Source organism: Burkholderia theae (assembly GCF_048565265.1).
Taxonomy (GTDB): domain Bacteria; phylum Pseudomonadota; class Gammaproteobacteria; order Burkholderiales; family Burkholderiaceae; genus Burkholderia; species Burkholderia theae.
Map to the genome: position 1 here is coordinate 288,357 of NZ_CP183463.1, position 57,671 is coordinate 346,027.

53 protein-coding genes (1 of these 53 only partly in view) are annotated in these 57,671 nt (G+C 64.9%); 25 read left to right on the forward strand and 28 right to left on the reverse strand.

Features of this window, described 5'->3' with window-relative positions; all coding sequences use genetic code 11:
* The 6 genes from ACN22W_RS34085 to ACN22W_RS34110 all read right to left on the reverse strand — a co-directional run.
* Positions 1-15 carry the 5' end (the start) of an ATP-binding protein gene (locus tag ACN22W_RS34085; protein WP_419690459.1) on the reverse strand. It extends 1,386 nt beyond the left edge of the window, so 15 of the gene's 1,401 nt are visible here — the first part of the coding sequence; it begins with the start codon at positions 13-15; its stop codon lies beyond the left edge, outside the window.
* 32 nt (positions 16-47) lie between these two features.
* Positions 48-587, reverse strand: coding sequence for an A24 family peptidase (locus tag ACN22W_RS34090; RefSeq protein ID WP_419690460.1), 540 nt, complete (start codon positions 585-587; stop codon positions 48-50).
* Positions 588-616: 29 nt separating this feature from the next.
* On the reverse strand, positions 617-823 hold the full coding sequence (locus ACN22W_RS34095) for a Flp family type IVb pilin (protein WP_419690461.1): 207 nt from the start codon (positions 821-823) through the stop codon (positions 617-619).
* Between the two features lie 80 nt (positions 824-903).
* Complete coding sequence (locus ACN22W_RS34100; protein ID WP_011349893.1) at positions 904-1,095, reverse strand: Flp family type IVb pilin; 192 nt, start codon at positions 1,093-1,095, stop codon at positions 904-906.
* A 140-nt stretch (positions 1,096-1,235) separates the two neighbouring features.
* A complete protein-coding gene (locus ACN22W_RS34105) occupies positions 1,236-1,427 on the reverse strand; it encodes a Flp family type IVb pilin (protein ID WP_048251875.1) in 192 nt (63 codons plus the stop codon).
* A 99-nt stretch (positions 1,428-1,526) separates the two neighbouring features.
* On the reverse strand, positions 1,527-1,763 hold the full coding sequence (locus ACN22W_RS34110) for a hypothetical protein (protein WP_419690462.1): 237 nt from the start codon (positions 1,761-1,763) through the stop codon (positions 1,527-1,529).
* Between the two features lie 714 nt (positions 1,764-2,477).
* Between ACN22W_RS34110 and ACN22W_RS34115 the strand changes: the two genes are divergently transcribed.
* The 6 genes from ACN22W_RS34115 (at position 2,478) to ACN22W_RS34140 (ending at position 8,338) form a co-directional block, all read left to right on the forward strand.
* Entirely contained in the window at positions 2,478-3,713 is a 1,236-nt protein-coding gene (locus ACN22W_RS34115) for a glycosyltransferase family 87 protein (protein ID WP_419690463.1), read from the forward strand.
* Positions 3,713-5,092 carry a glycosyltransferase family 87 protein gene (locus ACN22W_RS34120; RefSeq protein ID WP_419690464.1) on the forward strand — a complete coding sequence of 460 codons (1,380 nt, stop codon included), beginning with the start codon at positions 3,713-3,715 and terminating at the stop codon, positions 5,090-5,092. Before ACN22W_RS34115 ends, ACN22W_RS34120 begins: the two co-directional genes overlap by 1 nt.
* A 25-nt stretch (positions 5,093-5,117) precedes the next feature.
* Positions 5,118-6,161 carry a glycosyltransferase family 2 protein gene (locus ACN22W_RS34125; RefSeq protein ID WP_419690465.1) on the forward strand — a complete coding sequence of 348 codons (1,044 nt, stop codon included), beginning with the start codon at positions 5,118-5,120 and terminating at the stop codon, positions 6,159-6,161.
* A gap of 16 nt (positions 6,162-6,177) precedes the next feature.
* Positions 6,178-6,561 (forward strand): GtrA family protein, encoded by a 384-nt coding sequence (locus ACN22W_RS34130; protein WP_419690466.1) that lies wholly within the window; start codon positions 6,178-6,180, stop codon positions 6,559-6,561.
* 317 nt (positions 6,562-6,878) lie between these two features.
* Positions 6,879-7,382 (forward strand): inclusion body family protein, encoded by a 504-nt coding sequence (locus tag ACN22W_RS34135; protein WP_048251869.1) that lies wholly within the window; start codon positions 6,879-6,881, stop codon positions 7,380-7,382.
* 65 nt (positions 7,383-7,447) lie between these two features.
* Positions 7,448-8,338, forward strand: coding sequence for an AidA/PixA family protein (locus ACN22W_RS34140; RefSeq protein ID WP_419690467.1), 891 nt, complete (start codon positions 7,448-7,450; stop codon positions 8,336-8,338).
* A 22-nt stretch (positions 8,339-8,360) separates the two neighbouring features.
* Here the strand turns inward: ACN22W_RS34140 and ACN22W_RS34145 are convergent, their stop codons facing one another.
* Positions 8,361-9,299: an ABC transporter substrate-binding protein gene (locus ACN22W_RS34145; RefSeq protein ID WP_419690468.1), complete on the reverse strand. Its 939-nt coding sequence runs from the start codon at positions 9,297-9,299 to the stop codon at positions 8,361-8,363.
* A gap of 104 nt (positions 9,300-9,403) precedes the next feature.
* Positions 9,404-10,525, reverse strand: a complete 1,122-nt coding sequence (locus ACN22W_RS34150) for a TauD/TfdA family dioxygenase (RefSeq protein WP_419690469.1) — start codon at positions 10,523-10,525, stop codon at positions 9,404-9,406.
* 455 nt (positions 10,526-10,980) lie between these two features.
* Here ACN22W_RS34150 and ACN22W_RS34155 point away from each other — a divergent pair, with 455 nt between their 5' ends.
* A complete protein-coding gene (locus ACN22W_RS34155; protein WP_419690470.1) occupies positions 10,981-12,414 on the forward strand; it encodes an MFS transporter in 1,434 nt (477 codons plus the stop codon).
* 51 nt (positions 12,415-12,465) lie between these two features.
* Positions 12,466-13,734, forward strand: coding sequence for an ATP-grasp domain-containing protein (locus ACN22W_RS34160; RefSeq protein WP_419690471.1), 1,269 nt, complete (start codon positions 12,466-12,468; stop codon positions 13,732-13,734).
* 27 nt (positions 13,735-13,761) lie between these two features.
* Here the strand turns inward: ACN22W_RS34160 and ACN22W_RS34165 are convergent, their stop codons facing one another.
* Positions 13,762-14,637 carry a LysR family transcriptional regulator gene (locus ACN22W_RS34165; RefSeq protein WP_419690472.1) on the reverse strand — a complete coding sequence of 292 codons (876 nt, stop codon included), beginning with the start codon at positions 14,635-14,637 and terminating at the stop codon, positions 13,762-13,764.
* A gap of 167 nt (positions 14,638-14,804) precedes the next feature.
* On the opposite strand from ACN22W_RS34165, the gene ACN22W_RS34170 reads away from it, so the two are divergent.
* The 7 genes from ACN22W_RS34170 (at position 14,805) to ACN22W_RS34200 (ending at position 24,472) form a co-directional block, all read left to right on the forward strand.
* On the forward strand, positions 14,805-15,749 hold the full coding sequence (locus ACN22W_RS34170; protein ID WP_419690473.1) for a hypothetical protein: 945 nt from the start codon (positions 14,805-14,807) through the stop codon (positions 15,747-15,749).
* Positions 15,750-15,798: 49 nt separating this feature from the next.
* Positions 15,799-17,016 (forward strand): ATP-grasp domain-containing protein, encoded by a 1,218-nt coding sequence (locus tag ACN22W_RS34175; RefSeq protein ID WP_419690474.1) that lies wholly within the window; start codon positions 15,799-15,801, stop codon positions 17,014-17,016.
* Between the two features lie 78 nt (positions 17,017-17,094).
* Positions 17,095-18,798, forward strand: coding sequence for a hypothetical protein (locus ACN22W_RS34180; RefSeq protein ID WP_419690475.1), 1,704 nt, complete (start codon positions 17,095-17,097; stop codon positions 18,796-18,798).
* 34 nt (positions 18,799-18,832) lie between these two features.
* Positions 18,833-20,041, forward strand: a complete 1,209-nt coding sequence (locus ACN22W_RS34185) for an aminotransferase class I/II-fold pyridoxal phosphate-dependent enzyme (RefSeq protein ID WP_419690476.1) — start codon at positions 18,833-18,835, stop codon at positions 20,039-20,041.
* A 12-nt stretch (positions 20,042-20,053) separates the two neighbouring features.
* Positions 20,054-21,412, forward strand: a complete 1,359-nt coding sequence (locus ACN22W_RS34190; protein WP_419690477.1) for an NtaA/DmoA family FMN-dependent monooxygenase — start codon at positions 20,054-20,056, stop codon at positions 21,410-21,412.
* 149 nt (positions 21,413-21,561) lie between these two features.
* Entirely contained in the window at positions 21,562-22,764 is a 1,203-nt protein-coding gene (locus tag ACN22W_RS34195) for an AAA family ATPase (RefSeq protein ID WP_419690478.1), read from the forward strand.
* A 4-nt stretch (positions 22,765-22,768) separates the two neighbouring features.
* Positions 22,769-24,472 (forward strand): cobaltochelatase CobT-related protein, encoded by a 1,704-nt coding sequence (locus tag ACN22W_RS34200; protein ID WP_419690479.1) that lies wholly within the window; start codon positions 22,769-22,771, stop codon positions 24,470-24,472.
* 161 nt (positions 24,473-24,633) lie between these two features.
* On the opposite strand, the gene ACN22W_RS34205 is transcribed toward ACN22W_RS34200, so the two are convergent.
* From ACN22W_RS34205 to ACN22W_RS34250, 10 genes are all read right to left on the reverse strand, one after another.
* The gene (locus ACN22W_RS34205; protein WP_419690480.1) at positions 24,634-25,095 is read right to left on the reverse strand and encodes a chromate resistance protein ChrB domain-containing protein; all 462 of its coding nucleotides are present in this window, start codon (positions 25,093-25,095) and stop codon (positions 24,634-24,636) included.
* A 14-nt stretch (positions 25,096-25,109) separates the two neighbouring features.
* Entirely contained in the window at positions 25,110-26,282 is a 1,173-nt protein-coding gene (locus tag ACN22W_RS34210; RefSeq protein WP_419690481.1) for a chromate transporter, read from the reverse strand.
* A gap of 20 nt (positions 26,283-26,302) precedes the next feature.
* Positions 26,303-27,265, reverse strand: a complete 963-nt coding sequence (locus ACN22W_RS34215; RefSeq protein ID WP_419690766.1) for a chromate resistance protein ChrB domain-containing protein — start codon at positions 27,263-27,265, stop codon at positions 26,303-26,305.
* A 355-nt stretch (positions 27,266-27,620) separates the two neighbouring features.
* Complete coding sequence (locus ACN22W_RS34220) at positions 27,621-29,390, reverse strand: histidine kinase (protein WP_419690482.1); 1,770 nt, start codon at positions 29,388-29,390, stop codon at positions 27,621-27,623.
* A gap of 82 nt (positions 29,391-29,472) precedes the next feature.
* A complete protein-coding gene (locus tag ACN22W_RS34225; protein ID WP_419690483.1) occupies positions 29,473-30,894 on the reverse strand; it encodes an HD domain-containing phosphohydrolase in 1,422 nt (473 codons plus the stop codon).
* A 94-nt stretch (positions 30,895-30,988) separates the two neighbouring features.
* Positions 30,989-31,426, reverse strand: a complete 438-nt coding sequence (locus tag ACN22W_RS34230; RefSeq protein ID WP_419690484.1) for a tetratricopeptide repeat protein — start codon at positions 31,424-31,426, stop codon at positions 30,989-30,991.
* Positions 31,427-31,801: 375 nt separating this feature from the next.
* Positions 31,802-32,437: a hypothetical protein gene (locus ACN22W_RS34235; RefSeq protein WP_419690485.1), complete on the reverse strand. Its 636-nt coding sequence runs from the start codon at positions 32,435-32,437 to the stop codon at positions 31,802-31,804.
* Positions 32,438-32,537: 100 nt separating this feature from the next.
* Complete coding sequence (locus ACN22W_RS34240; RefSeq protein ID WP_419690486.1) at positions 32,538-33,113, reverse strand: chloramphenicol phosphotransferase CPT family protein; 576 nt, start codon at positions 33,111-33,113, stop codon at positions 32,538-32,540.
* A gap of 99 nt (positions 33,114-33,212) precedes the next feature.
* Positions 33,213-34,658, reverse strand: coding sequence for a DEAD/DEAH box helicase (locus ACN22W_RS34245; protein ID WP_419690487.1), 1,446 nt, complete (start codon positions 34,656-34,658; stop codon positions 33,213-33,215).
* A gap of 186 nt (positions 34,659-34,844) precedes the next feature.
* Entirely contained in the window at positions 34,845-35,816 is a 972-nt protein-coding gene (locus tag ACN22W_RS34250; RefSeq protein WP_419690488.1) for a LysR family transcriptional regulator, read from the reverse strand.
* A gap of 197 nt (positions 35,817-36,013) precedes the next feature.
* Between ACN22W_RS34250 and ACN22W_RS34255 the strand changes: the two genes are divergently transcribed.
* Positions 36,014-36,865 carry an aldo/keto reductase gene (locus ACN22W_RS34255; RefSeq protein ID WP_419690767.1) on the forward strand — a complete coding sequence of 284 codons (852 nt, stop codon included), beginning with the start codon at positions 36,014-36,016 and terminating at the stop codon, positions 36,863-36,865.
* 88 nt (positions 36,866-36,953) lie between these two features.
* On the opposite strand, the gene ACN22W_RS34260 is transcribed toward ACN22W_RS34255, so the two are convergent.
* Positions 36,954-37,562, reverse strand: a complete 609-nt coding sequence (locus tag ACN22W_RS34260; RefSeq protein WP_419690489.1) for a cupin domain-containing protein — start codon at positions 37,560-37,562, stop codon at positions 36,954-36,956.
* A gap of 436 nt (positions 37,563-37,998) precedes the next feature.
* Positions 37,999-38,313, reverse strand: a complete 315-nt coding sequence (locus tag ACN22W_RS34265; RefSeq protein ID WP_419690490.1) for a hypothetical protein — start codon at positions 38,311-38,313, stop codon at positions 37,999-38,001.
* Positions 38,314-38,514: 201 nt separating this feature from the next.
* Here ACN22W_RS34265 and ACN22W_RS34270 point away from each other — a divergent pair, with 201 nt between their 5' ends.
* The 7 genes from ACN22W_RS34270 (at position 38,515) to ACN22W_RS34300 (ending at position 44,106) form a co-directional block, all read left to right on the forward strand.
* Positions 38,515-38,730 carry a hypothetical protein gene (locus tag ACN22W_RS34270; protein WP_419690491.1) on the forward strand — a complete coding sequence of 72 codons (216 nt, stop codon included), beginning with the start codon at positions 38,515-38,517 and terminating at the stop codon, positions 38,728-38,730.
* A gap of 368 nt (positions 38,731-39,098) precedes the next feature.
* Positions 39,099-40,124, forward strand: a complete 1,026-nt coding sequence (gene pstS / locus ACN22W_RS34275) for a phosphate ABC transporter substrate-binding protein PstS (RefSeq protein ID WP_419690492.1) — start codon at positions 39,099-39,101, stop codon at positions 40,122-40,124.
* A gap of 307 nt (positions 40,125-40,431) precedes the next feature.
* Entirely contained in the window at positions 40,432-41,277 is an 846-nt protein-coding gene (locus ACN22W_RS34280) for a GNAT family N-acetyltransferase (protein WP_419690493.1), read from the forward strand.
* A gap of 139 nt (positions 41,278-41,416) precedes the next feature.
* The gene (locus tag ACN22W_RS34285) at positions 41,417-41,773 is read left to right on the forward strand and encodes an STAS/SEC14 domain-containing protein (protein ID WP_129518265.1); all 357 of its coding nucleotides are present in this window, start codon (positions 41,417-41,419) and stop codon (positions 41,771-41,773) included.
* A gap of 311 nt (positions 41,774-42,084) precedes the next feature.
* Entirely contained in the window at positions 42,085-42,678 is a 594-nt protein-coding gene (locus ACN22W_RS34290; RefSeq protein WP_419690494.1) for a sigma-70 family RNA polymerase sigma factor, read from the forward strand.
* A complete protein-coding gene (locus ACN22W_RS34295) occupies positions 42,675-43,397 on the forward strand; it encodes an anti-sigma factor (RefSeq protein ID WP_419690495.1) in 723 nt (240 codons plus the stop codon). The genes ACN22W_RS34290 and ACN22W_RS34295 overlap by 4 nt, the downstream gene beginning before the upstream one ends.
* Before the next feature lie 124 nt (positions 43,398-43,521).
* Complete coding sequence (locus tag ACN22W_RS34300; protein ID WP_419690496.1) at positions 43,522-44,106, forward strand: fasciclin domain-containing protein; 585 nt, start codon at positions 43,522-43,524, stop codon at positions 44,104-44,106.
* 197 nt (positions 44,107-44,303) lie between these two features.
* Here the strand turns inward: ACN22W_RS34300 and ACN22W_RS34305 are convergent, their stop codons facing one another.
* The 4 genes from ACN22W_RS34305 to ACN22W_RS34320 form a co-directional block, all read right to left on the reverse strand.
* Positions 44,304-44,540, reverse strand: coding sequence for a hypothetical protein (locus tag ACN22W_RS34305; protein ID WP_419690497.1), 237 nt, complete (start codon positions 44,538-44,540; stop codon positions 44,304-44,306).
* Positions 44,474-44,821 (reverse strand): hypothetical protein, encoded by a 348-nt coding sequence (locus ACN22W_RS34310; protein ID WP_419690777.1) that lies wholly within the window; start codon positions 44,819-44,821, stop codon positions 44,474-44,476. The genes ACN22W_RS34305 and ACN22W_RS34310 overlap by 67 nt, the downstream gene beginning before the upstream one ends.
* A 471-nt stretch (positions 44,822-45,292) precedes the next feature.
* The gene (locus tag ACN22W_RS34315; protein WP_419690498.1) at positions 45,293-46,735 is read right to left on the reverse strand and encodes a hypothetical protein; all 1,443 of its coding nucleotides are present in this window, start codon (positions 46,733-46,735) and stop codon (positions 45,293-45,295) included.
* Between the two features lie 769 nt (positions 46,736-47,504).
* Positions 47,505-48,308, reverse strand: a complete 804-nt coding sequence (locus ACN22W_RS34320; RefSeq protein WP_419690499.1) for a hypothetical protein — start codon at positions 48,306-48,308, stop codon at positions 47,505-47,507.
* 293 nt (positions 48,309-48,601) lie between these two features.
* Here ACN22W_RS34320 and ACN22W_RS34325 point away from each other — a divergent pair, with 293 nt between their 5' ends.
* Positions 48,602-48,874 carry a hypothetical protein gene (locus ACN22W_RS34325; RefSeq protein WP_419690500.1) on the forward strand — a complete coding sequence of 91 codons (273 nt, stop codon included), beginning with the start codon at positions 48,602-48,604 and terminating at the stop codon, positions 48,872-48,874.
* A 207-nt stretch (positions 48,875-49,081) separates the two neighbouring features.
* Here the strand turns inward: ACN22W_RS34325 and ACN22W_RS34330 are convergent, their stop codons facing one another.
* Positions 49,082-49,408 (reverse strand): EthD family reductase, encoded by a 327-nt coding sequence (locus ACN22W_RS34330; RefSeq protein WP_419690501.1) that lies wholly within the window; start codon positions 49,406-49,408, stop codon positions 49,082-49,084.
* A gap of 384 nt (positions 49,409-49,792) precedes the next feature.
* Between ACN22W_RS34330 and ACN22W_RS34335 the strand changes: the two genes are divergently transcribed.
* A complete protein-coding gene (locus ACN22W_RS34335; protein WP_419690502.1) occupies positions 49,793-50,527 on the forward strand; it encodes an ABC transporter substrate-binding protein in 735 nt (244 codons plus the stop codon).
* A 78-nt stretch (positions 50,528-50,605) separates the two neighbouring features.
* Here the strand turns inward: ACN22W_RS34335 and uvrA are convergent, their stop codons facing one another.
* Positions 50,606-56,509, reverse strand: coding sequence for an excinuclease ABC subunit UvrA (gene uvrA / locus ACN22W_RS34340; protein WP_419690503.1), 5,904 nt, complete (start codon positions 56,507-56,509; stop codon positions 50,606-50,608).
* Between the two features lie 469 nt (positions 56,510-56,978).
* Complete coding sequence (locus ACN22W_RS34345; protein WP_193102592.1) at positions 56,979-57,137, reverse strand: hypothetical protein; 159 nt, start codon at positions 57,135-57,137, stop codon at positions 56,979-56,981.
* Positions 57,138-57,671 lie beyond the last annotated feature (534 nt).

A 57,671-nucleotide genomic window follows, 5' to 3' on the forward strand; every position in this document is an offset into this window, starting at 1 on the left:
GTGGTTCGTGTTCATGGTCGTTCCGTCCTCTATGCGGGTTCGTCGCGCTATGCGTACGACGCGAACAGCATGCCCAGCGTGCCGGCCGCGATCGCCACGCCATACGGCAGCGTGCCGACCGAGGCGATTTCGACGGGGCCGTCGGCGGCATCCGTGCGCGCCCCCTGCGAGCGCCGCGCGATCAGCGCGCGGACGTTCGCCCACATCTGGCGCATCCGGCCGCGCAACAGCGCGAACGCGATGCCGCCGATCCCGCCGGCGATGAAGGTCGCCAGCACGATGTAAAACGTCATTTCCGCGCCGACCCACGCACCGATCGCGAGCATCAGCTTCACGTCGCCGGCCGCCATGCCGCGCAACAGGTAGAACGGCAGCAGCAGGCCGAAGCCGGTCGCGGCACCGGCGAGCCATCCGAGTGCGCCAGCCAGGACGCCGTGCAACATGCACTGGGCGATCAGCGCGCCGCCGAGTCCGAGCGCGACGAGGCGATTCGGGATGCGTCGGGTCGCGATGTCCGTGCTGGCCGCGGCGACCGCGAGCAGCGTCACGCACAACGGAACCGGGTAAGGCGGCGCAACAGGTAACATGGCGAACCTCGCGGATCGAATTCGGTGAATCAGGAAACCAGCGCCAGCGCGGTGGTCACGGCAAGCGTCACGGCCGTCGCGATCGCCTGGTACGCATCGCCGAGCGAGCCTTTTAGCGTGACGACACTGCCCAGCACGGCGACGGAGAACATCGCCGCGAGCAACGCATACTCGATCGACGTCACGCCTTGCTCGTCGCCGATCCAGCGGCTGACGACACGCACTTGGGTCCGCATGATGATCTCCGGTTCCGGTTGATCGGAAGACCGGGACGGCTCGAGCACTGCACCAGCCGAGCCGTCCGCGGTACGGTCCATCAGATGCCTGCCACCGCCGAATCCAGGTCGGCCGCGATCGTGCTGAACACGGTCTTGAGGTCCTTCCCGATGGTCGACAGCGCGAGGATGATGCCGACTGCGATCAGCGCGGCGATCAGGCCGTATTCGATGGCGGTCACGCCGTCTTCATCGCGAACGAAACGGCTGGCTTGTTGAATGAACTTGGACATGATGATCTCCTTGTGTGGTGAGGCTCAAAGTGCTCGCGTGCCGGCTGGTCGGTTGACCGTGCATCGATACGTCGAGACATGTTGTTGATGCCGTATGGTGGCGATGAACGATTCGGCTGAGTCGCTCGTCGTGCCGCCCATCAGATGCCTGCTACTACAGAGTCCAGATCAGCCGCAACCGTGCTGAACACGGTCTTGAGATCCGTACCGATCGTCGTCAACGCAACGACGATTCCGATCGCGATCAGCGCGGCGATCAGGCCGTATTCGATGGCCGTCACACCTTCCTGATCCTGGATGAACCATGCGATCTTTTCGATGACTCTTGACATGAGTAATCTCCTTTCGGACTGCTATTAAATTCCCTTCGTCGGGCACGACGTCGGGGACGGGGGCACCACCGGCACTACAAGAAAATCGGAACGCGACGCTCAGCTGCGAAGACAGGGATGCACACACGTGTCCGTGCGAACGGATTTGAGCGAGAGGAAACGCAGGAGATGCGCAACCGGTTCGATCAGCCGGATGAAGCCGGTGAGCCGATCGACCGGAACGGCGTCATTGCCGTTCGATGCGCGGAATTCAATTGAACGGGAGACACACTCCCGGCGACGCTGCAGATCGTTTTTGTCGCGGTCTGCGAGCCGCGATGTGCTGTGGTCTTTCATTTTTATACCCCGTGTGCTGCCATGCCGATTTTTATTGCCCTGACGATACCGGGTCTCATTGGCCGGCCGACGATGGTGCTCGCGGTTCATCGACCTGGAGCTGCGTGTTGCCCCGATGCGCTCCGGCCTTCCTTTCCGCGGGTGATTGTCGAGTCGGTTCCGTCTGTCTTTTTCAGAACCGCCCGGTCATCACGTCGTCGACTGCCGTGCCAACGCTTACGCAAAGAGCGGACCATCTCGAGCGGAATCTCGGCCTATCAAGGGCTCCAGCGATCGCGGCACTCCCCGGCCGGTGACGCGACACGCAAAATGTTTCAGATTTGATATATGCGTTCCGGCGAACGCGGCACGCCGGGATACGCGTCGCCGCGCTGCGCAAAGGGTCCAAATTTTTTTCTCGGGACTTTCCCGAACGCGGGAAGCCGGTCGTGTTTCGCGGGATCGGCGGCGTGCCACACCGACGAAAATCGCCAAATGTTTCAAGCCGGATACATAAATTCCGGCCGTGTCGATTTCTCATACCTGAAAACACGGTTTTCACGCGACTCACCGGCATATCGACATGCCGGGTTTCCGTGCGTGGTTTGCGTCGTGCGATTTTTTCTCCAACAATGCATTCACCGGACAACGCCATTCAGAGCGATTCGATCCGGCGGCACGACAACATGAAACAGCCGCGACAGACCAAGCGGCTTCAACCACATACGGGGCATCATGCACACAGCCAATCGTGGGACGCGCGATCGCGCCATACACCGGGCTCAATGGCTGACGGCTGACCGGATCATTCCGTACAGCTGCATCATGCTGATGCTCTTCGCGTCGTTGCTGATCGTCTGGGGCATCGTGACCGACGGCTTCACCTCGAACGCCACCGCTCGCCCCGGCATCGACTTCTCGGTCTTCTGGACCGCATCGCATCTCGTGTTGCAAGGCCACGCGGCATCGGCCTACGACCCTTCGTCATTCTTGCAGGCCGAGTTCACGCACTTCGGTGCGTATCTGCAGCACCGGCCGCTTCCCTGGCTCTATCCGCCGACGATGTTGCTGTTCATCGCTCCGGTTGCCCTCGTGCCTTTCCTGCCCGCATATTTCCTCTTTTTCGCGGGCAGTCTTTTATGCTACGCGTTCGCCGTCTCGCGGTTGTCGGGATTGCGCGCGCATCTTCCCGTGCCGCGCGCGGCGGCGCTCGTCGTGCTCGGGTATTCGGCGGTGTGCATGTCCGCGCTGTTCGGCCAGAACAGCATCCTGACCGCCGGCCTCGCGGCACTCGCGCTGCATCTGCTCGGCAAGCGCCCGATCCTGGCCGGCGTATTGATCGGACTGCTCGCGATCAAGCCGCAGCTGGCCGTGGTGTTCCCGTTCGTGCTGATCGCGGCGCGTGCGTGGCGCACCTTCGCCGCGGCGGCGATCAGCGCGACGCTGTTCGCGGCGGCCGGCGTCGCACTGGCCGGCCCCGCCGCGCTGCACGGGTTGAGCCATGCGATGTCGACGGTCCGCGACCAGCATTTCATGCTCGCGTCGTACTGGCTCGCATCGCCGACGCCGTTCGCCGCGTTGCGGCTCGCGGGCGCGCCGGTCGCGGTCGCGCTGGCCGCGCAAGCGGCGATCGCCGTGCTCGCACTGACGGCCGCCGTCGACGTGTGGCGCCGCACGCGCGACATGCGCCTGCGCGGCGCGGTGCTGGCGGTCGCCACGCTGCTGACGACGCCGTATCTGTGGAACTACGAACTGACGTGGCTCGGCATCGCGATCTTCTGCCTGCTCGCCCACGGTCTCGACGAAGGCTGGTTGCCCGGCGACCAGGGCATTCTCCTGCTCGCGTGGCTGCTGCCGATCTTCGAGATGCTGAACCGGCTGATGAAGCTGCCGCAGATCGGGCCGCTCGTGCTGCTCGCGGTGCTGTTCGTCGTCGTGCGCCGCACGGCGCTCGCGTCGCGGAGCGCATGATGAAGGCGCCCTCGTTCGCCCGCCACGCGCATCCGGCCGTCGACGTGCATCCGGAACTCCCGATCGCGGGCCCGCGCCGCTACCCGCACTGGCTCAATCGCGATCGCGTGCGTCTCTATGCGGCGGGCGTGCTGCTGGCCGAACTGCTGTTCATCGGCATCTACGTGATCCGCGTGGCCCTGTCGCGCCACGGCGCACTGGAGCCGCTGTCGCAGGATTTCTCGCCGATCTGGAGCGCCGCGTGGCTCGCCGCGCACGGGCACGGCGCCGACGCATGGCACTTCCCCGCGCTGTTCGCGGTCCAGAAGCTCGCGCTCCCGACGATGACGCTCGCGGACGGCACGCTGCCGTGGCTCTATCCGCCCACGATGCTGCTGCTCGTGCTACCGCTCGGCTGGCTGCCGTACACGCTGGCGCTCGTCCTGTGGCTCGGCGTCACGTATGCGCTGTTCGCCGCGACGATCCGCGCGACCGTGCAGCGCGATGCCGCGTGGCTGTGCACGCTCGCCTTCCCCGGCGCGTTCCTCACCGTGATCGTCGGGCAGACCAGCCTCTTCACCGCGCTGCTCGCCGGCATCGGCTTGCTCGTGCTGAACCGCCGCCCCGTGTGCGCCGGGATCTGCTTCGGCTTGCTGACGATGAAGCCGCAACTCGCGGTGCTGTTCCCGCTCGCGCTGCTGTGCGCGGGCCAATGGCGCGCGCTGGCCGCGTGGGCCGCGACGATCGCCGGCAGCGCCGCGCTTGCGACGCTCGCGTTCGGCGTCGGCCCGTGGGTCTCGTTCGCGCATGTGATCGGCAACGTGTATGCGATCGTCGGCACCGGTCACGCGAAGCTCGCGCGCATGCCGACCGTGTTCGCGCTCGCGACGATGGCCGGCTGGCCCGCGCTCGTCGCGCGCAGCCTGCAGCTGCTGTCGGCCGCGGCCGCCGTCTTTGCCGTGGTCTACGCGTGGCGCGGTGCGTGTTCCTATGCGCTGCGCGCCGCGACCCTCGTGTGCGCATGCCTGCTCGTCAGCCCTTACCTGTACGACTACGACCTGACGTGGTACGGCATCGTGATCGCGTGGTACGCGCGTTATGCGTGGACGCACGGCTGGCGGCGCTTCGATCGCGAATGGCTGATGCTGATGTGGCCGATGCCGCTCGCGGGCCTCGCGGTCGTGCCGCATCTGTCGTTCCAGTTCATGCCGCTCGTCACGCTGGCGTCGCTCGCGCTGCTCGTCAGCCGGATCGCCCGGGAACGACACGACGTGCCGACGATACCGGACGCACGTGACTACTCGACCGAGACCGGGTTCGCGCATCCGGTCCGACCGCACCACCGCCCGGCGTACGGAATGCGCCGCGCCGGCCGCCCGACTTTCGGCGCGGACCGGTGAAGCGACATCACAAAGGGGAATCATCATGCGGGAACCACACTACACGCCGCTCATTTCGCTGGTCGTGCCGTTCTATAACGAAGGCGAGGCCGTCGAGCGCTTCTTCGACGTCGTGATTCCGTTGCTGACGGCCATCGAGTCGATCCGCTTCGAGATCGTCTGCGTGAACGACGGCAGCCGCGACGACACGCTCGAACGCCTGATCCGGATCAGCACCGCCGAACGGCGCGTGCGCGTCATCGATCTCACCCGCAACTTCGGCAAGGAAGCGGCGCTGACGGCCGGCCTCGACGAAGCCGCCGGCGACGCGGTGATCCCGCTCGACGCCGACCTGCAGGACCCGCCGAGCCTGATTCCGGTGATGATCGAACACTGGCGCGACGGCGCGGAGGTCGTCGCGGCGAAGCGCAGCAACCGCGCCTGCGATTCGTTCGCGAAGCGCACCGCCGCCGCGATCTACTACCGCGTGCACAACCTGCTGTCGGATGTGAAGCTGCCGGAGAACGTCGGCGATTTCCGGCTGATGGACCGCAAGGTCGTGAATGCACTGCGCAGCCTGCCCGAGCGGCACCGCTTCATGAAGGGGCTGTTCGCGTGGGTCGGCTACCGGACCGTGATCGTCGAATACCAGCGCGATCCGCGCAGCGCCGGACACTCGAAGTTCTCCGGCTGGAAGCTGTGGAATTTCGCGCTGGAGGGGATCACCAGCTTCAGCACCGTGCCGCTGCGCAGCTGGACCTATATCGGCGTCGGCATCGCCGCGCTCGCGTTCCTGTACGGCGCGTTCATCGTCTTGCGCACGCTGCTGTTCGGTAATCCGGTGCTCGGTTACGCGTCGCTGATCTCGATCACGCTGTTCATCGGCGGCATCGAGCTGATCGGCATCGGCGTGGTCGGCGAATACATCGGGCGAATCTACGACGAGTCGAAGCAACGGCCCGTGTACCTGATCCGCCGCCGCTACCAGGCGCATGCCAAGGTGATCGAGCTCCCGGTCGCGCGCGACGCGCGCCGCCAGATCGCACGCCGGCGCGTGCAGCCGATCCGTGCGCGGATCGACGGACGCTGAACGCGTGCAGACGGCCATGATCGACCTGCTCTATGCCGAACGCACGAGGCTCGTGCGCTTCGGCTTGTCGGGGCTGTTCTCGACCGCGATCCATACGCTGGTCGCATCGGCGATGTTCGAGATGTGCGATGCGACGCTGGTGGCCGCGAATGCGGTCGCGTTCCTGTGCGCCACGGCGTTCTCGTATCTCGCGAATACGCTGTGGAGCTTCTCGTCGACGGTGCGCACGCGCAACGCGCTGCGCTTTCTCGCGGTCACGCTGGCCGGCTTCCTCGAAACGCTGCTGCTCGCGCGGGCCGCCGAAGCGTTCGACGTGTCGCGCGGGATGAGCATCGTCGTGATCGCGCTGCTCGTTCCGCCGACGACGTTCGTGCTGCATCGGCTCTGGACCTACCGTTAAGCGGCCTGTCGCCGGCCGTCCCGCCTCTTTTCCCATTTCGGAAAAATAATCGATCAATCAATTAACAGATTCAATGCCGCGATATTTATGTCACGCATCGATTCGATTGATTCCGATATTAAAATTACCGTCTGAAATTATTTTAACGACCCTGTTTACTTTCACAGCTTCCAGAATGAATCGAACGGGATAACCTGCATTCGCCGTCGCGTCCGTACGTGCCCCAATCAGCGTGTAGCCTTGCAGGACAAGGCGATGGCCGCTGCACGAAGAAATTCGCGCAACAATTAGTCCCATTCATTCAAACGGGAGCTTCTATGTCACGCGTCACTGATGTGCTCGTTTCTTTCGATACCGAAACCATTCTCAAGAAATATCCGAATCCCAGCAAGAATCCGGCCGCGCCGACGCTGATCGACTGGCGTTATGTCTATATGGTGACCAACCAGGACAACGTCATCTCCGGGCAGGCGGGCGGCGAACTCGACCTGAAGGCGCAGGTCGGCGACCTGATCCGCTGGCGTGAAACGAGCCTGTCGCTGGGCTTCGAGAACCAGGTGGTGTTCTACAAGTTCATCGGCAACGTCGGCAACGAACTGATCTCGACACCGACGCCGCGGGTCGCGGAAGCGTCGATTCCGGTGCCGAACACCAGCAAGCCGGAAGTGCCGACGTGCCAGAAGGTCGCGAACTACTACTGGTCGTCGGAATGCCTGAAGGTCGGCCGCGTGACCTACCACTTCCAGTTCCAGATCATCGATCGCAACTGCCAGAGCCAGGGCTGCTTCTCGTGGGATCCGTTCATCTCGATCCATAACTGATCGCGGCAGGCGGGCGGCCGCGCGGCGGTCGCCCGTGTCGTTTCCTTGTTGCGGAGGAAGTGTTCATGTCTGGTCTTCGTTGCGATGTGCTCGCGATCGTCGATGCCGTCACGCTGCTGTCGACCTACCCCGATGCGAGCCGGGATGCCGCTGCACCGACCGTGATCGACGGCCGGCACATCTACGTGTTGAGCCCGGGCGATGCCGGGCAGCTCGGCCACAACGACAACCGGCTCTTTGCCGGCCTCGCGCCGGGTGACGCGCTGCACCTGCGCGAAACCGCGCTGGCGCTGCGTGCCGAGTTGAGCGTGCTGTTCGTCCGGTTCGCGTTGAAGGATGCGGGCATCGTCGCGCCGATCGAAGCGGAAGTGCGCAACGCCACCGCGCCGGTACCGGATGGCGACGACCTGCTCAATCCATCGTGCCGGCCGATGAAAGACCATTTCTGGCGCAGCGAGGTGCTGGCCGCCGGCACCACCACGTGTACGGCCGATTTCGCCGTGCTCGATCGCGACGGCGCCGTGTCGGGTTATTTCCGCTGGGAAACGTCGATCGAGATCGCCGGCAGCCAGCCGGATACGAAGCAACCGGATTTCAAGCCGTCGTCCGACCGGAACGGCAACTTCAACCTGCCGCCGAATACCGCGTTCAAGGCGCTCTTCTACGCGAATGCCGCCGACCGGCAGGATCTGAAACTGTTCATCGACGATGCGCCGGAACCGGCCGCCTCGTTCGTCGGCAACAGCGACGACGGCGTCAGGCTGTTCACGCTGAATTCGCAAGGCGGCAAGATCCGGATCGATGCATCGGCCAACGGCAGGAAGTCCGCGACCGATGCGCGCCTCGCGCCGCTGTCCGCGGGCGACACGGTGTGGCTCGGCTGGCTCGGGTCCGAGGACGGCGCCGACAGCGACTTCAACGACGGGATCGTCATCCTGCAGTGGCCGATCACCTGATCGCACGTTCGCCGCATCACGCTCAGGTGCGCGGCAGCCCCGGCGGATTGGTCTGCGACTTGTCGATCGCCTCGGCGTCGAGACTCCAGCGGCCGAGCACCTTCCGGTAGCTGCCGTTCGCGATCAGCGCATTGATCGCGATCGTCAGCGGATCGGCAAGGCCGCTGCCCTTGCGCGTCGTGATCGCGATATCCGCGGTGCGCGGCCAGCCGCCGCTCACGGTGCCGATCAGCTTCGCATCGCCGCGCAGCGACGCCTGGTACGCGAGCATCGAATTCACGCTGAAGATCGTGTCGACGCGGCCCGACTGCAGCGCGACCCAGCGCTCCGCCGCATCGGCGTAATACTGGATCTCGACCGGCGCGAGGCCGCGTGCGACGTTCTGCCGGTTCCATTCGAGCAGGATCTTTTCCTGGTTCGTCCCCGAGTCGGTTACTACGCGCAGCCCCGCGACGTCCTTCGGCTCGCGGATCGCGGCGATCCGGCTGTTGTTCTTCACGTAGAAACCGAGCTGATCCCGCCGGTAGGTCGAGAAGTCGAACTTCTCCTTGCGCTGCTCGGTGACCGTCACGTTCGAGATCACCGCGTCGACCTTGCCGGACTGCAGCGCGAGCGGCCAGTCGGCCCACGCGAGCGGCACGATCTTCAGCTTGCGGCCGACGCTGTCTGCAATGAGCTGCGCGAGATCGGGATCGAAGCCGACCACCGTGCGCGCATCGGTCGCGTACGTGCTGAGCGGCGGCAGGTTCGGCGCGATGCCGATCGTCAGCGTATTCGTTTCGGCAAACTTGAAGCCGCCCGGCAACGCCTGTTCGACTACCGGGTTCACGGTGCCGCGCTGCCGGCCCGGCTGCTCGGGGCTCAGGTCGAACGTCGCGGCCTGTGCGGCGACGCTGCCGCCGAGCAGGACGGCGGCCAGCACGCGAACAACGCGCGCCACGGGAAATGCTGTTCTTCTCATGTTGTCGGGGGTTCCTTCCGGTTCGTTGATGCGTGGGTCGAACACGAGCGGGGGCTGGGCGACGGTCAGCGCAGGTCGCCGCCCCCTCCGCGTTCGCGGCCCGCTCATGCGGGCGTGGCTTCGAGTTCGGCCGCGGCCGCGCGCTGCGGCACCGGTTGTGCGACGGGTATCGGGCGTTGCTGCGCCGACGACTCGCCCGCATACAGCGCTTTCGGATCGAATACGCGCGCCTGCAGCGGCGTGAATGCGCGGAAATTCCACAGGCTGCGCGCGACGAACACGCGCTGCACCCAGCGAAACGCGCGATCGTTCTCGTCGTATTGCGGATCGAAACGGTCGCGCGAATGCAGCGTGAAATGGTTGTTGATCAGCACCAGCTTGCCCGGCGACACCTGGACGCCGAACGACACCTCGCGCACCGCGCGATACAGGTTGGCCAGCGCCTCCTGCGCACGCGTGTTGACCGCCAGCACCATGTCCGGATAAAACGCGACCGTCACGCGCGGCGCGTCGAGCGGCCCCGACAGCACGGCGCTCAGGTCGGTGTTGTCGCGCGGCGTCGGCGCCGCGCCGCGCCACCGGTACGGCACGCGGATGATGTAGTGCTCGCCGTAGAGCAGCGCGATATCGTCCGGCGACAGCAGTTGCAGCGCGCGGCGCGCATCGGCGAGCCGCGTGTACGGGCCACCGCCGGCTTCGCTGCGCACGCCGAGCAGCAGCAACGCGAACGGCGACGTGTCGCCTTCGGGCATGTGGGCCTGCGCGGCGTTCTCGATATGGAAATCGAGCTCGACCTCCGAGCCGAGGCCCGTATAGTCGCGCGCGGTCGCCTTGTGCGGCGTGAGGTTGTTCACGAGCTCGCGGCCTTCGTGCGCGATCGAATACGGCTCGCCGGCCAGCGTGCTCAGCGCGACCAGCACGTTCTCGCTCAGCACGCCGGCCTTGAACGAGCGGCCGGTTTCCTCGAACCTCGGGCTGCCCTGCACGTCATCGTCGATCGGCAGGTTGTCGATCTCGATCGAGCCGTGCGCGTCCGCGGTCGGGGCCTTCGCGCGGTCGAATGCGTCGACGACCCGGTCCGGAAAGGCGTTGTAGGCGAGCTTGCGTACTGCGCTGATGTAGCCGGCGCCGCCGGCCGGGTCGTAGGCCAGCGCGCCGAGCGTCTTCCGGATGTGACCGGATTCCGCTGCCGTCAAAACGATGCGTTCATCTGCGAGATAGGTCATAGGTCTCTCGTATAAAGAATCTTGGGTCGAAGAGCGGTTAGGCACCACCGCCGCGCCGTGCCGTCCTCGGTGCGCAGCGCTCGACAAGACTAGGAGACCTCTGTTGCGTTGCGAAATGATATTAAATCGATTGCTAACAAAAATAATCGATATAAGTTCAGCAACACGGCCGGCGTCAGGCCGCATCGATCGCGCCGGCCTTTAACACAAATACTTGTTAAAAAATCGCTGCTTATTATTTGTATTCGCCTATGAGTCGATGCTAGTTTTCTGTCGGATTCGACGATGCGGACCGCCCTCGACGGGCAGCCTGCTCCCTTCATCCGCCATATGGAAACCCGCCAGATGAACCGATACCGCCTGCCGCGCTGCGCCTTCGGATACGACGTGCCGTTGCCGGCATGTGGCTTCTCGTGCCACGCGCTCCACTCGCCCCAAGCAGCCGGGGAGTCGCGATGAGCGAGCAGGTTCAGGCGCTCGACAGTGCGCTCGCCACGGCCGCGCCGCCGCACCGCACGTCGCTGCGCGCGATCTTTCCGACCGTTGCAGCCGCGAGCCTCGGTTTCGCGATCGTCCAGCTCGACGTGACCGTCGTCAACGTCGCGATTCCGAGCCTCGGTCATTCATTCGGATCGAGCGTTCACGGGCTGCAGTGGATCGTCGACGCGTACACGCTGTCGTTCGCCGCGCTGCTGCTGACGTCCGGCACGCTGGCCGACCGCTTCGGCAGCCGCCGGCTGTTTGCGTACGGCCTCGCGCTGTTCCTGCTCGCATCGCTCGGCTGCGCGCTCGCGCCGTCGCTGGCGGCGCTGATCGCCGCGCGCGTCGCGCAGGGTGTCGGCGCCGCGATGATCCTGCCCACGTCGCTCGCGCTCATCACGCATGCTTGCGCGAACGATGCCGCCGCGCGCGTGAAAGCCGTCGCATGGTGGAGCGCGACGGGCGGCGCGATCAGCGCGGCCGGGCCGACGCTCGGCGGCCTGCTGATCGATTCGCTCGGCTGGCGCGCGATCTTCTTCATCAACCTGCCGATCTGCGCGCTCGGGCTGTGGCTCACGCTGCGCCACGTGCAGGATTCGGCCGCCGCGCGCACGCGGCTGTTCGACCCGGCCGGCCAGATCGTCGCGGTGCTCGTACTCGGGCTGCTGACGGGCGGGATCATCCGCGCCGGCGCACACGGACTGGGCGACCCATATGCGGCCGGCGCGCTGGCCGCGTCGGTCGTGCTCGGCGCGCTGTTCGTCGCGATCGAGCGGCGCGTGGCCGCGCCGATGCTGCAGCTTGCGTTCTTCCGGATCGCACGCGTGCCGGGCACGCTTGCGATCGGCGCGGTCACGAATGCCGCGTTCTACGGGCTGATCTTCTCGCTGAGCCTCTATTTCCAGAACGCGCGCGGCTTCACCGCGACCGAATCGGGGCTCGCGCTCGCGCCGCTCACGATCATCATGCTCGCCAATATCGCGAGTGCGCGCCTCGCCGTCCGGTACGGATTCCGCGCGACCGTGATCATCGGCCTCGCCGTGTCGCTCGCCGGTTACGTGTGGCTGTGGCAAACGCTCGCCGCGCACACGCCGTATGCGCTGCTGGCGCCGGGGCTCGCGGCGATGGCGATCGGCGGTGGCATCGCTATTCCCGCGCTGACATCGACGATGCTCGGCAGCGTCGAGGCCGGCCGCTCGGGCACCGCGTCCGCGATCCTCAATACCGCACGCCAGGTCGGCGCCGCCGTCGGCGTTGCGGCGCTCGGCGCGCTGGTCGCGGGCCAGGGCACGGCGATCGTGGCCGGCGCGGCGCACGCGTTCGCCGTCGCGGCCGTCCTTGTCGCCGTCTGCATCGTGCTGGCCGCGCGCTGGCCGGGCGATGCGCCGAACGCCGGCACGCGGGCCTGAGCACCCGACAGCCGCCCCCTTCAACCGATCCCACAGCCGAGCGAGGAATCCATGCAGCATCGTTTCATCGATACCGTCCTGATCGTCGACGGCGCGTCGACCGCCGCCTACCTGGCGCCCGCGTTTCGCGCATACGGCATCCGTTGCGCGCACGTGATCAGCGACCCCGATTTGCCGGAGATCTACTGGAACCAGTTCGTCCCGTCCGACTACATCCGCCAGATCCAGCATCGCGGCGACATCGACGCGACGCTCGCGCAACTGAGCGACCTGCGGATCGGCGCGGTGCTGCACGGCCTGGACGCGGCGCTGGAGCTGGCCGACACGCTGGCCGAGCGGCTCGACGTGCCGTATCGCAACAACCTCGCGACGTCGGCCGCGCGGCGCGACAAGTTCGTGATGAACGAGCGCATCCGCCAGGCCGGCCTGCGCGCGCCGGCACACTTCCACAGCACGTCGGTCGACGAAGCGCTCGAATGGGCCCGCGCGCACGGCACGCTGCCGCTCGTCGTGAAACCGGCGCGCAGCGCGGGCGTGGCCGGCGTGAAGATCTGCCGGACGCTCACACAGGTCGAAGAGGCCGCACGCGATGTGCTGGCCACCCGTTCGCTGTACAACCAGCCGAACGACGACATCGTGATCCAGAGTTATTCCGAGGGGCAGGAATACATCGTCGATTCGGTGTCGTTCGAAGGCCGCCATCGGGTGGTCAGCCTGTGGGAAGTGCACCGCGACCGCACGCACGCGCCGCGCCTCGACAAGATGCTGGTGCTGAACCATGCCGACCCGCGCCACGCGCCGCTGCTCGATTACGCGGCCGACGTGCTCGACGCGCTCGACGTGCGCTACGGGCCGACCCATCTCGAGCTGTTCGATACCGCCGACGGCCCGACGATCGTCGAGCTGAACGCGCGGCTGCACGGCAGCCTCGATCCGCGGCTGACGAGCGCGGTCAGCGGCGAGAATCACGTGTCGGCCGCCGTCGAAGCCGTGCTGCATCCGGAGCGGCTGTTCGGCGAAACCGCCGCGCCGACGGATTTCCGCGGTTACTGCGGGCACGTGCTGCTGCTGTCGTCGCGCAACGGCGTGCTCGCGCAGGACTTCACGTGGCAGGCGATCCAGGCGCTCCCGTCGTTCGTCGGGCTCAAGCAATGGATCAAGGTGGGCGACACGCTGCGCGTGACCACCGACCTGAAGACGGCGCTCGGCACGGTCGGCCTCTACAGCCCGACGTTCGAGCGGCTGCTCGAGGATTGCCGGCGCATCCGCGAAATCGAGGCCGATTTCTTCGCGGACGAACGCGCGGTCGCGCCGGCGTAGCGTAGCGGGCGTTGCCGGCGCTGCCGACTAGCGCGCGAGCAACGCCCCCGCCTGCCGGCCCAGCACCGCGCGCAATGCGTCGAGTTCGGGCAGCGCGGGCGCTTCTTCGGGTGTGACGAGATAGGTCGTCACGCTGTCGAGATCGTCGAACGCATGCGCGCGCAGTTCCTTGCGCGCCACGTGTTCGGTCGTGATCCGCTTCGGCAGGATCGCGACGCCCATGCCGGCCGCCACGCATCCGAGGATCGCGCCGAAGGTGCCGAACGACGCCACCGATTCGATCGCGAAACCGCGCGCCTTCAGCCAGTGCTCCGCGACCGCGCGATACGGGCAGCCGTCGTGAAACGCCAGCAGCCGCACCGTGTTGTCGGCCAGCAGTTGCCGGCGCGTGACCGTGGCCGCGCTCACCAGCACCATATCCTCGGCAAACGCGGGTTCGTAGCGCAACCCCGGCCGGACGACCGCGCGCGCGGTGAGCGCCGCGTCGATCCGGCCGCGCAGCAGCGCGTCGGCCAGTTCCGGCTCGCTGCCGATCTGCACCACGAGGCCGAGCGCCGGATCGCGCTCCTTCAAGGCGGCGGCCAGCGCCGGCAACCGCGTGGCCGCCGTGCTTTCCATCGACCCGAGCCGGAAGCTGCGTGCGACCGGCGTCTCGCGCACCACCTGCGTCGCTTCGTCGACGAGGCGCAGGATGCGGTCGCAATACGGGATCAGCCGGCGCCCGGCATCGTTCAGCACCAGCCGCTTGCCGTGCCGGTCGAACAGCGGCGCGTCCAGCGACTCTTCGAGCTGACGCAGCCGCGCGGTCACGTTCGACTGCGTGCAGCCCAGCCGTTCGGCCGCGCGCAACGCGCTGCCTTCCTGCACGACGGCCCGGAAGGTTTCGAGCAGAGGTATGTTCATATCACTTTCTCTTGTTACTGATTCAGTTTATATCATTTTACTTCGCACATCATCCGGATTAGCCTAGGCAACATTCGATGCTGGCCGGCCCTATTCCGAGGAATCCGCATGCCATCCGCTGTCTGCTCCGGTTTCATGTCCGCTTGCCGCCGGCCCGAGGCTCGCCCGTGCGCGCGCTGATCGCCGCGACGGTGCGGCGCGGCCCGACCGTGCTCGCATGCGGCGTCGTCCTCGGGCTGCTGGTTCCGCCGCTCGCGGCTCTCGCTCGGCCGCTGATGCCCGTCACCGTGTTCCTGTTCGTGCTCGGTACGCTGCTGCGCGTCGAGCCCAGCGCCGTGCGCGCGGTCGCGCGGCGGCCGGCCGTGTCGCTGTTGCTGCCCGCCGTGACGATGATCGCGTGCCCGGTCGCGCTCGGCATCGCCGCGCGACTCGCCGGCCTGCCGTACGACTGGGTCGTCGCGCTGGTGATCGCGTATTGCGCGCCGCCGTCGAGCGGCACGTCGACGATCGCGCGGATGCTGTCGCTCGACGCGAGCGTCGCGCTCGTCGCGACCCTCGCGTCGATGGTGTTCGTCCCGCTCACCGCACCGCTGCTGACGGCCTGGTTCAGCCACGATGCGGCCGTGGCGATCTCGCCTGTGAGCCTCGCATTGCGGCTCGCGCTGCTGATCGGCAGCGCCGAGGGCGTCGCGCTACTTGTACGGCGGTTTGCGGGTGCCCGGCTCGATCGTTATGCAACGCCCATCGATGCGATCGTCGTCGTCGCGTTGCTGGTGTTCGCGCTCGGCACGATGGCCGGCATGCAGCAATCGATCATCGATGCGCCGCACCGCGCGTTGACCGCGATCGCACTGGCGTTCGCCGTCAACGCGGGTTTCCAGATCATCGCGTACGGGCTCACGCCCGGCGACGTCCGCACCCGGCTCAATGTCGCGCTGATCGTCGCCAATCGCAACGTCGGCCTGATGTGGGCCGCGCTCGGGCTCGCCGCGACACCGACCATGGCGCTCGTGTTCACGTGCGCGCAGTTGCCGATCTATACGCTGCCGCGCGTCGTGCAGCACCTGCTGCCGCGCCTCGAAGCGCAACGCCTGCGCCGACGTGCGCGTTAGCCGGCGCGTGAAGCGGCGCCATTCTCCCGTCCTCGATCAAGGATCCAGCATGAAGCGACTCATCGTGATCGGCGCCCGCGCCACCGGCAGCAGCGTGGCCCTCGTGCGCGCCGCGCTCGCGCGGCAGGTGGCCGTGACCGTCATCACCGCGCCCGGCCACCGTCTCGACGGCGTGTTTCCCGACGGCGTCGAGACCGTCAACCTCGCGCCCGACGCCGGCCAGCTCGCCGGCTGGCTGCGCACGCGCTTTGCCGGCGAGCTCGACACGCTGCGCGTGACGACCGCGCACGACACCTATGCGCGCACGGCCGCATGGGTCGCCGACGCGCTCGGCCTGCCCGGCCCCGATGCGCGACACGTCGCGCACGCCGTATCGAAGTCGAACCAGAAAGCGTTGCTCGCCGCGCACGGCATCCCGGCCGCGCAATTCGTCTCGGGCACGCTGGCCGCGCCGGCCGCGCTCGCGGCCGCGGCCGACCCGTTGCGCTTTCCGGTCGTCGTCAAGCCGTCGGAAGGCTCGGCGAGCGATGGCGTGCGGCGCTGCGAGGATATCGCCGAAGTCCGCGCGCAGCTCGACGCGCTTGCCGCCGCGCAGGCCGATACGTCGTCGCTCGCGACCGAGCGTGTCGTCATCGAGGAATTCCTGAGCGGCAGCGAATACTGCGTCGAGTATTTCGACGGTCGTTATGTCGGCGCGCTGCGCAAGCTGAAGCGCCATGGCGCCGGTTTTCTCGAACGCGGTTATACGTCCGAACTCGACCTCGACGCCGACACGCTGCGCGCGCTGATCGACGTCGGCACGCGTGCGACCGCGGCCGCCGGGCTCACGTGGGGGCCCGTGCACCTGGACTGCATCGTGCACGACGGCGTGCCGCACGTGATCGAACTGAATCCGCGCATCGCGGGCAGCTTCATCTGCGACATCGTCCGCGATGGTTACGGCTTCAACGTGGTCGACGCGTTGCTCGACAAGCTCGCCGGCCGCGCGGTGGCGATCCCCGAGCTGTTCGAGCCGCACGCGTATGCCCGTGCCGAATTCCTGCTCGACAGCGATCCCGGCGCATGGCGTTTCGCGCAGGCCGGCGAGATCAACGACGGCGCGGTCACGATCAGCTACGGGCCGCAAGTGCTGCCCGATCGCGAGCGGCGCGCGTTTCTGTATGTGCGTGTCGCGCTGCCGGCCGCGCATCGTGTGCACGGGACGCCCGGGCATCCCGGTGCGTCGACCCATGGCGACCCTGTCGCGCGGCCGACCGTTTCCGGCTGACGTCACAACCCACCTTCGACACGACCGGCGCCGGCGCGCGCCGATCGATTTCCCGACCCGTCCCCGCCTTCCTTCACCATGACGACGCTTGTTTCTGCCGTGTATCCGCGCACGCTGCGCACGTTGACCGACCGCTTCACGGCCGGCACCGCGACCCGCATCGAGGCCTGGCTGTTCGAAGACGAAGCGGCGCGCCGCGATGCCGAACGCACGCTCGCCGCGCGCGGCATCGACGCGGTGTTGCGCAGCGCGTACAAGCCGCTGCTGCATTTCTTTATCGAGGAATTCGCGCCGCCGCGCTCCGGCCGGATCGTGGTCCGCACGCCCGCCGGCGCACACCAGCGGTTCCGGCTCGAAGCGTATCCGCTCGCGGGCTGGCTCGCGCCGCTCGAATTCGCGTTCGAACCCGGCGACGATCCCGCGCACTATGTCGTGGATACCGACGGGGCTACGCATCGCATCTTCGCGCCCAATGACGCGACCGCGTCGCCGAGCGGCTGGCTGCGCGCGTGGCACGGCGACACGCTGATCGAGGACGCGCCGCTCGTCACCGAATTCGAGGCCGCCGCGGCCGCGACGCTGGACGCGCTGCGCGCGCATCCATGGCCGGACAACGCGCCGTTCTTCGACATCCTGCGGATCGCGATCGCCACGGCGGGTATCGAACGTACGCTGCCGTATGGCGAGGAACTCGTCAGCACGCTCGAAGCCTGGACCGAGGACGCCTATTACGGCGCGGCCGAATTCTTCCACGCGCATGCGGGCCGCGACGCGTCCGACCGCACGCTGCAGTCCGGCCAGATCGTGCCCGAGATCGTTCGCACGCAAGGCGATACGACGCTGCGCATCACGCTTGAGACGCATGTCCGCGCGGAGACGGCGGAAACCGAAACCGCCTCGGGCGACACGTTCGCGTCGCCAGCCGCACTCGCGGTGGTCGACCGACCGCTGTCGCCACCCGACGTCGCCCGCGCGCTCGACGCGCTGCCCGGCGAGCGGTTCGCCGTCACTTCACACCAGGGCCGCGGCGTAAACGGCATATACGTGCGCGGCGCGTTGCCCGGGCTCGTCGTCACCGCCGGCCAGCATGCGAATGAACCGTCGGGCGTCGTCGGCGCGCTGCGGGCCGCCCACGCGCTCAACACACGCGCGGACGCGCACTATGCGCTCGTGCCGCTCGAGAATCCGGACGGCGCCGCGCTGCATCATCACCTGCGCGCCACGCATCCGACGCACCTGTCCCATGCGGCGCGTTTCACCGCGCTCGGCGATGACCTCGAAGCCCGCACGCAACCGCCGTTCGGCGAGAAAGCCGCCCGCCTCGACGCGATCGAACGCACCGGCGCGCGGCTGCACCTGAGCCTGCACGGCTACCCCGCGCACGAATGGACGCGGCCGCGCAGCGGCTACGTTCCGCGCGGCAGTGAACTCTGGTCGATTCCGAAGGGCTTCTTCCTGATCCTGCGGCACCACGCGGGCCACGACGGGCGACCGTTCCTCGACGCGCTGACCCACGCGCTGTCGCAATCGGACGAACTCGTGGCATTCAACGAACGGCAACTCCATGCATGGCACGCACACGCGGGCGACCTGCCGTTCCCCCGCATCAACGGCATTCCGTGTCATGTGCTCGAGGATCACCGCTCGACCGTTCCGTTCACACTCATCACCGAGTTTCCCGACGAAACCATCGAGGGCGACGCGTTCCGGCTGGCCCATACGACGCAAATGCGCGCGGTCGAGCTGGCCGCCGGCCTGTACTGGGCCGGCCTGCTCGGCTGAGCGGCGCGCCCCTTCATCACACCGGAGACCCGGCATGGAACAGCGGAATCGCCACACCAATCTGCAGAAGGTCGTCGCGCGCTCGCACGGCGAATGGGACGATGCGCAGCGCATCGGCCTCGCCGGCATCAACGCGACCGTGTCCGGCCGCAACCGGTTGCACGACGCGCACGGCCGGCAGTTCGCGCATTTCTGCACGACGTCGTATCTGGGTCTCGACTACGACGAGCGCATCCTCGAAGGCGCGATGAACGCGTTGCGCGCGACGCGCACGCTGCGGATCGCCAATTCGCGCAACCGCTGCAAGCTCGCGATCCTCGACCGCTACGAGCAGGCACTCGGCGCGCACTTCGGCGCGGCGGCCAGCGTCGCGCTGTCGTGCAGCGCCGCGAGCACCGGCATGCTGCCGCTGATGGCGGCCGGCCTGCTGAGCGACGGCGTGCGGCCGGTGATGGCCTTCGACCGCTTCGCGCATTACTCGATGAACCACGCGAAACCCGCGTGCGCCGACGAAACCGACGTGCTGACCATCGCGCACAACGACCTCGATCATCTGGAGTCGCTGTGCCGTCAGCACCGGCAGGTCGCCTATATCGCCGATTCGTTCTACAGCATGGGCGGCGTGTCGCCGGTCGCCGACGTGATCGCGTTACAGCAGAAGTACGGGATGCTGGTGTACTACGACGATTCCCATGCACTGAGCGCGATCGGCCCACTCGGCCGCGGGCTGGTGCATGCGGTGCTGGGGGAATTGCCCGAACGCGTGTTCGTCGTCGCGTCGCTGGCCAAGGCATTCGGTGCGAGCGGCGGCGTGCTCCTGTATCGCGACGCCGGCACGCGCAACCTGATCGATCGTTACGGCGGCCCCGCCAACTGGTCGCAGAGCCTGAATGCGGCTGCGATCGGCGCCGGCCTCGCGTCGCTCGACATCCATCAGTCACCGGAGCTGCCCGCGTTGCAGGCGCGGCTGCAACACAACCTGCGCCGCTTCGACGCCGCGCTCGCGACCGCGCAGCACGGCAGCGCGTCGCCGATCCGGCTGCTCCGCTGCGGCGATGCCGAATTCGCGAACCGGATGGCCGCCACGCTGCTCGAGCGCGGTTTTCTCACGTCGCCGGTGTTCTTTCCCGTGGTGCCGCAGGACAGCCCGGCCGTCCGCGTCACGCTCCGCGCGGACATGACCGACGACGAGCTCGACGCCTTCTGCGCGAGCGTCGACGCACTCGCGCCGATCTGCGCGTAATGGACGGCACGGATGCGCAAGCCGATCCGCTTCAACGCGTTCCTGCTGAACAGCCCGACCCACCTCGCGCCCGGGATGTGGACGCATCGCGACGACCGTTCGCGCGACTATCTCGACATGGCGCACTGGCTCGCGCTCGGCCGCCTGCTGGAAGCCGCCCGCTTCGACGCGATTTTCTTCGCCGACGTGCTCGGCCCCCACGCGGCGCACGGCGACGGCCTCGCGCGATCGATCGAATCGGCCGCGCAACTGCCCGTCAACGATCCGCTCCCGGTGATCGCCGGCCTCTCCACCGTTACCGAGAACCTGTGCTTCGGCTTCACGTCGTCGGTATTCGCCGAGCATCCGTACGTGTTCGCGCGCCGCATCTCGACGCTGGACCATCTGACGCGCGGCCGCGTGGCCTGGAACATCGTCACGTCCTACCTGCCCGGCGCGCTCGACAGCCTCGGCCGCCCCGAGCTGGCCGATCACGACCTGCGCTACGACTACGCCGACGAATACCTGTCGGTCTGCTACCAGTTATGGGAAGGCAGCTGGCGCGACGACGCGGTGCTGCGCGACGCGGCTGCCGGTCGTTATGCCGATGCCGCCCGCGTGCGCGCCGTCGCGCATGCGGGCCGGCATTTCAACGTGTCCGGCATTCACCTGAGCGAACCGTCGCCGCAACGCACGCCGCTGCTGTTCCAGGCCGGTGCGTCGCCGCGCGGCATCCGCTTTTGCGCGCAGCACGCCGAATGCGCGTTCGTGGTGGCCCATTCACCGGAACGGCTCGCGCAGCTCGTCGACGCGATCCGCGACCGCACCGAACAGGCGGGCCGGCCGCGCGATGCGGTCCGCATCTATGCGCAGGCGGCGATCGTCGTCGCCGAAACCGACGCGCTCGCCGCCGCGACGCTCGCCGATTACCGCCGGCACGTCGATCGCGACGCCGTGCGGGCGCTGCTGTCCGGCTGGCTCGGCATCGACTTCGCGGCACTCGATGGCGCGGCGCCGTTGACGACGTTCGACAACCGCGCGATCCAGTCGCTCGCGACCCAGTTCGCGCAGGCCGACGGGTCCGGCTGGACCGTCGATCGCGTGATCGACTGGGCCGGTCTCGGCGGTCTCGGCCCGGTGCTGTCCGGCAGCCCGCGCACGGTCGCCGATGCGCTCGAACACTGGTTCGATGCGACCGGCATCGACGGGCTCAACGTCCCGTACCTGACGCTGCCGGATTCCTACCGGCAGATCGCCAGCCTGCTCGTTCCCGAACTGACGCGCCGCCAGCGCTACCCGGCCGCCTATGCGCCGGGGTCGTTCCGGGAAAAGTTGTTCGGTACCGCCGCGCGGGTGCCGGACAATCATGCTGCAGCGCGTTACCGGTGGTGATCGCCTGATCCGGTGGGCTGGCCGCCCGTTCTGCGCTGAAGCGTGGCGAGCCGATACCGGCGCGAATGTCCTCTTGCGCGGCAAAAATATACAATCGACGCGATGCCTCGACGGCATGCCGCGTCGGCCGCCCACTCTCGCTTGCCACCATGAACGCACCCGCTGACAACCACCCTTCCGCCCCATCGGTACTCGGCGTCTATCGGCAACTCGCGGATCCGTCCGCCGGGCAATGGATCGTCAGCCGCTCCGAACGCGCGCACATGTACCGCATCCAGCATCACCGGCCCGACGGCAGCACGTCGGTCGATACGGTCGTCGATGCGGACAACCTCGACGCGAAACTGCACAAGTGGCTTCAGGAAGGTTTCGTCCGGCGCGAAGCCGGCGAGCGCGCGGCCCCCGCCCATCGCGGCGGGTTCATGCAGGACCTGCGCCGCGCGCAGGTGGCGCGGCCGTCGGCCGCCGGCGATACGACGCACACCGCGCACGTGGGCGGTGTGCCGATGCCGCGCGGCCCGAGCGGGCCGCTCGTGCCTCCGCCGAACCCGGCCTACCTGTTCACCGCGCGTGCGACCAACGTGCTGGAAGACATCGTCGAGAACCGGCGCATCCTGCTGATCGGGCACACCGGAACCGGCAAGACGAGCCTCATCGAGCAGGCCGCCGCGCAGGCCGGCCACGGCGTGCTGCGCTCGAACATGAACGGGCAGACGACGGTCGGCGACTTCGTCGGCTTCTGGACCGTCAAGGGCGGCGAGACGATCTGGGTCGACGGCGTGCTGCCGACCGCGATGCGCGAAGGGCTGTGGCTCATCGTCGACGAGATCGACTTCGCGGAACCGGCGATCCTCGCGGTGCTGACCGCCGTGCTCGAACCGGCCGGGCGCCTGCTGCTGAAGGAAAAAGGCAACGAGATCGTCGTGCCGCATCCGTCGTTCCGGCTGTTCGCGACCGCCAATGCGGTGGGCGCGATGGGGCAGTTCCGCCACCTGTACCAGGGCGCGAACGTGATGAACGAGGCGTTCCTCGACCGCTGGCGCGTGTACCACCTCGATTATCTGCCGCCGCCCGACGAGGCGCGCGTGCTGCAGCGGACCTTCGGCGCGGCCATGTCCGACGCGATGGCCGACACGCTCGCGGCGATCGCGGCCGACTGCCGCGCCGCGTTCGTCCGCGAGGATCTGACCAGCGCGTTCTCGACGCGGCGCCTGCTCGACTGGGCCGAGCTGATGCTGCGCACCGGCGACCCCGAAGCGGCCGCCGGCCCGACCATCTATGCGAAGGTCAGCGCGGAAGATGCCGACCTGATTCGCAGCATCATCCGCCACTACATCGACGTCGAGGCCTAGCGCGATGGACCGGGACGACGATGCGCGCGCGCTCCACCTGACACGGCTGGCCCGCACGCTCACGCAACGGCACGGCATCGAAGTGCGGTTCGCGAGCCACGGGCCGGTCGTGCAGCGCGACGTGCTGGTGCTGCCCGATACGCTGCTCGCCGGCGATGTCGACGACGACGCGATCACCGGTTTCGTCGACCTCCATGCGGCACGCACACGCTTCGGCGCAATCGCCGACGTGGCCGCGCTGGCGTCCCCCAGTGTGCGGGCCATCGCGCAGGCGATCGATGATCGTCGCGTGGCCACTCGCCTCGTCGCGATCTATCCCGGCGCGAACACGTTCCTGCGCCGGATGCGCGCGGCGTCGGCCACCGAAACGCTCGGCCGATGGCCCGGGATAGCGTGGCGAGACAAACTGCTGTGGCGCATCGAACGCGCGCTGTGGGATGAACAGCCGTCCGCCATCGAGCGCGTGCCGTCGCTCGACGCGACGATGGCCGCATCCGATGATCTCGTCGACGACGCGCGCGCCGCGACATCGACGGCCGACAGCATCCGCGCGGCGTACCGAATTGTCGAACGCGTACGCGCGCTCGCGTCGGCCGGCGCCAACAACATGATGTTCACGGCCGATCCGGGCAGCACGATCGACAGCGCGAGCATCGCCGCCGAGTTCGAATCGGACGGACAAAGCGCATCGGACGACGCGCGCGCGCCGGTCAGCGCCGAATCCGGCGCCGGTGCGATCGCCGATACCGAGTCGTCGACCGAAGCGCCCACGCCGGGCGATGCGGCGCCCGGCTCGATCCGCCTGTCCGCCGACAACCGGCCGCTGTTCTCCGTCCCGCTGACCACCGCGTTCGATACGATCACCGACTTCACGGGAAAAGGCGAACCGGCTCGCTGGCATCGCCTCCGCGGCGCGGCGCGCGCGCAGACGGAGCCGCTCAAGATACGGCTCGAACGCGCATTGAAAGTGGACGAGCAAACGCGCTGGAAGCGCGAACAGGAGCGCGGCCAGCTCGACCGGACCTCGCTCGTGCGTCTGGCGACCACGCCCGGCTATCGCACGCCGTTTCGCGTCAAACGCGCGGCGCCGGGGCGCGACGCGGCGGTCAGCCTGCTGATCGACTGCAGCGGCTCGATGGCCGGCAAGAAGATCGAACTCGCGACCCTCTGCGCGGCCGCGCTATGCGACGCGCTGATGCAGCTCGGTTTCGCGTGCGAAGTGCTCGGCTACAGCTCCGTCGAGGATGCCGCGATGCGCGCGCATTACCGGCGCTGGATCGACGACGGTAAAGAAACCTTCGGCTATAACCGCTTCGTCGAACGGCTCGACTTGCGCGTCTACAAGCGCTTCGATTCCGACAACCCGAGCGGCCTGGCCTGCATCGAATGCGGCCACGAGAATCCCGACGGCGAGGCGTTGAGCTGGGCCGCCGAGCGGCTGCTGTCGAAGCGCGCGCGCCGGCGCATCCTGATGGTGCTGTCGGACGGTTTTCCGGCAACCGGCGACGGCAACCCGGCGATCCTGCGCACCGACCTGCGCGCACGCGTCGATGCGCTGCGCGAGCAACGCGTCGAGCTGATCGGCGTCGGGATTCTCGACGATTCGGTCGAAGCGTTCTATCCGGTCAGCAGCGTGGTCGAACACTTGCAGGAGCTGCCGGGCGCGGCGTTCAGCGTGCTGAGCGATACGCTGCTGGATCGGCGGTAGTGGCGGGCGTGCAGGCCCTGATGTTGCGGTCGAATTTGCGCGTCGCATGACACGACCGCAATTGAAAAATCACGTTTGAACTTGCGCCGAAATCCACGCGCTCGCGTCCAGCGATCCGTTGACGTCGTCCGCAAACGCCCGGCGAAGAACCGCACGGCCGGTCAATCCGGCATCCTTGGCGGCCACGTGTGGCTTTCTGCCTGACAATGCCTGCACCACGCGTAGAGCGCGTCGTACATCACCAGGCCGTGTTCCAGCATGTCGTGATCGTCGGAAAACACATGCGACAAACCCAGTGAAATCGCGTAAAGCCCGCTCGACTGCGGCGTCAAGTCGAGCCGCGACGTATCCGCGCCCCGAACGATGCGGGCCATTTGCCGCAAGGCCAGATCGTCGCCCAGACCGTATTTGTCGAGAAACGCGTCGAAGCTGCATTTGTCGTCGACATGCGTCAACGCCACACCCGGAATGTCGTACGGGATCGCACCGGTCTCGCCGGCGATGCGCAGGACGTCACCCGGTGGTACGTAGAGGAAGTCAGGTGCCTCGTCGATAAAACGGACGATCAGCCAGGGACAGGCAATCCTGTCGATCTTGGGACGTTCGCGCGTAATCCATTGCATGACAGCCTCCACGGTCAGTGATGCAACAGCGGATACACCACCAGGCCAATCACGGCGGCCCCCGCCACGATCGCCGGCTCCGACAGTTTCTTGAACTTGACCAACAATACAATCGTCGCGAGCGCCATCAACGCCGTCGGCACATCGACGATCGAACGCCTGGCCAGAACAATCACCGACCCCGTAATGGCGCCCACGGCTGCCGCCGTGACGCCGTCGACAAACGCCAGAATCGCCGGCAGCTTGCCGTACTTCTTGAAATACGGGGCCGGCAGCACCGTGAACAGATAGCACGGCAGGAACGTGCCGGCGGCCGCCACGCACGCACCGGGCAGGCCCGCCACCAAATAGCCGATGAAGCCCACCGTGATGACGACCGGCCCCGGCGTGATCATCGCAACCGCAACGGCGTCGACGAACTGCTTCTCGTTGAGCCACTGGTGCTCCGTGACCACGCCGCCATAGAGGAACGGCACGATCGCGAGCCCCGAGCCGAACACGAAGGCGCCTGCCTTGGCAAAGAAGACGGCAAGTTGTGCAAGCTGCGGCCAATCGACGGTACCCAGCAATGCGCCCGTGGCGGAGACGGGCACGGCGACAATCGCATTGACACGCCGTTGGCGTACCCACTTGGGTGGCGAGCGCCTGAACCAGACGAGCAGGCCCGCCGCAAGAAACAGCCACGCCACTTCGGATTCGGTCACGACCGTCACGGCAACCAGACCCAGATAGATCGCCCATAGCAGCTTGTCTCTGCCGATGCTCTTTGCAGTCAGCTTGCGCGCGCTGATCGCGATAATGCCGATCACCGCCGCGCCGACGCCGTAGAACACCGACTGCATCCAGGTCAGGCCGCCGAATCGGGTGTACGCGTAGCCGAGCAGCACGACCATCAGAAACGACGGCAGCACGAAAGCGATTCCGACCAGCGTGGCACCGACGATACGGTAATGCACGTAGCCGAGATAAATCGCCAATTGCGCCGCCAGCGGACCGGGAGCGAGCTGCGCGAGCGCGAGACCTTCCTTGTAGTCCGCGTCGGCGATCCATTTGCGGTTATCCACGAGGTCTCGATGCATATAGCCGGCGAGCGCAACCGGCCCGCCGAACCCCGTGGTGCCGAGCCGCGCGAAGTACCCGATCAGTTGCCACAGCGTATAGGCAGGACGGTCGCGATGTGTATTCATGGCGCGTGCGAGCAGCAGGGTTATGGCTTTCGGTTAGCGCGAAAATGGGCATACAACGAGTCGAGGACGGCACCGATCTCCGTCAGCAAAGCGTCGTCGCCGCCAAGACGCTTTCGCGCACCGGCCAGGATGGCCTCGAACCCGCCGGCTTCGGGCACGGGCGCACCGCCCACGTCCAGCGCATGCACCATTGCGCCCAACCGCACGAGTGCTTCGTTGTCTTCCAGCCCAAAGCTGGCGATCAGTACCTCGAATGAAACGCGATCACCCACGTGCGTGAACGGGGCGCCATCGAAATCGAAGCCAAGGGCGTCAACCGGACATTCAGCGAGATTTTCCAGCCACACAAAGCGCGCATGCGGATCGATGAAGCGCTGAATCAGCCACGCGCTGGCGACCCGGTCCACCCAAAGGTGACGACGCGTCGCCCACAGCCGCCCTTGATACTGGGCGGGGTCGCGGCGCGAAATACCGCCTTGAGCGGCATGGGGCTCGCCGGGGGATCGCAACGCTTCGAGGGCGGCGGTGAAATCCCGCCATTGCGCACTCGCGCGTAGCGAGGTTTCGCCGGGAAAAAAATCCATCCTCCGGATCGCTTCGTACGTGCGAGCGTGGCGACGTTGAAGGCGATTGAGATCGGCTGCCGCGAGATCGGACAGGGTCTTGCGGTCTTCCGAAAGATCGGCCAACCAGTCGGCGTAATCGCCGGTGCGATCGAACAGTGCCTGGTACGCATCCTCGTCGGCAGCATCTTCCGCACGGACATGCAACAACCAGGCCTGCCCCTCGCCGTTACGCGCCTCGTCAGCCAGATCGCGCAACTGCGCTGCCTGCTCGGCATGGGCCGGCAACAGGTATGCGCCGTCCCTCAGGGCGCCGCAGCCCAGCGCCTTGACGGCACGCCATATACGCATGCGCGTGGTCGCACCGGCCGTCGGCAAACTGACGATCAGCAGGAGCCAGGAACGAGAGATCGTATTCATGACGGCAGCATAGGCTGCCGTCATAGATGCTGCAATACTGTAGAGATTGCTACATGATTCAATGTCTACCGCAACCATTCCCGGGTCGCCCCCGTCGACTGATGGCCGGCAACCATGCGTCCAGCATGCTCCCTCGCACACGACCAAAATGGAAAGCCTCGCCGAAGCGGGCTTTTTTTGGAACGTGAACCGGAATCGAACCGGCCTGAACTGCTGTGCAGGCGGGCATCGCTTCCGGCCTGTCAATCGTCTACGGAAATGTCGGCGTCACAAGCGATTGCCGCGACATCGCCCCGAACGCCACGGTGACGCGTAAAACCCGCCAGGCCTGAGGCGTGCATCCGCTGTCACCTCCTCACACCCGTTGCTCCAGCGCCGCCGCGTTCGCGTTGTCGCTGGCCCGCCGGACCGGCAGCCGAATGCAGAATGTCGTGCCGCGCCCGGGCTCGCTCGTCACGTCGATCGTTCCGCGATGGCGCTCGATGATGCCGTGCGAGACCGACAAGCCGAGCCCGGTTCCCTGCCCGACCGGCTTCGTCGTGAAGAACGGATCGAAGATCCGCCGGACGACATCGAGCGTCATGCCCGTCCCGGTGTCGCTGATCGCGATCGACACCTGCTCGCCGTCGCTCGACGTGCGGATCGTGATCACGCCGCGCTCGGGAATCGCCTGCGCCGCGTTGACCAGCAGGTTCATGAATACCTGGTTCAACTGCGACGGCAGACATTCGACCTGCGGCAGGTCTCCATAATCGCGCACGATGTCGGCCTTGTACTTGAGTTCGTTATGCACGACATTGAGCGTGCTCTCGATCCCTGCATGGAGATCGACCACGCTCCATTCATCGCTGACCGGGCGCGAGAAATCGCGCAGGTCCTGCACGATGCGCCGCACCCGTACCGCGCCATCGATCGATTCGTCGATCAGCGTCACGATCTCGTCGCGGACGTAGTCCAGATCCGCGGCGCGGCCCATCGCCGTCAGCGCGTCGCGGGCGGCGGGGTCGAGCTGCGGCAGCGCCGCTTCATGCGCCGCGACCACGTCGAGCAGACTGCGCACCCAGGTCTTCAACGTATTGAGGTTCGCGCTGACGAAGCCGATCGGATTGTTGATCTCGTGCGCGACACCCGCCGCGAGCTGACCGATCGACGCGAGTTTTTCCGACTGCAGCAACTGCACGTGAGATTCCTCCAGCGCATGCAGAAGACGCCGCTGTTCATCCTTCTCCTGTTCGAGCCGTGCCTGCGCGGCCTTGCGTTCGTCGATCTCCGTCGCCATGTTCTCGCGCGTACGCTGCAGCATCTCCGTCGACTGCTCGTAGCGGCGCAACGCGCGTTCGAGTTCCGCGGTGCGCAGTTGCACGAGCCTCTCCAGCGTGTCGGCCATTCCGCGTAAAAAGGTTGTGCGCGCATCGAAGCGGCTGAGCAGCAGCGTGACGATCAGCGTCGCCATCGTAAACAGCGCGACGGTCGTCGCGAGCCACGGCGCGTCGATCCCGTTCGCGGCGCCGCATCGCGCATCCGGCGCGAAATGCGCGGCCGCCATCCCCGTATAGTGCATGCCGGTAATCGCGATGCCCATGATGACGGCCGCGCCGACCCGTTGCGCGGTCGCATGGCGCGCCTGCTGCACACGTAGCGCCTGTGCAATCCATAGCGCGGCAGTCGACGCGATCACCGCGACGCCGATCGATGCGGCAAACAGTGCGGGATCGTAGCGAATGTCGGGCTGCATGTGCATCGCGGCCATCCCCGTGTAGTGCATGCCGGCAATCCCGCCGCCCATCAGCGCCCCGCCCGCGAGCAGCCGCCGCCAGCCCAGCCGCGCACGCGTGACGACGGTCAGCGCGAAATACGACACGAGCACCGCGATCGCGAGCGATGCGCCCGTGTCGAGCAGCGCATAACCGAGCGGAATCGGCAGCGAAAACGCGAGCATGCCGACGAAATGCATCGACCAGATCCCGGTGCCCATCGCGGCCGCGCCGCCGCCCAGCCATGCATGCTTGAGCCTCGGGTTGTCGAGCAGCGAAATGAACGCGGCCAGGTCGAGCGTCGTATAGGACGCCAGCGTCGCGATGGCGAGCGACAGCAGGACGAGCAGGAGGTTGTAGGTGCCGTGCATGATCGAGCGCCCGAATCGATGTGAATGCGTGGCCGCGGCACGTAGTCGAGCGCGCCGCGGCCAGCCCGCCGCGCGTCCTGGGTCAGCCGGGCGGCGCGCTCGCGTTGTGCGTTTGCTTCGAGGCGGCCGAGCCGGCCGAGCCGGCCAGAACGAGGATATCGAACGGCGCCCCTTCCCGCGTCTCGAAGCGGCGTACGAGCTCGATCTGGTGCGCCGACATCACGCTGCCCTTCGTCATCAGCAGCACGCCGCGATGCGTGCGCAGGTCGTCCGCCAGTTGCATCCCTTCGCGCAGCTGCGCGGACTTGATCTCCGCGACGGACGCCGCGATGCCGAGACTCGCCGGATCCCGCATCAGCTCGATGCAACGCTCGACGATCTGCGGGTCGTAACGCACGCCGGCCTGCGACTGCAACGCGTCGAGCGCCTGCTCGAGCGAATGCGGCGCCCCGATTTCGCCATTGCGCAGCCCTTCGAAATCGCGTGCGATCGCAACGATGCGCGAGCCGAGCGGGATGGCATCGCCGGCCAGCCCGTCCGGCGTGCCGCGCCCGTTGAAGCGCTCGTACTGGTGCAGCACGATCGAGGCGACCTTGTGCAATTGCGCGACGGGCGTCAGCACCATCTGCGCGCGCAGCGGATGCTCCTGGAACAGGCGGTGTTCGTCCGTCGTCATCCGCGTGGTCGGCTTGTGCAGCAATTCGTCGGGCAACGACAGCTTGCCGATGCCGTGCAGCAGCCCCGCGTAATAGACGTCCTGCGCGTGCAGACTGCTCATCCCCGACGACAACGCGAGCCGGCGCGCGATCTCGCCGACCCGCATCGCGTGGCCGCTGGCGGTCCCGCACCGCATTTCGATCATGCTCGCGCACACCTGGACCATCGCCGTGAAGCTGCTTTTCAGGTCGCGTTGCGCGGCTTCGAGGAACATCACGGTCTGGCCGAGTTCCTCGGTGCGCGCGCGCACCTGCGTTTCTAGTTCCGTGTTGAAACGGCGCAGCGCTTCGTTCTGGGCCTCCGTCAGCGCGGCCAGCCGGGCGGCTTCGCGGCGCAAGCGCCGCTGCTCCAGCGCCTGTTCGATGGTCATCAGCAGGTCGTGGTCGTCCCACGGCTTGTTCAGATAGCGATACACGCCGCCTTCGTTGACGGCCTGCACGACCGACGCGATCTCCGCGTAGCCGGTCAACAGGATACGCATCGTGTCCGGGTACATGGCCCGCGCGCGGGCCAGAAATTCGGCACCGCTCATGTGCGGCATCCGCATGTCGGACACGATCAGGTCGACTTCGGTCGACGCCAGTATGTCCAGCGCGGCTTCGCCGCTGTCGGCTGTCAGGATGTCGTAACCTGCGGGCCGGAACGCGCGCTTTAGCGCCGACAGCATGCTCGGCTCGTCGTCGACCAGCAGGATCGACGGTGCGCTGCATGCGTCGTCGGATGCCGCTGCCGCCTCGGCCGTTTCAGGCGATGTCGCGTTCGGTCCGTTTGTTTCGGATGTCGTCATAATTGGCCTCGGATCAATTATTTACATCTTCTCTCTCTGCAACATCGGCGGCTGCGGCGGTTTCCGCATTGGGGGAAACGCTAATGCATTCGGGTCAGGGCGTCTTGATTCCTTCCGCCCGCGTGGCGAGGAATCGCAGGTACTTGCCGCGCTCGTCCTCGAACAGTTCCGGGCCGCCGCCCATGTAGGCGCGCATCAGTTCGTCAGCCGCGCGATCGAGATTGCCGAGTTCGAGTTGGCACTGCCCGAGCCGCAGGTGCAGAAACGGATTGCCGATCGCGTCGGGGAAATGCATCGCGTGGCCAAGATTGTCGCGGCCGGCCGCGTAGTCGCCTCGATGGAAATTCGCGTCGCCGATCGCGGCCAGCAACCAGGTTCCCGCCTCCCAATCGGTCTGGGGCTCGGGGAGCAAGTCGAATGCTTCCCAGTATTTCGCGAGCGCGCCTTCGTAGTTTTCGTCTTCCGCCAATGCATCGCCGGCTTCGCTCAGCGCTACGATTCGCTCGTGAAGCAGGTTGTCCAGTTCTGCCATGTGCGGCCTCCTTTCCGGGAGATGAATGCGGCGTGGTGTGGCGAATGGTTGCGATGCGATCAGGCTGTTACCCGCTCTATCGAAGCCGCATGCGATTGGTTCGCCGCGCCGATTTTGACGCAGCATACCCGAGCGCAGTGAGGCATGCGCGTCGACTTCAAGTGAGACGGCCGCTCGAGCGCCGAACGATCGTCATGTCCTGTGACGGGTGGCACGTGAATGTGAATGAAGAACGTCATTGGTGACGGATTTCGGGGGCGGTCGTGACCGACCCAGAACGGCCGGTCGAGGGCGCGGGATTCGGCGCCTGTTACCAGCCCCTCAGATTGTTCGAGCTGGCTCCGCGTATTTTCGTAATGCGGCCCCCCCTTAACGTCATGCCTCGTTTAGGGCAAGCGCTCGCTCGTAAAATGTTTTGCCTCCGGAAGTGAAGTCCCCAGAATCTTTCTTGGCGATTCGCTCTATCGCGACATCAGCAGCCGAACTCTTTTCTCCTTTCAGCATGTGTACAAGCAGATGCTCCTTCCAGACAGTTACCGCCGCACCTGGGTGCTTCTGCATGAAGATTTCGTACTCTCTATCGAGGAAACGAATGTAAGAGTTCAGGGAGTCAACCTCCAGCGCTACCTCTTCCGCCCTGGACGCTGCTAGTCGGGTGGCAATCTCAAGTTGCCGCTCCAGCCCCCCCGGTTCCCACACAAGATCATGGACTGCGAAGTGTTGAATTTCCCAACCGGTAAGCACGAAGGCTCCGTTCGCGTGAAGACTGAAGGGTGCGTTCTCGTTGCTTGACATGCCGAGGACGCGCCAGAGTAGACGATCAAGTTCAAGCCACTTGAAGCGCAGCCACGATTGAAATGAGCCCTCCTTCGCCCTCGCGGACAAGGTCATCGAGAAGAAGAGAGGGCCGTTCGTCCAGTAAGGTGTGGCGCCGACCGACTTCCAGCGCCTAGACTTAGCTTCTGCCTTTACCAGCAGTCGAAGTTCCCGGTCGATTTCGGATTGCTTCATTGAAGGGGCCTCGGTGTCTTGCATCAGTTCTTGATCGATTTCGCCGCCAAATGCCGGCATCTAACAACGGCCGCTCCTGACCAACACCTGTCCATTCAAGTTACTGGAAAAACTGCTGACGCATCTTCGTGAATGCAGTCGGTGCAGGTTGCATTTTTAACCACTCCAGAACCAGCTGACCACATTCAACGCCGCTCGAAGACGACGTGTCAACAACGTAGTCGTAGTGTCGGTCAGCATGAATCGAGTGAAATTGAGACTCGGCCAGTCCGATCTTACGATCACAGCGGATCTGTTCGCGCTCCATCAGGACTTCGAGCGCACAAAAAACGCCAATAATGAATACCGGTAACCCGATCAGATCTTCAAGCATGTAGCGCCACGCATCGGGCGAGAGAACATGATCGACGATCACAGGCTGGCCGTGCCGGGAAAAAGTAGCGGCCGTGGCGTTAATCGCTCGGCACAGGGCCGCCACGCGAACCTGCGCCAACTGCGGCTCGACGTCCCAATAGTTAGCCGGCTCCATACTTCGGAATACATCAAGCTCGACGTGTAAATGATGCTCGTCCAGGTTCTCGCACAGATACTTGGACAGCGTACTTTTGCCCGCGCTGCTCGGACCATTGAGTACGACGATGCTCCCCGGGGGCCGCAGCGTTTCTGTGATCGCCATTAAGGAACCCGTTGAAAACCTGCGAGTGCAGGAGACTGCTCGATTGTCGACGCAAACCGCCAGCCCGTTCCAGGGCTGGCGTTTCTCATCCCCCGCGAATCAGGGCTGACGTTTTCCGCGACCACCGGCGGGTTTTCCAGCCGGCTTGCGTGCACCCGCCGCTGTCTTGCCGGCGGGTTTGCTGCGCGGCTTCTGCGCACTGAACGGGTTCCCGCTGGACAAACTCGTGCCCTTGCCTGCGGCGACAGCACGCTGCGCCCCGGGCTTGCGTTTGCTTTCGCCCCCTTGCGGGCGCGGCTTCTTGCCGGTTGCCTGCTTCGCGCCCGGCACAGCCTGCGGCACTTTCGGCTTCTTGGGCTTTTTCGGTTTCTTGATGATCTCGCCCGTTGCACTGGTTTCCGGCACGCGGTGATCGGCCTCAAAACCCGGCTCTTCTTCACGGGGCAGCGATTGCCGGATCAGCGCTTCGATCGCGGCCAGTTGCGGCGCTTCATCGGCACACACGAGGGACACCGCCACGCCGCTCGCACCCGCGCGGCCGGTACGGCCAATACGGTGCACGTAGTCCTGCGCCACGATCGGCAGATCGACGTTGATCACCAGCGGCAGATCGTCGATATCCAGCCCGCGCGCAGCCACGTCGGTGGCGACCAGCATCTGTACTTCGCGTGTCTTGAAGCGCTCCAGCGCACGCAGGCGCGCGGGTTGCGGCTTGTCGCCGTGGATGGTGTCGACCGCATAACCCGCTTCATCCAGCATGGCCGCCAGGTAATCCACGCCTTTGCGGGTCTTGACGAACACCAGCGCGTGCTCCCATTTGTTCTCGGCCACCAGATGCATGAAAAGGTCGGGCTTGTTCCTTTTGTCCACCGGCACCACCCACTGCTTGATCTTGCTCGCCGTGACATTGGGCGGGCTGACGCTGATATTGACCGGGTTGCTCAGAATGCCCGCCGCCATCGCGCGGATATCGTCGGTAAACGTCGCGGAGAACAGCAGCGTCTGGCGCCGAGCGGGCAACGCGGCAAAGACGGCGTCGAGCTCGCGCGCAAAGCCCAGATCCAGCATGCGGTCGGCTTCATCCAGCACCAGCGTCTGGACCTGATCGAACTGCACCGCGTTCTGGCGATTCAGATCCAGCAACCGGCCCGGCGTGGCAACGAGCACGTCCACGCCTTTGCGCAACTTCATCATCTGCGGATTGATACTCACACCGCCGTACGCGACCAGAAATCGCAAGTCGAGGCCTTTGCCGTAAGTGACAAAGCTTTGCAGCACTTGTTCGGCCAGTTCACGCGTGGGCACCAGCACCAGCACACGCGCGCGGTTGCTGGACACCGCCGGGCCGTGCTGCACCAGCCGTTGCAACAGCGGAAGCGCGAAACCCGCCGTTTTGCCGGTGCCGGTCTGTGCCGCGGCCATGACGTCCTTGCCACCGAGCACGGCAGGAATCGCCTTGGCCTGCACCGGCGTAGGTGTCTGGTAATTGAGGTCCTGCACATTACGCAGCAAGGGGTCGATCAGGCCGAGCGAGGCAAAAGACATGGACGTATTCCGGGCTAAAACCGCAATTCTAGCGGTTACCGCGCCGATTGCAGCGCGTACATCGATGGATTGGCGGCCATGGGCGCGTTGGACGCCCGGGCGTTTCGTGGCCCGCTTTCGCGGCCGCTGTCGATCTCTGGCCGGTAATCGCCCGGAAAGAAAATCACACGTGATGAACCGGCCAACTTACCGCGCGCGGACAGATCGCTTCGACCGCACCTTGAACCGCTCGATCTCTTTATCCGTCAGCATGAAATCGTGGCAGTCATGCAGGCGCTCGAACGCGAGATCCAGAAACGCTCGCACGCGCTTCGGCAGAGCAGTTCGGCTTCCGTAGTAAAGGTGAAGACCGATGTGCGTGCTCATATGCTGCACGAGAACCGGCACCAGTCGTCCCGCCCGGATATGCGGCACGGCCGAGAACCCCGCGAGCTGCCCCATCACTTGCCCGGCGAGCACCGCGTGCACTTCAAGCTCCGAGTCGTTCGTCGCGAACGCAGGAGACATCTGCCGATGTTCGAGCTTGCCGTCGACGTTCAGGTACCAAGGTGCCACCTTGCCCGTGGCAGGATGCCGGAACACGCCACACCGGTGCGCCGCGAGGTCGTCCAGTGTCGATGGCGTGCCGTGTGCTTCGAGATAGTCAGGCGCGGCGCACACGATCATCTGGATCGGGAAGAGCTGCCGACCGATTACGCCTTCGCTGGCCGATGCGCCGATCCTGAAGCCGACATCGACACGATCCAGCACCCAGTTGCCGATTCCGTCATCGAGCTGGACGTCCGGTTGAATACCGGGGTGCGCGCGACAGAACGCGTCGAGCAGCGGCATCAGGACCGCGGCGAACGACGATTTCGGCCCGACGATACGCAAAGGCCCCGCGATCTCGTCCTTCGATTCCCGCGCCAGAACAAGCGCCCTGTCCAGCGCCTCCAGTGCGGGCTGCGTGTTCTCCAGAAACCGCTGCCCTTCCTCGGTCAGCGCGAGGCTGCGCGTGGTTCGATGCAATAGCCGGACGCCGAGGCGCTGCTCCAGCTGCGCGATGGTCTGACTCGCCGCCTGAGGCGTGACGCCTTGGGCAAGCGCAGCCTTCCGGATGCTGCCGAGTTCCACCGCTTTGGCGAAGGTCGCGATGGCCTTGAAGTCGTTGCTGGGCATGGTCGATGCGTGCGTTGAAGCGCGCATGGTCGAGCGCGGATCGCACCAGTATCAATCTGAGCTTGATACTGGCGCAACCAGAATTCGACTATTCGCTTGAAACCGCGCCTTCTAAAGTAGCGCCTCAGGGCCATGAAATCCGGTTCGCCCCGAGCCGGCCTCGTACCGCCATCGACTTTCCGCACCAAGGACCGACCATGCAGGATGTGACACTGAACAACGGGATGACGATGCCGATCCTCGGCTACGGCGTCTTTCAGATTGCCGACGAGGCGGAATGCGAACGCTGTGTCGTCGACGCGGTACAGGCGGGCTATCGCCTGATCGACACTGCCGCGTCCTACAAGAACGAGGAGCCTGTCGGGCGCGGCCTCAAACGTTGCGGGGTGCCGCGCGACCAGCTATTCGTCACGAGCAAGCTGTGGGTCGAGGATGCCGGTTATGAACGGGCTCGGGTGGCCATCGACAAGTCGCTGAAGCGTCTGGGCCTCGACTACCTCGATCTGTTCCTGATCCATCAGCCGTTCTCCGACGTTCACGGCGCGTGGAGAGCGATGGAGGAAGCACATCGTGCCGGCAAGCTGCGCGCGATCGGTCTGAGCAACTTCCACCCGGATCGTCTGATGGATATCGCGTGTTTCAACGAGGTAACGCCGGCGGTCAACCAGATCGAAGTCAACCCGTTCCACCAGCAGGACGAAAGCGTCGATTTCATGCGCGGGCTTGGCATTCAGCCCGAGGCGTGGGCGCCCTTCGCCGAAGGGCGTAACAACCTGTTCGAGAACGCGCAGCTCGCGGCGATTGCGCAGCGCCACGGCAAGACCGTGGGACAAGTCGTGTTGCGATGGGTGGTTCAGCGCGGCATCGTCGCGCTGGCGAAGTCCGTGCGCAAGGAGCGGATGGCGGAAAACCTGGCCGTCTTCGACTTCGAACTGTCCGACGAAGACATGCAGGCCATCGCAACGCTGGAGACAGGCACGAGCAGTTTCTTCTCCCATCGCGATCCGGCGATCGTGAAGTGGATGAGCGAACGAAAACTCGGCCTCTGACGCGCATGCGGCGGGACTGCCGCCGCCGCCCGCCAAAGTCACTTTCCGTTCCGCAGACCCAAGATTCGCGAACGCAACGCCTACGCCTTCAATCTTCTGAAGCAGCTCCCGATGAGTTTGCGGAAGCGAGCAATGATTGCGCGAGGTCCAGCACCTTCGGCCGGTCCAATTCGCCATCCATATAGGGCGCCTCGGCCAGCCGGCCGACGGTTTTCAGGCTGCGGACCATGACCTTGCCACTATCCGGGTAGGTACAGACCTCGTGCGGATCGTTCATTCCGACCGCAAGGTACACAAGGTCCTCGTCGAACGGATTGGCCAGCTGGTGACCGACGCCGGTGCCCGCGGGGCACGAGATGCAGTCGCCCGTCCGGATTTCCTGCACGGTATCGCCGTAGCGGAAGACCCCTCGGCCGGACAGCACGAAGAACACCTCGTCCTCTCTTGCGTGCGTGTGAAAAGGAAAGGCCGTTCTGCCCGGTGGTATCCGCAACAGGTTCGCCCCGAGACGACCCGGCCTGGCATCAAGGGCCGGCGTCAGGGGCTTCCGTGCGCTTCCCCAATGATCGCCCCCGATGCGCTCGACTTCGTTGACGTCGCCAACGTTGACGACAAGCGATGGCATCGCCGCAGGCTGAGACTCTTGCTCCATTTCTTCTCCGTCGTTGATTATGTGTTTCGAAACGATGGGATCCACTATTTTTCCGTGACCGCGTTCGCTCGAATGACCGCAATCATCGCCCTCACTGAGGCTCGCACGATTTTCCGGGCTGCGTTGTTGGGGCGGGACACGACGGCTTTCCTGCCGTGATGAAGGAGTACGTCCAGTGTAGGACGCTGCATGGCCAGATTCTGTCACCATTGAAACGGCGGACAATGGTGTCACCGACATGACTGCCCGCCCACGCGTTGCCGATCGGCACCGGGGGAGTCAACGAATTTGCCGGATCGCGGAAAGCGAAAGCCCATCGTCGCGGGCGGTTCGTTCCACGCAGGCAGCAACGCTCGAAACGCTTGGCCGGGTCGCGAAAGTGATTGGCGATGCGGACAAGGATCGTGCCGTTACGCGCGAACGAACCGTCATCCTGCACGCGGTCTTCAAGCCGCGAGGCTCGTCGACCGCTCGACGGCACTCATCGTGTCACTGCCCGGGCATCGTGCCCGGCCCACGTCTTGCCCGTTCTGACGAAATCGGAAATCTTCAAGGGGACAGTATCCGCCTTGGCACTTGAGCGCGTCTTCCGGGCGGCGCCCAGGATCGGCGTCAAGTGCTCATAAAAGCACTCGAGTTGTCGCGCATCGGTCGCCAACCGCTCGAGATCGAGCGCCTTCTCAAGCACCGTCCGCGCGATATGAAAGCGCTGAAGCCCGCGCCCCACGCGAACCTGAAAGACTACACCATCACTGTTATGCGGCACCCCTGCCCACACAAGCGAACCGCTTTCCATGATGCCTCCGAAAAATCACAATCGTCACATCAATATGCCAGTAAGCTCTCACGGTGCATATGGTGTTTCAAAATTATGACGCTTGGCGGCTCGATATTTTTACCGCAACGCGCATGTTGCGACGCAGCAAAAATGCCCGTAGACTGAGTTCGCACCTTCGATGTAGTTGCCCGCAGTCGCTCGATGACGGGAGAGCACGCCATGACGACTTCTTCATCAGCACCGAGCCAGGCGCCCCCCGCCCTCCACGTATTCGAACAGGATGGAGGCTGGCACTGGGGCATCACGGTTCCTCGCTCAATGGGAAGTGGCTTCAAGCTGATCGCATTCAGCGAGCACATCTTTACCGCCGAAGACACGGCCCAACGCGACGGCGATCGCGCGTTGGCCTCGATCGTGGCAAGCGACGGGAACTGACCCGGGCGGTTCGGGCAGTTGCACGCTCCTTGAGTTTTCGCATCCAGATGCAATACTCCTATCACCCTTCGACGCGGGACCGCTCGAAGGTCACTGTCGCGGTCAACCGACAGTCATTGCCGAACGACAGCCGGCACATCCAGCTCGACACATCAGACTTCCAGATCAGAACCAGCGTGCGGGCGACGCATGGATCCTTGCGTGTTGCCTGAGCCGGCAATCCTGGGCGCCCATGTCGAATGGTCTGCCGGCGACAGCGTTGCAAGCGGTTGCAAGCGACTACAACGACATCGCCGCACGTCGTGAAGTAGTCACAAGCGGGCAGTAGCGTGTAGACCAGCATGCCGACCGAAGACAGGAGGTGTTACATGAACATCCGGATCCTGGTTCCCTGCACCCTGGCCCTTGTTGCCGTCGCTGCTCACGCTGCCGATATCACCGGCGCGGGCAGCACGTTTGCCGCGCCGATCTACACAAAGTGGGCCGATGCGTACAAGAAATCGGGCGGCGGCAAGGTCAACTATCAAGGCATCGGTTCGTCGGGTGGTCTGAAACAGATCAACGCGAAGACGATCGATTTTGCCGGTTCGGACGCGCCGCTGAAGGATAACGAACTCGCGAAGCAAGGCCTGTTCCAGTTCCCGACGGTGGTCGGCGGCGTGGTGCCGGTCGTCAACGTGCCGGGCATGAAGCCAGGCACGCTGACGCTGTCGGGCCCGGTGCTCGGCGACATCTACCTCGGCAAGATCAAGAAGTGGAACGATCCGGCGATCGCCGCGCTGAATCCGAAGGTCAAGCTGCCGGATACCGACATCGCGGTCGTTCGTCGTGCTGATGGCTCCGGCACGAGCTTCATCTGGACGAACTACCTGTCGAAGGTCAATGGCGAGTGGAAGTCGAAGATCGGCGAAGGCACGACGGTCAACTGGCCGACGGGCACCGGCGGCAAGGGCAACGACGGTGTCGCGGCGTTCGTGCAGCGCCTGCCGGGTGCGATTGGCTACGTCGAATGGGCGTACGCAAAGAAGAACAACATGGTCTACACCGCGCTGAAGAACTCGACGGGCTCCGTGGTCGAGCCAAAGACGGAAACGTTCAAGGCCGCTGCTGCCGGCGCGAACTGGTCGAAATCGTTCTACCAGATCCTGACGGACGAGCCGGGCAAGGACGCATGGCCCGTCGTCGGCGCGACGTTCGTGCTGCTGTACGCGAAGCAGGACAAGCCGGATCAGGGCAAGGAAACGCTGAAGTTCTTCGACTGGGCGTTCAAGAACGGCAACCAGGCCGCCACGGAGCTCGACTACATCTCGCTTCCCGATCCGGTCGTGTCCGAGATCCGCAAGCAATGGAAGGCGAAAATCAAGGACGCCTCCGGTAAAGCGCTGGCGGACTGAGTGCGTCGGGCGGGACGCGATATCGACCGCATACGTCCGTTGGCGAAGCGGGAGCGTCCCTTCAAAAATCGTTCCAAAACGGCCGTTATGACCAGCAGCGGTCGGTCGTGCTCGCCTGAAACCGACCGAAACGCGAACCGCCCGGTTGCGCGTCGAGATCCCTGCAAATTTCGTCGGGCAGCCGTCGCGTTGAGCATGCCTGCACGGTCTATTCTGTCAGTTGACAGGTGTCCGCTTGCCGGCGCCTGTTCGATGCATTTTCCGTAACACGAAGCGGCAATATTTAGCGCCGCGACCGGGACGAACCATGGATCAAGGCGGAGACTTTGTCGTGCGCACCATGTCGGCCGACGAGGTGGCGATGTCGGTCGAATGGGCGGCAGCCGAAGGGTGGAACCCCGGCCTGCATGACCCGCACTGTTTCAGGGAAGCGGACCCGGCCGGTTTCTTCGTCGGCCTCTGGCGCGGCGAACCGGTCGCGTGCCTCGCCGCTGTCGCCTATGACGATCGCTTTGGCTTCATCGGTCTCTATATCGTGAAATCCGGGTTTCGCGGCCAAGGTTTCGGCATGCGAATCTGGCAGCACGGCATGCGCTACCTGGGAAATCGCAACATCGGTCTCGACGGCGTCGTCGCGCAACAGGCGAACTACAGGAAGTCCGGGTTCCGGCTCGCGTACCGCAACATCCGCTACCAGGGGCGCGTGGACGGCATCGGGTGCGCGCATGTGACGGCAGCGGCCGACGTGCCGTTCGCGCAGTTGCTTGCCTACGATCGCCCGTGTTTTCCGGCGGCACGCGAGCGTTTCGTCTCCGCGTGGATCACGCAGCCGGATGCCGTTGCGCTCGCAACAGTCGACGCCGGCCGCGTCGCCGGATACGGTGTCGTGCGCCGCTGCAAGGCGGGCTGCAAGATCGGCCCGCTCTTCGCAGACGACGCAGGTGTCGCCACCGGGCTGTTTCGCGCGCTGGCGGCGCGCATGCCCGGCGAGGTCATCGTGCTCGACGTACCGGAAACGAACCCTGCAGCCGTCGCGCTGGCGGAACGGCACGGCATGACGAGCGTCTTCGAAACCGCGCGGATGTACACGCAAGACGCACCCGCGATCGCGATCGATCGCGTATTCGGGGTGACGTCGTTCGAGCTGGGGTGATGGCGCGAACACGTCGGCCTGCCCTGCCCGGTGCCAACCGGGCGACAGGGAAAGGGGTAGCATGAAGCAATCATCGAACGCCAGGCGCATCCACGCCGCGCCTGATTGTGTGACGTCTCCCTAGTCAGGAGGTCTTGCCATGATCCTCTATCACACCGAGCCCGATTCCCCTGTCGTCGAAATTTCCGTCGAAGGCAAAATCACCGACCACGATCTGCGCGAAGCCATCGAGCGCATGCGTGGTGATCTCGAACAGAACGGCAAGACCCGCGTGCTCGAACGCATCGAGCATTTCACCGGCATCGAGCCGAAGGCGTTGTGGACCGATATCACGCTCGGCGTGCCGCTGGCGCGCAAGGTCACGCGCGCCGCCGTGGTCGCCGATGCAGGATGGATCCATGCGGCAATGCATCTGGCGCGGTTCTTTACGAAGGCCGAAGTCAAGGCGTTCCACGTCAACGAGCTGGAGCAGGCGCGCGACTGGATCAAAGCCTGAGCGCCGCACCGGCTGGCGATCCGACCGGCGGTCGATCGATCGGTCGGATTCGTCGAATTTATCTCGTGTTGAACGTCCGTGACAGCAACCAGGCCATGGCCATATCACCGTTCAAGCTCCCACCCCCGAGATTTTTTTCGACGCGAGTGCATCCGGATACTCGCCTGGAACGTAACTGAATTGGCAGACTCGGAGATCGCGGGATCGGGGGTACGATGGCAGCTATCGACATTCGCTCTCGCGTCCCGCTTCGTCACGCGTCAGATGCCGCCCCAAATTCTTCAAACCACCCGGTGGAGAATTCAGTGCACATGAGAAGCAACCTGGCTTCCGATAGCGAGCGGTCGATCGGCGAATCCGAAAACCGTCGACGTGAAGAACTCAACCAGCTTCTTCTCGACGCGGGCGCCGGCGATCAAAACGCTTTCAGCACGCTCTACCGGCGCACCTCCGCGAAACTGTTCGGGGTGTGCGTGACGATGCTGCGGGATCGCGGCGAAGCCGAGGAGGTCTTGCAAGAGGTCTATGTCACGGTCTGGCATCGGGCCGCGACGTTCGATCCGACACTGGCCAGCGCGATCACCTGGCTTGGGGCCATTGCGCGCAATCGGGCGATCGACCGCCTTCGTCGTCACCGGGAAGTCCACGTCGATGAGTCGACGATGGAAGAAGCGGTCGACGAACAGCCATCGCCCGCCACTGCGGCTGAAAACAGCGAGGAACGGCGGCGGCTGGAGCACTGCCTGGAAATACTGCCCGCCACGCAGCGTAGCGTGGTACGAGAGGCATTCTTTGCGGGCGCAACGTATGCGGAACTGGCGGAGCGCCTTCGTGTTCCGCTCGGTACGTTGAAAAGCTGGATTCGGCGCAGTTTGCTCCAACTTAAAGCGTGTCTCGAGCGATGAACACCCCACTTTCCAGCCCGAACGACATCCGTTGTGCCGAATACGTATTAGGCGTGCTCGACGGGTCGGAGCGCAGGCGGATCGAACAAGCGATGCAGCGCGATCCTCAACTCGCCGCCAGCGTGGCGCGTTGGCAAAACCACCTGCTGCCGCTGATCGACGACATCGTCGGGATCGAGCCGCCGCCGCACGTGTGGGTCCGCATCCAGGCCGACCTCGGATTCGCGCCCGCCAATCCGCGTCGCCCGCGCGTCAGCTTCTGGAACAACCTGGAGGGCTGGCGCTGGATCGGCATCGGTTCGAGCATCGCTGCGATCGCGCTCGCTGTCCTGTCGGTTCTGCCAATTCGCCCGTCTACCACCGCAGGGCCCACACATGACGTCTACAAGGTCGCAAGCCTCGTACGCGACGGAGGCACCGCCGGCTGGACCGTGACCGTCGATGTGGAGCACGCGCGCATGGTGATTGTGCCGGCAAGCGATACGCCCATCGCGGCCGACCGTTCCACCGAACTGTGGCTGATCGCGCCGGGCGGACGACCGGCTTCCCTCGGCCTGATCGCCGCGGATCGGCCGACTGTCGTGCCGATACCGCGCACGGCGCTCGTCTCGCTGAACGCCAGCGCGATACTGGCCGTGTCGCTTGAACCGCGCGGCGGATCGCCGACCGGGCAGCCGACCGGACCGGTGCTGGCGAAGGGTGCCGTCGGCGGCGCATGAACTTGCCCCACGGTCCGCTCATCGCCGCTTGAAATTCGGCAGTCCCGCATGCATCCGTTGCCGCGTTCGTCTCGTATCTTCGGTAGCTTCCAGCCGGAAGCATCGATCTTTCGGGAGAACCCAGATGGAATCCTGCAGAAAATTGAAAGTGGTCGGCACGATGCTCACCCTCGCGATCGCGCTGGGCGTCACCACGCAGGCCACGACGGCGGGTTCGATGTCCACGGACAAAACCGTGGAGGTGGGCGGCGCTGCAATGTATCCGTCGAAGAACATCGTCGAGAACGCGGTGAACTCCAACGATCACACGACGCTGGTCGCGGCCGTGAAGGCCGGCGGGCTGGTCGATACCTTGTCGAGCAAGGGGCCGTTCACGGTCTTCGCACCGACCAACGAGGCTTTCGCCGCCTTGCCGCCCGGCACGGTGCAGACGTTACTGAAGCCGGAAAACAAGGCGACGCTGGTCAAGGTGCTCACGTATCACGTCGTACCCGGACGCCTCACCGCACATGACCTGGCCATGGCGGTCGATCAGGGCGGCGGCAAGGCGACGTTGAAGACGGTCGAGGGCGATCCGCTGATCGTCAGCCGCGATGCAAAGGGGTGGGCCATCACCGACGACAAGGGGGATGTCGCGCATGTGACGATCGGCGACGTCATGCAGTCGAATGGTGTGATTCATGTGGTCGACACGGTACTGCTGCCGTGACACGCAGGCTTGGTTCGGGGGCGGATTTGATATGCAGGAAATCTGTTCGTTATCCTGCATAGTGCTCCGTTCCCGAGATAAGTTTTCCTTACCACTCTATTCGCTGGTTGAGTTCATCAAGGTATGGCGAGAGACGGGGGACGTCTCTATCGTCGCTACGACTGCCTAAATCTGGAGCGCAAGCGTGTCATTGCAGTTTACGATCCAGAGAAAGATCCATCCAAGGCAGCCTCTTTCTCGTATAGCGACCAGACGCGTCCGTCGAGTTTCAGTTCTGCGCGGGAGAAACCCAGCGACTCGTAGTAAGCACATAGCTTCGTGTTCTGCACCGCGCAATCGAGTCGAACCAAGCGCCGATTCAGGTCGCTCACCTTGGCCGCGCACCAATCAAGCATGAAGCCGCCGAGACCAGATCCGTTAAAGCCTTTTCGCACGCAAAGCCCGTGACATAACCGGCAATCGGTTCTTGCGGCCCCCAATGGTTTTCGTCGTTCAGGTCAAATGTGAATGTTCCTGCCAGCGTGCCGTCCAGTTCAACGACGTACACCTCCTTTCGAGAGACACGGTCTCGCACCCACGCCTCGGAAAAACCGTCCCCTTCTTTACCCCAGGCGTAATCGCCGCAGGCTACCTTCTTCGCATGGGCGTCGTTCCGAATCTGCGTAAGCGCAGCTACGTCCGCAAGCGTTGCACGGCGAATGCTTTTCGAGGCCATCGTTTATGTTTCGTTTTGGGCGTCTGGATGGGCAAAGAGCGAAAGTTAGCAACGGATCCTTACGTTACCCCGACCAACCGTTGGATTGTCAACGACTGCTGTTGAAGCGCTTAATGACTTGCATTCGATAGCGCCGTTGAGACGACCGAAAGACCAACTTCGCGCGGCCGTTGGTAAGCTCGAGCACGTAAACAACTTTTTCCGGTCACATGAGCACGCAACCCATCGGCACGCCTGCCAAACACACTCCAATCAGTCAGCATTATCTGTGCGATTCACATCAACATGTCGAGCCGACAAACCACATGAAAATTTGAGGCTACTCGGTTCAGCGGTCTTCGAATCCTTGCGCTCGTTCCCAAGCGTTCAATGATCATCCAGCTTACACCTGGCTCAACTTGCACTGCTTCTCACGCGCCCTTATGCGGGCGCGTCTGGATCACGTTATGACGATATGTATCGTTGTCATTTCTAGAAGTACAACGTTTCCGTAAGCAATCTGACCAAGATTGTCGATATTATTCCGTTATGGAAGCCGGACGTATTATCCCCCCCCTCTTCGAAATCTATGAGACTTTTGTCGGATCTGACATTCCACACGCCGCGATTTAGCACCTTGGCAGGCAAGGTACCGTCTTCTACACCCACACAAACCGTATAATCGGTTTTTATTTTTTGACTCCTGCTAGAGTCGTTTCGAGTCGGGAATGCCATCAATAGTCTTCTATTAACCTGCCTATACCAATCAGGCTCCCAAACCGACGGCTCTTTTGACTCTGAAAAAAGCACGCTATTTTTCATGCAATTTGAAATCTGCGGATCTCCACCATCTACGTAACGAGCCTGATCGATCACCTCCCTCAAATACGGCTTATAGTGCCCGACCGCCTTATTTTTAGCAGCACTGTCTTTGTTGCAAACTTCCACCAGCCCAACGGAGTGGGCAAGTGAATAGACACTGTTTGTCGCCTTATCATCCTCACTGGTAATATTAATCCATCTTGGGCGCGGGGTATCGGGATTCCGACCGCCTTCCCCCAAGACTCCATCGTAGCAATCTGCTCCTACAGCTGGATTGATTGTCACCACTAGGGTATTGGATCCAAGAGGCTGGGGATTCCCATTATCCAGATCCGGCATAAACATTGACGTCAACATTCGGCCACCCAGAGAATGACCGATTACCATCATTCGGCTATCATTACTTTGAAGGCGTGCTGTATTCGCAACATCCATCAGATTTTTCTTAAGAACTCCTCGACGTCCGATGGTGTCTGCGGCCACGGAACGACTACTGATCGATAAATATTGCGGAATCAAAGATTTGTACTTTTCCCCTCGCCAGCCTATGTAGATACCTAGCACCCTCGGCATTGCAATTTTTTTATCGAGCGCCATTCTTTTCAGGGTGTCAACTTCGCGCGCCATCAGCAACGGAAACTTGATCGCGTTATTCCGAGGGTTGCCGTTTGAAGTGTCCGCGTTATGGTGCCAACCGTGGACGTACACCAGGATAAAGAGCGGCCCAGGTTCCTTGCGAATCCAGTCCAGCACGGCCGTCATTTGCAATGGATCTTGCTGTTCCCCGCCATCTTTGTACTCAAGCCACGCTTGGGTGTAAGAGATCTTTAAAATTGATGCAGACGTAGGTGAGCATTGATAGTCGTCGATCAGTGCCTGCGGGCCTTTGAGTGGCGGATTATTGCTGGTCAGGCATGCATGCCAACCTGTGTCCTGAATGCCAATCTCGTCGCGGAGATATACTGCCCGCTCCACGTCTTCAGTCGAGCATTTTCCAGATTTCCCCGCGCAGACCGGATGATACGGTACATCAGCAATTGTGCTGCAACCTTGCATTGATGTCAGGAAAAAGACAGCGAATATAAAGATTATGGACCGCATCATTTTGGGCACCCCGTTTTACGTTATTTATGCACCCACATGCTGAATTTCCACGAAATACCTGACGCCGCCACACCTCAGTGAAATGACGCGTAGCTTCCGTAAGAACGAACGTCGACTCAAGTCGCTTTACCTGAAAGCAAAGTTTGTCTCGGCAAATTCCGTGGTACCGGATGCGGAGATCGCATTCCGGGCGGCACGTCAATTCCAGCCAATCGAAACATTGAGACCGCACGCGATAGGTCTATATGCCCCCTCACTCCTTTCCGTGCGCCTGCTGAAATGAGCAACGCTCGCTACATAGTAGACGTCCAAATGCCGGTTGTCAGGGAGAGCATGAATGCTCGAATGTATTTGTACTTGCTCTGATTAACGTCGCTTGTCGGCCGAACGTCGCCACGCTGTGTCGCATTGCTTCAGAAGAGTAGGTCACGCCCTGCCTTACCCCCTTTCGCGACGATCTCCGCTGAATCTTCAGCGAGTGATAGGCTCGAAGCCGCTGCACTATCGCACCTCCGCCCCGACCACCCATCCGCCCCCGACGAGCCCCCGCATGCCCCTCGCCCCCTCCGCCTTCACCCCAGCAGGATCCTTTTCGGGATAAGAAGCGACAGAAACCGACGTTCGAACTGGCACGCCAAGGGACCGTTCCGGGCCGGCCGCGGGCTTTGTGTCATTGAGGCAACCGCCCGCGCCAACTCCGTCGCAAAGCAACTGTCAGTGCCCAAAAGGTCACTGACAACTCAGCCACGGCCGACGGTCTGCTTTCCGTCGACTTCGGTCAGGGCTTCACGTCCCCTTGCCTGGCGCCCAGGGTCGCAGCAATGCGGCCTTGTGCAGCGACAAGTTGATCATCCGTGGTCGCCACCAGCCACAGACGTGTCTGCTCCTCGATCTGGCGGTTGTGGTCCTTCAACGGACCCATCGTGGCAGCGGCCTTCCAGACCACTGGGGCGATTCGGCTTTTCCTGCCCGACGGCGCGCCGACCAGCAGGCAGTAAGGCCCCAGCGGAAGCGATACGAACGGCAGTGCCGGACTGGCGCGCACGCGCCAGTCGATGAAGGGCGTGTCGCCGATAAGCAGCGGCACGGGCAAGCCGTGCAGCACACTGAAGTCGTACAGCGCCAGTTGCTCCCGCATGCCGACGTAAATACGCCGGATATCGGCGACAACCGCTGCGCGGATCTCGTCATCGAACATCGGCTCCTGCGCGTAGCGAGCCAATGCCTCTCGAGCCTCCCGTTGATATGCGCTGCACAGGCCGATCTCCACGCAATCCTGGACGGCGCGCTGAACATCCGCTACAGAACCGGCTTCCTCCGGCTTACCCAACTGAGCTGCCCGCAAAAACCGGGCAAGTCCTGCGTCGTGGATCGCAGGACGATCCGCGGATGCATCGTCTTCAGCGCCGTTGCCAAGGGGCACGTAGACATACTCCTCGGCCGCGAAATGCGATTTCTTGCCGTCATCGAACTTGATTTCGCCATCAACGTAGTCCAGATAGCGAGTCCCGATTCGACCATGCTCCCAAACCCAGTTTTTCAGGAGCGGACGGAGTGGATGCAGCCTGTCTTGATCGGTCATTGAATCCTCCAAGCGGACCAGTATAGTTCCAAGTTGTCGATTGTTCCGCGGAGGACACGACGATCGATCAAATCAATGGATCAGCCCTTTTCAATCAGTGGTGCGGCGCCCAGCGAGCTCGGCAGCGATCGGCACGACAGGCGACACTCCCAATGATGCAGCAGTACCTGCGCCTGATCTGACAAGGCCTGATGCATATACCTACGCCAAGACCTACGTCGATGCTTTTCGGAGTCGATCGACTCCAGCTGAAAGCGGACCGAGGTCCACAACAACGAAAGGGGAAATCCTTGTTGGTCCAGATCACCGAATTTCGGCGTTTGCAGGATGGCGGACGGCGCTATCTCGACGACACTTGTTCTATCCAAGAACTAAACGGCTTGGCTTCACAGTGTCTTGAAGCGTGCAAGTTCTGGCACGGTCACCCGGAGTTGATTCGTGCCACCCAAGAATGGATAGCCATGATAGACCGACGCTGGAATGAATCGCGGCACCTCATGGACGCCGTTGACGAGAACACTTTTCGCGACTGGTTGCGGGATCAATTGGTCAATGTGGAACACTAGACCGTAACATCCACTCTCGACAGCCGGTCGCTGCCGCTGGCCATCGCCGACAATCGGCCGGATGGCGAACTTCGAGCAGCCTCGTTCGGGCCGCTGGCAAACTCGACCACCCTTTCTGGGCGGCCTTTACCGACCCTGGAGTGACTTCGGTTTTTCTCTCGCCCACGCCATACGCGGATGCGGTGCTTGGCGATATCCGAACCTTGGTCAGACTTCCGAGCGCTCCACTACCACCTCACTGATTTGCACCACGGGTTGTATATCCGTGTAATTAGCTATGTCGGCCATGATCTCCTGCGCGTGCGGGGCGCGGGCTGCCTGGAAAGCTTCGACAGAAGTGCAGACGAAGTCGCACTTGGCCACGTAGACAGGGTCCGTGTCCGGAACACCGCCTGCAATGCCCTTGTCCACCGTGTAGTACAGACATGCAGCGCCGAGCCGCTGTTTCACCATTGGCATATGCCTCTCGCGGTAGTAAGTATGATCGAATCGCGCGCCTGCGGCGTACGGGTACATGACACTGACTTTGATCATCGGGTTCTCCTGTTGCTGCACGGTAATCGAGGCGCCGCCGCCCGCGAGACGACATCGAGGTCGCCGATATAGGGCGCGGCCAAGGCTTCTTCCAGAATCGGCGTACTCATTCTTCTGATTGTAAGCGCCGGTGAACCCGTTGATCTGCTCTGGAAATCCTGGGCACAAATGAGTGTTAGTGTTCCGGAGGCAATTTTCCCAATAGGAACAGGAGGTTGGCGATGCAGTGCAGAGCGATCATGTGCGCCCGGATGCCATCGCGACTCACTCTAGAGCAGGCACGCACCGCAACACACCGCCTCCATCGGGCCGGTGATAAGCTCGAAGCCAGTGGAGCCCTCCTCGCCTCCGACCGCCCACCCGCCCCCAACGAGCCCCCCCCCCATGCCTCTCGCCCCCGCCGTCCTCTCCGCCCTCACCCCCACCGGCAAACTGCGCGCGTCGATCAACCTCGGCAACCCGATCCTCGCGAACCGCGACCCTGCTACGAACGAACCGTTCGGCGTGTCGATCGACCTGGCGCGCGCGTTCGCGGAACGCCTGTCGGCCGAGCTGGAACTCGTCGTGTTCGATGGGGCCGCGAAATCCGTGCAGGCGCTGACCGAGGAGCGCGCCGATTTCGGCTTCTTCGCGGTCGACCCGCTGCGCGGCGAAACGGTCGCGTTCACCGCACCGTACGTGCTGATCGAGGGGTTCTATCTCGTGCGCGACGCGTCGCCGATCCGCACGAACGAGGACGTCGACCAGCCGCACAACCGCGTGACCGTCGGCAAGGGCAGCGCATACGACCTGTTCCTCACCCGCGAACTGAAAACCGCGCAGATCGTGCGCGCGCCGACGTCGCAAGCCGTCGTGCAGACGTTCGTCGAACAGCAACTGGAAGTCGCGGCCGGCGTGAAGCAGCAGCTCGAAGCCGACGCCGCGAAGACGACCGGCCTGCGCCTGCTCGACGAGCGGTTCATGGTGATCCGGCAGGCGATGGGCGTGCCGAAGAGCCGTGGCGAGGCCGCTGCCGCGGTACTGACCGAATTCGTCGAGGAAATGAAAGCATCCGGCTTCGTCGCGGATTCGCTGCGGCGGCATCGCATCACCGGCGCGTCCGTTGCGCCGGCCGCCTGACCACAAAACCGCACGACGCAATAAAAACGGCCCCGGTGTCTGACCAGACACCGGGGCCGCTCATTCGAAGCGCCGCGTTCAACCGACTCGCGCTTCTCCCTCGCGCTCGGCTTCACCCTCATCCGCCCCCGTGCGCGCCAGCACCGGCTTGAGCGCCTGCCCGGTGTGGCTCGCGCTCACCCTCACGAGCGCTTCCGGCGGCGCCGCCGCGACGATCGTGCCGCCGCCCACGCCGCCCTCCGGCCCGAGATCGATGATCCAGTCGGCTTCCGCGATCACGTCGAGATCGTGTTCGATCACGACGACGCTATGCCCCGCATCGACGAGCCGGTGCAGCACGCGAATCAGCTTCGCGACGTCGGCCATGTGCAGGCCGACCGTCGGCTCGTCGAGCACGTACAGCGTGTGCGGCGCCTTCTGGCCGCGCCGCGTGATGTCGTCGCGCACCTTCGTCAGCTCGGTGACGAGCTTGATGCGCTGCGCCTCGCCGCCTGACAACGTCGGCGACGGCTGGCCGAGCGTCAGGTAGCCGAGACCGACATCCTTCATCAGCTGCAGCGGATGCGCGATGTTCGAGATCGGCGCGAAAAACTCCACCGCCTCGTCGATCTCCATCGTCAGCACGTCGCCGATGTTCCGGCCGCGCCACGTAACGGCGAGCGTCTCCGGGTTGAAGCGCTGCCCATGACACACGTCGCACGGCACTTTCACGTCGGGCAGGAAGCTCATGCCGATCGTGCGCACGCCTTGCCCTTCGCACGCGGGGCACCGCCCGTCGCCGGTATTGAACGAGAAACGCGACGCCGTATAACCGCGCGCACGCGCCTCCAGCGTGTCGGCGAACAGCTTGCGGATCGTGTCCCACAGCCCGATATAGGTGGCCGGGCACGAACGCGGGGTCTTGCCGATCGGCGTCTGATCGACTTCGAGCACGCGATCGATCTGCTCCCAGCCGCTCAACGACTCGCAGCCCTGCCACGCATGCGTGACGTTCAGCGACGGCCGCGGCGCACTGCGCGCGAGCACGCTCGAGCGGCGGTTCGCCGCCGGCGCGTCCTGCTGCACGGCCTTGCGTGCGCGCCGCGTGGCCGGCGACGACAGCACCGACCGGCCGACCGCGTCGAGCAGGTTCGTCATCAGCACGTCGCGCGCGAGCGTCGACTTGCCCGAGCCGCTGACGCCCGTCACCGCGACGAGCCGCGCGAGCGGAATGCCGACCGTGACGTCGCGCAGGTTGTGCAGCCTGGCGCCATGCACGGTCAACCACGCGTCCGGCACCGCGGCGCCGCCCTTCTTGCCCGGCAGGCTCACGGCACGGCGCGGCTGCAGCGGATGCGTCATCGGCTGCGCGAGCAGGCGCCCCGTCACCGAATCGGACTGCGCGGCCAGATCCGCGACCGCGCCCTGCGCGACCAGCGCGCCGCCGCGCTTGCCGGCGCCCGGGCCGATGTCGATGATGTGATCGGCGCGGCGGATCGTGTCCTCGTCATGCTCGACGACGACGAGCGTATTGCCCTTGTCGCCGAGCTTGCGCAGCGCATCGAGCAGGATCTGGTTGTCGCGCGGATGCAGGCCGATCGTCGGTTCGTCCAGCACGTAGCAGACACCCTGCAGGTTGCTGCCGAGCTGCGCGGCGAGCCGGATGCGCTGCGCTTCGCCGCCCGACAGGCTCGGCGCCGCGCGATCGAGGCTCAGGTAGCCGAGCCCGACCTCCTCGAGAAACGCGAGGCGGCTGCCGATCTCGCTGACGATGTCGCGCGCGATCTGCGCGTCGCGCCCGGTGAGTTCCAGCGCGTCGATCCAGCGGCGCGTGTCCGACACCGTCCACTGCGCGACCTCGACGATCGGATGCGCGTCGAACGTGACCGCGCGCGCGGACGGGTTCAGCCGCGTGCCGTTGCAATCCGGGCACGGCTCGTTGCCGACGCCTTCCGGCTCCTGCTCGTCCGACGGCAGCGTCTGTTCGCGGCCGCGGCCATCCTCGGCGAGCACCGTGTCGTCGTACGCGGCGCGCTGTTCGCGCGTGAGCGTGACGCCGGTGCCGACGCAGGTCGTGCACCAGCCGTGCTTGCTGTTGTACGAGAACATCCGCGGGTCCAGCTCCGGGTAGCTCGTGCCGCACACCGGGCATGCGCGCTTGACCGACAGCACCTTGACCGCGCCGACGCGCGCGGTCGAATGATCGTTCTGCATCGCAGCGTGCAGCCCGTCGAGCGGCGCGAGCAGGTGCATCACGCCCTTGCCGAGTTCGAGCGTCTCGTCGAGCACGCGCCGCAACTCGGCCTCGTTGTCCGGCGACACGACGATATCGGCCACCGGCAGCTCGATCGTGTGCTCGCGGAAGCGGTCGAGCTTCGGCCACGGGTCGACCGTCACGAACTCGCCGTCGACGCGCAGATGCGTGCTGCCGCGCGCCTTCGCCCATTTCGCGAGATCCGTATACACGCCCTTCCGGTTGACGACGAGCGGCGCGAGCAGCCCGACGTGTTCGCCGCGATGATCGCGCAGCAACTGCGCGGCGATCGATTCGACGGATTGCGACGTGACCGGCGTGCCGTCGTGGATGCAATGCTGCAGGCCGAGCTTCACATACAGCAGCCGCAGGAAGTGCCAGACTTCGGACGTGGTCGCGACCGTGCTCTTGCGGCCGCCGCGCGACAGCCGCTGCTCGATCGCGACGGTCGGCGGAATGCCGTACACCGCGTCGACTTCGGGCCGCCCGGCCGGCTGCACGATCGAGCGCGCATACGCGTTCAGCGATTCGAGGTAGCGGCGCTGGCCTTCGTGGAACAGGATGTCGAACGCGAGCGTCGACTTGCCGGAACCCGACACGCCGGTGATCACGTTGAACTTGCCGTGCGGGATGTCGACGTCGAGCGCCTTCAGGTTGTGCTCGCGCGCGTTGACGATCCGCACGACATCCTCGCCTTCGATCGCACGCCGCTCGCGCGCCGCGTTCAGCACGGTCTGCAGCGGCACGCCTTCGTCGGCGAACGGTGCGTCGGCATCCATCGCACGGTCGTACTGCAGCAGCGCGGCACCGGTATGCGATTCGGCGCAGGCCTTCACGTCGTCGGGCGTGCCCGCGCACAGCACGAGGCCGCCGCCGTCGCCGCCTTCCGGGCCGAGATCGATCAGCCAGTCGGCCGCGCGGATCACGTCGAGGTTGTGCTCGATCACGATCAGCGAATGGCCGGCCGCGAGCAGCTTGCCGAACGCCTGCATCAGCTTCGCGATGTCGTCGAAGTGCAGCCCGGTGGTCGGCTCGTCGAACATGAACAACTTCACACGCGCGACACGCGCTTCTTCCGTGACGACCCGGCGCCCGTTGACGGCCGCCGCGGATTCGGCGAGGAAGCCGGCCAGCTTCAGGCGCTGCGCTTCGCCGCCCGACAGCGTCGGCACCGGCTGGCCGAGCTTCACGTATTCGAGCCCGACGTCGACGATCGGCTGCAGCACGCGCAGCACCTCGGCGTCGGTCGCGAAGAATGCGGCCGCTTCGCTGACGGTCAGGTCGAGCACGTCGGCGATGTTCAGCGCGCGGTCGTTGCGCTCGATGCGCACTTCGAGAATTTCGGCGCGGTAGCGGCTGCCGTCGCAGTCCGGGCAGCGCAGGTAGACGTCGCTCAGGAACTGCATCTCGATGTGCTCGAAGCCCGAGCCGCCGCAGGTCGGGCAGCGGCCGTCGCCCGAGTTGAAGCTGAACGTGCCGGCGCCGTAGCCGCGTTGCAGCGCGAGCGGCGCCTTCGCGAACAGCTTGCGGATTTCGTCGAACGCGCCGACATAGCTTGCCGGGTTCGAACGCGTGGTCTTGCCGATCGGCGACTGGTCGACGAACACGACGTCGCCGACCTGGTCGGCGCCCGTGAGGTTGCGGTACGCGCCCGGCGATTCGGTCGCCTTGCCGTGGTGCCGCGCCATCGCCGGATAAAGCACGTCCTGCAACAGCGTGGACTTGCCGGAACCCGACACGCCGGTCACGCAGACGAGCCGCTGCAGCGGAATCTCGACCGTCACGTCGCGCAGGTTGTGTTCGCTCGCGCCGTCGAGCACGATGCGCGGCGTGTGCGCGTCGACCGGCCGGCGCGCCCAGTTCGACGCGTGCGCGACATGCTTGCGGCCGCCGAGATACTCGCCGGTCAGCGTATGCGCGGAACGAATGTCGCCCGGCGTGCCGTCGTAGACGATCGTGCCGCCGCGCTCGCCCGGGCCGGGCCCCATGTCGATCAGCCGGTCGGCCGCGAGCATCACCGACGGATCGTGCTCGACGACCACCAGCGTATTGCCGGCGTCGCGCAGCCGCTGCATCGCCTCGACGATCCGCGTGAGATCGCGCGGATGCAGCCCGATGCTCGGCTCGTCGAGCACGAAGAGCGTTTTGGTGAGCGACGTGCCGAGCGCGGTCGTCAGGTTGATCCGCTGCACCTCGCCGCCCGACAGCGTGCGGCTCTGCCGATCGAGCGTCAGGTAGCCGAGCCCCACGTCGCACAGGTATTTCAGGCGCGTGCGCACTTCGGCGAGCAGCAGCTTCAGCGCATCGTCGAGCAGCGCGCTCGGCAGGCTGACTTCGTCGAAGAAGCGGCGGATGCGCTCGATCGGCAGCAGCATCAGGTCGTGCACGGTCAGGCCCGGCAGCGCTTCGAGCTGCGCGCGGCTCCAGTCGACGCCGCGCGGCATGAAGCGACCGGCCGGCGCGAGCACGCCGTCGGCGTTCTCTTTCGAGCCGAGCCGCCATTGCAGCGATTCCGTCTTCAGGCGCGCGCCGCCGCACACGTCGCACGGCGTGTAGCTGCGGTATTTCGACAGCAACACGCGGATATGCATCTTGTACGCCTTCGATTCGAGGTAACCGAAGAAGCGCTTCACGCCGTACCACTGGCTCTGCCACTTGCCGTTCCAGTCCGGCGAGCCGTTGACGACCCAGTCGCGCTCGGCGTCCGTCAGCTCGGCCCACGGCACGTCGCGCCGGATGTCGGCTTTCGCCGCGTAGCGCATCAGGTCGTCCTGGCACTCCTTCCACGCGGGCGTCTGCATCGGCTTGATCGCGCCGCCGCGCAGCGTCTTGCGCGCGTCGGGGATCACGAGGCCGAGATCGACGCCGATCACGCGGCCGAAGCCGCGGCACGTTTCGCACGCACCGTAGGCCGAGTTGAACGAGAACATCGCCGCCTGCGGCTCCGCGTAGCGCAGGTCGCTGTCGGGATCATGGAGCCCGGTGGAGAAGCGCCACACCTGCGGCTCGGCGGCCGCGCCGCCGGCGGTTTCCGGCTCCGGCGCGAGCACGTACACGTTCGCGCGCCCGCCGCCGCGATTCAGCGACGCCTCGATCGCCTCGACGACGCGCACCTTGTCGGCCTGCTGCACGCGGAAGCGGTCGGCCACCACGTCGAGCACCTTGCGCGGCCCGGTGGGCGACGCGACTTCGCGCCGCGCCTGCACGCGCGTGTAGCCGCTCGCCGACAGCCACTGCGTGATTTCATCGTCGGACGCGGTTTCCGGCAGCTCCACCGGGAACGTGACGACGACGCGCGGATCGTCCGCCTGCGTGCGTGCGACGAGTTCCGCGTAGATCGTCTCCGGCGTGTCGTGGCGCACCTGCTGTGCGGTCTTGCGGTCGAACAGTTCGGCCGCGCGCGCGTACAGCAGCTTCAGGTGGTCGTTCAGCTCGGTCATCGTGCCGACCGTCGAGCGCGAGCTGCGGACCGGGTTGGTCTGGTCGATCGCGATCGCGGGCGGCACGCCGTCGACGCGCTCGACCTGCGGCCGGTCCATCCGGTCGAGGAACTGCCGCGCGTACGCGCTGAAGGTTTCGACATAGCGCCGCTGGCCTTCCGCGTACAGCGTGTCGAACACCAGACTCGACTTGCCGGAGCCCGACGGGCCGGTGACGACCGTCATTTCGCCGGTGCGCAGGTCGAGATCGATATTCTTGAGATTGTGCTGACGTGCTCCGCGAATGCGGATCAGATTGCTGGATGACAATTTGCCTGCCCGTCTGAGTGAGTTAGCCAGAGTTCACGGTGCCGGAACGCTGCGGCGGATACCCGCAGGCGCGGCGCACGGGCCGCGGGGTTGCACCGGTGCGGCTCGATTTCGACGGACACTATACTGTATATTCATACAGTTTTCCATGACGACCCTGAAGCCGTCATGGGCAGGCGGCTGGCGTGTCGAGATTCGCGTAACGCCGAACTCGGCGGAGCGCACGCTGGCGGCCGAAAGTCATCCGGCGCAGGCGTTGCAACCAAAGCCATCGAGCATGGGGCTGGGCCTGCGACAGGAAGCGACGCGGACGTCAGGTCATCCGACTCGGTCGGCCCTCTCCGGCCATTCGCTCGCGCGCCGTGATGGGCATTCGAACGTCGGTTCGCCGCGGACACCGGACCAGCGCTGCGCCTGGTCCGCCGCGTTTGCCCCACTCGGGGGCGCTGACGCGCGCTCCGTACTTGGGTCAGGGCGGATTGCCACCACCGTCCTGCGGATACCCACGGCCACCGCACGGCTCAGCATGAGCCGACGGTGCGGAGAGGATCGCATAGGTGCCGACGGTGCCACCAACCACGGTCAGTAGGGCAACGGCAAGCAGGAAACCCTTCATCAGGTGTTTCATGGTTTCTCCCCGGGGAGGCAGGCATATTCGCCCTAAGTCTAGTTCGCCTGATGACCGGGACAAGTACCCTCTGCGACTGGCAGGTCTGAGGCGAAGCGCGAGCATACCGACGTTGACGTGTGCATGACCACTCAGGCCGATAGACTGTCCGTGGACTTTACCCGACGAAGGCCTGCTTCGCTTTTCGAAGAGCTATTCACGCTTCGGGATGCTAAAAGACCGTTCGGGGTCGGCTACGGCCGACCGCGTGGGTCAGAGGCCGGCCAGGAAGAGACGTTCGCGCCTGCCGGGGAATGTCCGCTCCGCGGCCCGCACCGGCCGTAACACTCCGGAGAAGCTGCCTGCTTGTGCCGTGCTTCAACAACGGCATGACCACACGCATAAGCGTTCCCGCGCCATGACACGCAGTTACTTGGACTATCTGTCCGTTCTGCTATACCCAATTCATGAGCTGTGCGCGGCCCACGCGCCGCACGGCGAGTCGGTGCCCGTTTCGACGGGCGCGACACCGGGGCAACCCATCGGTGGGAACCG

Bases quoted from the DNA above. Each gene is read 5' to 3' on its own strand.
- ACN22W_RS34210 (WP_419690481.1), bottom strand. From the start codon at position 26,282: ATGAATACACATCGCGACCGTCCTGCCTATACGCTGTGGCAACTGATC.
- pstS (WP_419690492.1), top strand. From the start codon at position 39,099: ATGAACATCCGGATCCTGGTTCCCTGCACCCTGGCCCTTGTTGCCGTC.
- ACN22W_RS34220 (WP_419690482.1), bottom strand. From the start codon at position 29,390: ATGCACGGCACCTACAACCTCCTGCTCGTCCTGCTGTCGCTCGCCATC.
- ACN22W_RS34095 (WP_419690461.1), bottom strand. From the start codon at position 823: ATGCGGACCCAAGTGCGTGTCGTCAGCCGCTGGATCGGCGACGAGCAA.
- ACN22W_RS34125 (WP_419690465.1), top strand. From the start codon at position 5,118: ATGCGGGAACCACACTACACGCCGCTCATTTCGCTGGTCGTGCCGTTC.
- ACN22W_RS34190 (WP_419690477.1), top strand. From the start codon at position 20,054: ATGCGCAAGCCGATCCGCTTCAACGCGTTCCTGCTGAACAGCCCGACC.
- ACN22W_RS34230 (WP_419690484.1), bottom strand. From the start codon at position 31,426: ATGGCAGAACTGGACAACCTGCTTCACGAGCGAATCGTAGCGCTGAGC.
- ACN22W_RS34345 (WP_193102592.1), bottom strand. From the start codon at position 57,137: ATGAAACACCTGATGAAGGGTTTCCTGCTTGCCGTTGCCCTACTGACC.
- ACN22W_RS34225 (WP_419690483.1), bottom strand. From the start codon at position 30,894: ATGACGACATCCGAAACAAACGGACCGAACGCGACATCGCCTGAAACG.
- ACN22W_RS34180 (WP_419690475.1), top strand. From the start codon at position 17,095: ATGACGACGCTTGTTTCTGCCGTGTATCCGCGCACGCTGCGCACGTTG.
- ACN22W_RS34300 (WP_419690496.1), top strand. From the start codon at position 43,522: ATGGAATCCTGCAGAAAATTGAAAGTGGTCGGCACGATGCTCACCCTC.
- ACN22W_RS34320 (WP_419690499.1), bottom strand. From the start codon at position 48,308: ATGACCGATCAAGACAGGCTGCATCCACTCCGTCCGCTCCTGAAAAAC.
- ACN22W_RS34250 (WP_419690488.1), bottom strand. From the start codon at position 35,816: ATGCCCAGCAACGACTTCAAGGCCATCGCGACCTTCGCCAAAGCGGTG.
- ACN22W_RS34135 (WP_048251869.1), top strand. From the start codon at position 6,879: ATGTCACGCGTCACTGATGTGCTCGTTTCTTTCGATACCGAAACCATT.
- ACN22W_RS34200 (WP_419690479.1), top strand. From the start codon at position 22,769: ATGGACCGGGACGACGATGCGCGCGCGCTCCACCTGACACGGCTGGCC.
- ACN22W_RS34155 (WP_419690470.1), top strand. From the start codon at position 10,981: ATGAGCGAGCAGGTTCAGGCGCTCGACAGTGCGCTCGCCACGGCCGCG.
- ACN22W_RS34265 (WP_419690490.1), bottom strand. From the start codon at position 38,313: ATGGAAAGCGGTTCGCTTGTGTGGGCAGGGGTGCCGCATAACAGTGAT.
- ACN22W_RS34140 (WP_419690467.1), top strand. From the start codon at position 7,448: ATGTCTGGTCTTCGTTGCGATGTGCTCGCGATCGTCGATGCCGTCACG.
- ACN22W_RS34240 (WP_419690486.1), bottom strand. From the start codon at position 33,113: ATGGCGATCACAGAAACGCTGCGGCCCCCGGGGAGCATCGTCGTACTC.
- ACN22W_RS34165 (WP_419690472.1), bottom strand. From the start codon at position 14,637: ATGAACATACCTCTGCTCGAAACCTTCCGGGCCGTCGTGCAGGAAGGC.
- ACN22W_RS34175 (WP_419690474.1), top strand. From the start codon at position 15,799: ATGAAGCGACTCATCGTGATCGGCGCCCGCGCCACCGGCAGCAGCGTG.
- ACN22W_RS34090 (WP_419690460.1), bottom strand. From the start codon at position 587: ATGTTACCTGTTGCGCCGCCTTACCCGGTTCCGTTGTGCGTGACGCTG.
- ACN22W_RS34245 (WP_419690487.1), bottom strand. From the start codon at position 34,658: ATGTCTTTTGCCTCGCTCGGCCTGATCGACCCCTTGCTGCGTAATGTG.
- ACN22W_RS34115 (WP_419690463.1), top strand. From the start codon at position 2,478: ATGCACACAGCCAATCGTGGGACGCGCGATCGCGCCATACACCGGGCT.
- ACN22W_RS34150 (WP_419690469.1), bottom strand. From the start codon at position 10,525: ATGACCTATCTCGCAGATGAACGCATCGTTTTGACGGCAGCGGAATCC.
- ACN22W_RS34185 (WP_419690476.1), top strand. From the start codon at position 18,833: ATGGAACAGCGGAATCGCCACACCAATCTGCAGAAGGTCGTCGCGCGC.
- ACN22W_RS34295 (WP_419690495.1), top strand. From the start codon at position 42,675: ATGAACACCCCACTTTCCAGCCCGAACGACATCCGTTGTGCCGAATAC.
- ACN22W_RS34285 (WP_129518265.1), top strand. From the start codon at position 41,417: ATGATCCTCTATCACACCGAGCCCGATTCCCCTGTCGTCGAAATTTCC.
- ACN22W_RS34310 (WP_419690777.1), bottom strand. From the start codon at position 44,821: ATGGCCTCGAAAAGCATTCGCCGTGCAACGCTTGCGGACGTAGCTGCG.
- ACN22W_RS34100 (WP_011349893.1), bottom strand. From the start codon at position 1,095: ATGTCCAAGTTCATTCAACAAGCCAGCCGTTTCGTTCGCGATGAAGAC.
- ACN22W_RS34290 (WP_419690494.1), top strand. From the start codon at position 42,085: ATGAGAAGCAACCTGGCTTCCGATAGCGAGCGGTCGATCGGCGAATCC.
- ACN22W_RS34195 (WP_419690478.1), top strand. From the start codon at position 21,562: ATGAACGCACCCGCTGACAACCACCCTTCCGCCCCATCGGTACTCGGC.
- ACN22W_RS34160 (WP_419690471.1), top strand. From the start codon at position 12,466: ATGCAGCATCGTTTCATCGATACCGTCCTGATCGTCGACGGCGCGTCG.
- ACN22W_RS34255 (WP_419690767.1), top strand. From the start codon at position 36,014: ATGCAGGATGTGACACTGAACAACGGGATGACGATGCCGATCCTCGGC.
- ACN22W_RS34235 (WP_419690485.1), bottom strand. From the start codon at position 32,437: ATGAAGCAATCCGAAATCGACCGGGAACTTCGACTGCTGGTAAAGGCA.
- ACN22W_RS34280 (WP_419690493.1), top strand. From the start codon at position 40,432: ATGGATCAAGGCGGAGACTTTGTCGTGCGCACCATGTCGGCCGACGAG.
- ACN22W_RS34105 (WP_048251875.1), bottom strand. From the start codon at position 1,427: ATGTCAAGAGTCATCGAAAAGATCGCATGGTTCATCCAGGATCAGGAA.
- ACN22W_RS34145 (WP_419690468.1), bottom strand. From the start codon at position 9,299: ATGAGAAGAACAGCATTTCCCGTGGCGCGCGTTGTTCGCGTGCTGGCC.
- ACN22W_RS34205 (WP_419690480.1), bottom strand. From the start codon at position 25,095: ATGCAATGGATTACGCGCGAACGTCCCAAGATCGACAGGATTGCCTGT.
- ACN22W_RS34270 (WP_419690491.1), top strand. From the start codon at position 38,515: ATGACGACTTCTTCATCAGCACCGAGCCAGGCGCCCCCCGCCCTCCAC.
- ACN22W_RS34330 (WP_419690501.1), bottom strand. From the start codon at position 49,408: ATGATCAAAGTCAGTGTCATGTACCCGTACGCCGCAGGCGCGCGATTC.
- ACN22W_RS34215 (WP_419690766.1), bottom strand. From the start codon at position 27,265: ATGAATACGATCTCTCGTTCCTGGCTCCTGCTGATCGTCAGTTTGCCG.
- ACN22W_RS34130 (WP_419690466.1), top strand. From the start codon at position 6,178: ATGATCGACCTGCTCTATGCCGAACGCACGAGGCTCGTGCGCTTCGGC.
- ACN22W_RS34120 (WP_419690464.1), top strand. From the start codon at position 3,713: ATGAAGGCGCCCTCGTTCGCCCGCCACGCGCATCCGGCCGTCGACGTG.
- ACN22W_RS34110 (WP_419690462.1), bottom strand. From the start codon at position 1,763: ATGAAAGACCACAGCACATCGCGGCTCGCAGACCGCGACAAAAACGAT.
- ACN22W_RS34335 (WP_419690502.1), top strand. From the start codon at position 49,793: ATGCCTCTCGCCCCCGCCGTCCTCTCCGCCCTCACCCCCACCGGCAAA.